The sequence below is a fragment of the Bradyrhizobium japonicum USDA 6 genome, assembly GCF_000284375.1.
Taxonomy (GTDB): Bacteria; Pseudomonadota; Alphaproteobacteria; order Rhizobiales; family Xanthobacteraceae; genus Bradyrhizobium; species Bradyrhizobium japonicum.
Genome location: NC_017249.1, coordinates 1,249,937 through 1,306,735 on the forward strand (window position 1 = coordinate 1,249,937; position 56,799 = coordinate 1,306,735).

General features: G+C 65.4%; 52 protein-coding genes, 1 other RNA gene and 1 pseudogene (2 of these 54 only partly in view). 20 read left to right on the forward strand and 34 right to left on the reverse strand.

What is annotated here, in order from left to right; genetic code table 11:
* Positions 1-1,461, reverse strand: the 5' portion of a protein-coding gene (locus BJ6T_RS05710) for an ATP-dependent DNA ligase (RefSeq protein WP_014491346.1). Its footprint begins 228 nt before the window's first position; the window shows 1,461 of its 1,689 coding nt (coding positions 1-1,461); its start codon is at positions 1,459-1,461; its stop codon lies beyond the left edge, outside the window.
* A complete protein-coding gene (locus BJ6T_RS05715; RefSeq protein WP_039228845.1) occupies positions 1,458-2,495 on the reverse strand; it encodes a ligase-associated DNA damage response exonuclease in 1,038 nt (345 codons plus the stop codon). Before BJ6T_RS05715 ends, BJ6T_RS05710 begins: the two co-directional genes overlap by 4 nt.
* Positions 2,496-2,628: 133 nt before the next feature.
* Here BJ6T_RS05715 and BJ6T_RS05720 point away from each other — a divergent pair, with 133 nt between their 5' ends.
* The 5 genes from BJ6T_RS05720 to BJ6T_RS05740 all read left to right on the forward strand — a co-directional run bounded on the left by BJ6T_RS05720 (position 2,629) and on the right by BJ6T_RS05740 (position 9,112).
* Positions 2,629-3,555, forward strand: coding sequence for a class I SAM-dependent DNA methyltransferase (locus tag BJ6T_RS05720; protein ID WP_028169979.1), 927 nt, complete (start codon positions 2,629-2,631; stop codon positions 3,553-3,555).
* A 116-nt stretch (positions 3,556-3,671) separates the two neighbouring features.
* Positions 3,672-4,901 (forward strand): ABC transporter substrate-binding protein, encoded by a 1,230-nt coding sequence (locus BJ6T_RS05725; protein WP_014491349.1) that lies wholly within the window; start codon positions 3,672-3,674, stop codon positions 4,899-4,901.
* A 158-nt stretch (positions 4,902-5,059) separates the two neighbouring features.
* Positions 5,060-7,636, forward strand: a complete 2,577-nt coding sequence (locus tag BJ6T_RS05730) for a ligase-associated DNA damage response DEXH box helicase (RefSeq protein ID WP_014491350.1) — start codon at positions 5,060-5,062, stop codon at positions 7,634-7,636.
* 53 nt (positions 7,637-7,689) lie between these two features.
* Entirely contained in the window at positions 7,690-8,361 is a 672-nt protein-coding gene (gene pdeM, locus BJ6T_RS05735; RefSeq protein ID WP_038933369.1) for a ligase-associated DNA damage response endonuclease PdeM, read from the forward strand.
* A 319-nt stretch (positions 8,362-8,680) separates the two neighbouring features.
* Positions 8,681-9,112, forward strand: coding sequence for a hypothetical protein (locus BJ6T_RS05740; RefSeq protein WP_014491352.1), 432 nt, complete (start codon positions 8,681-8,683; stop codon positions 9,110-9,112).
* 108 nt (positions 9,113-9,220) lie between these two features.
* Here the strand turns inward: BJ6T_RS05740 and BJ6T_RS05745 are convergent, their stop codons facing one another.
* Both BJ6T_RS05745 and pyrE read right to left on the reverse strand, forming a co-directional pair.
* Entirely contained in the window at positions 9,221-10,030 is an 810-nt protein-coding gene (locus BJ6T_RS05745; protein ID WP_028169981.1) for a DUF2865 domain-containing protein, read from the reverse strand.
* 216 nt (positions 10,031-10,246) lie between these two features.
* Positions 10,247-10,810 (reverse strand): orotate phosphoribosyltransferase, encoded by a 564-nt coding sequence (gene pyrE / locus BJ6T_RS05750; protein ID WP_014491354.1) that lies wholly within the window; start codon positions 10,808-10,810, stop codon positions 10,247-10,249.
* Between the two features lie 171 nt (positions 10,811-10,981).
* Between pyrE and BJ6T_RS05755 the strand changes: the two genes are divergently transcribed.
* Positions 10,982-11,608 (forward strand): glutathione S-transferase family protein, encoded by a 627-nt coding sequence (locus tag BJ6T_RS05755; protein WP_014491355.1) that lies wholly within the window; start codon positions 10,982-10,984, stop codon positions 11,606-11,608.
* A 121-nt stretch (positions 11,609-11,729) separates the two neighbouring features.
* Here the strand turns inward: BJ6T_RS05755 and BJ6T_RS05760 are convergent, their stop codons facing one another.
* The 3 genes from BJ6T_RS05760 to BJ6T_RS05770 form a co-directional block, all read right to left on the reverse strand.
* Complete coding sequence (locus BJ6T_RS05760) at positions 11,730-12,365, reverse strand: LysE family translocator (protein WP_014491356.1); 636 nt, start codon at positions 12,363-12,365, stop codon at positions 11,730-11,732.
* Positions 12,366-12,638: 273 nt separating this feature from the next.
* Positions 12,639-15,680 (reverse strand): DNA polymerase I, encoded by a 3,042-nt coding sequence (gene polA, locus BJ6T_RS05765; protein ID WP_014491357.1) that lies wholly within the window; start codon positions 15,678-15,680, stop codon positions 12,639-12,641.
* 194 nt (positions 15,681-15,874) lie between these two features.
* Positions 15,875-16,942, reverse strand: a complete 1,068-nt coding sequence (locus BJ6T_RS05770) for an acyltransferase family protein (protein WP_014491358.1) — start codon at positions 16,940-16,942, stop codon at positions 15,875-15,877.
* 192 nt (positions 16,943-17,134) lie between these two features.
* On the opposite strand from BJ6T_RS05770, the gene BJ6T_RS05775 reads away from it, so the two are divergent.
* The 4 genes from BJ6T_RS05775 (at position 17,135) to BJ6T_RS05790 (ending at position 23,405) form a co-directional block, all read left to right on the forward strand.
* Positions 17,135-18,451: a UDP-glucose dehydrogenase family protein gene (locus BJ6T_RS05775; protein WP_014491359.1), complete on the forward strand. Its 1,317-nt coding sequence runs from the start codon at positions 17,135-17,137 to the stop codon at positions 18,449-18,451.
* Positions 18,452-18,575: 124 nt separating this feature from the next.
* Positions 18,576-21,053, forward strand: a complete 2,478-nt coding sequence (gene hrpB, locus BJ6T_RS05780; RefSeq protein ID WP_014491360.1) for an ATP-dependent helicase HrpB — start codon at positions 18,576-18,578, stop codon at positions 21,051-21,053.
* Between the two features lie 129 nt (positions 21,054-21,182).
* Complete coding sequence (locus BJ6T_RS05785; RefSeq protein ID WP_080593830.1) at positions 21,183-21,695, forward strand: TIGR02281 family clan AA aspartic protease; 513 nt, start codon at positions 21,183-21,185, stop codon at positions 21,693-21,695.
* Between the two features lie 210 nt (positions 21,696-21,905).
* A complete protein-coding gene (locus BJ6T_RS05790; RefSeq protein ID WP_014491362.1) occupies positions 21,906-23,405 on the forward strand; it encodes a phosphomannomutase/phosphoglucomutase in 1,500 nt (499 codons plus the stop codon).
* Positions 23,406-23,561: 156 nt separating this feature from the next.
* Here the strand turns inward: BJ6T_RS05790 and BJ6T_RS05795 are convergent, their stop codons facing one another.
* From BJ6T_RS05795 to BJ6T_RS05855, 13 genes are all read right to left on the reverse strand, one after another.
* Positions 23,562-25,031, reverse strand: a complete 1,470-nt coding sequence (locus tag BJ6T_RS05795) for a methyl-accepting chemotaxis protein (protein WP_014491363.1) — start codon at positions 25,029-25,031, stop codon at positions 23,562-23,564.
* Positions 25,032-25,047: 16 nt separating this feature from the next.
* On the reverse strand, positions 25,048-25,380 hold the full coding sequence (locus BJ6T_RS05800; protein ID WP_014491364.1) for a hypothetical protein: 333 nt from the start codon (positions 25,378-25,380) through the stop codon (positions 25,048-25,050).
* A 138-nt stretch (positions 25,381-25,518) separates the two neighbouring features.
* Complete coding sequence (locus tag BJ6T_RS05805; protein ID WP_014491365.1) at positions 25,519-26,028, reverse strand: Lrp/AsnC family transcriptional regulator; 510 nt, start codon at positions 26,026-26,028, stop codon at positions 25,519-25,521.
* 97 nt (positions 26,029-26,125) lie between these two features.
* Positions 26,126-27,049 carry a sugar kinase gene (locus BJ6T_RS05810; RefSeq protein ID WP_014491366.1) on the reverse strand — a complete coding sequence of 308 codons (924 nt, stop codon included), beginning with the start codon at positions 27,047-27,049 and terminating at the stop codon, positions 26,126-26,128.
* Between the two features lie 13 nt (positions 27,050-27,062).
* Complete coding sequence (gene nudC / locus BJ6T_RS05815; protein WP_014491367.1) at positions 27,063-28,007, reverse strand: NAD(+) diphosphatase; 945 nt, start codon at positions 28,005-28,007, stop codon at positions 27,063-27,065.
* A gap of 9 nt (positions 28,008-28,016) precedes the next feature.
* Positions 28,017-28,436, reverse strand: a complete 420-nt coding sequence (locus BJ6T_RS05820; protein ID WP_028160121.1) for an HIT family protein — start codon at positions 28,434-28,436, stop codon at positions 28,017-28,019.
* A gap of 254 nt (positions 28,437-28,690) precedes the next feature.
* The gene (locus BJ6T_RS05825) at positions 28,691-29,818 is read right to left on the reverse strand and encodes a muconate cycloisomerase family protein (protein ID WP_014491369.1); all 1,128 of its coding nucleotides are present in this window, start codon (positions 29,816-29,818) and stop codon (positions 28,691-28,693) included.
* Positions 29,815-30,570, reverse strand: a complete 756-nt coding sequence (locus BJ6T_RS05830; RefSeq protein WP_014491370.1) for an SDR family NAD(P)-dependent oxidoreductase — start codon at positions 30,568-30,570, stop codon at positions 29,815-29,817. Before BJ6T_RS05830 ends, BJ6T_RS05825 begins: the two co-directional genes overlap by 4 nt.
* Positions 30,570-31,376: an amino acid ABC transporter ATP-binding protein gene (locus tag BJ6T_RS05835; RefSeq protein WP_014491371.1), complete on the reverse strand. Its 807-nt coding sequence runs from the start codon at positions 31,374-31,376 to the stop codon at positions 30,570-30,572. The genes BJ6T_RS05830 and BJ6T_RS05835 overlap by 1 nt, the downstream gene beginning before the upstream one ends.
* Complete coding sequence (locus BJ6T_RS05840; RefSeq protein WP_014491372.1) at positions 31,373-32,035, reverse strand: amino acid ABC transporter permease; 663 nt, start codon at positions 32,033-32,035, stop codon at positions 31,373-31,375. The genes BJ6T_RS05835 and BJ6T_RS05840 overlap by 4 nt, the downstream gene beginning before the upstream one ends.
* 121 nt (positions 32,036-32,156) lie before the next feature.
* Positions 32,157-33,005, reverse strand: coding sequence for a transporter substrate-binding domain-containing protein (locus BJ6T_RS05845; protein ID WP_028148999.1), 849 nt, complete (start codon positions 33,003-33,005; stop codon positions 32,157-32,159).
* Between the two features lie 441 nt (positions 33,006-33,446).
* Complete coding sequence (locus tag BJ6T_RS05850; RefSeq protein WP_014491374.1) at positions 33,447-34,928, reverse strand: catalase; 1,482 nt, start codon at positions 34,926-34,928, stop codon at positions 33,447-33,449.
* Positions 34,929-34,984: 56 nt separating this feature from the next.
* A complete protein-coding gene (locus tag BJ6T_RS05855) occupies positions 34,985-35,626 on the reverse strand; it encodes an HD domain-containing protein (protein ID WP_014491375.1) in 642 nt (213 codons plus the stop codon).
* Between the two features lie 103 nt (positions 35,627-35,729).
* Between BJ6T_RS05855 and BJ6T_RS05860 the strand changes: the two are divergent.
* From BJ6T_RS05860 to BJ6T_RS05880, 6 genes and pseudogenes are all read left to right on the forward strand, one after another.
* Positions 35,730-36,733 (forward strand): annotated as a pseudogene (locus BJ6T_RS05860) (GlxA family transcriptional regulator).
* 106 nt (positions 36,734-36,839) lie between these two features.
* Positions 36,840-36,936: signal recognition particle sRNA small type (gene ffs / locus BJ6T_RS42795), an RNA gene on the forward strand.
* A gap of 94 nt (positions 36,937-37,030) precedes the next feature.
* Complete coding sequence (locus BJ6T_RS05865) at positions 37,031-38,851, forward strand: DNA polymerase III subunit gamma/tau (protein ID WP_014491377.1); 1,821 nt, start codon at positions 37,031-37,033, stop codon at positions 38,849-38,851.
* Positions 38,852-38,973: 122 nt separating this feature from the next.
* On the forward strand, positions 38,974-39,294 hold the full coding sequence (locus BJ6T_RS05870; RefSeq protein ID WP_014491378.1) for a YbaB/EbfC family nucleoid-associated protein: 321 nt from the start codon (positions 38,974-38,976) through the stop codon (positions 39,292-39,294).
* A gap of 1 nt (position 39,295) precedes the next feature.
* Positions 39,296-39,898: a recombination mediator RecR gene (gene recR / locus BJ6T_RS05875; protein WP_014491379.1), complete on the forward strand. Its 603-nt coding sequence runs from the start codon at positions 39,296-39,298 to the stop codon at positions 39,896-39,898.
* Between the two features lie 26 nt (positions 39,899-39,924).
* Positions 39,925-40,362 (forward strand): hypothetical protein, encoded by a 438-nt coding sequence (locus tag BJ6T_RS05880; RefSeq protein WP_014491380.1) that lies wholly within the window; start codon positions 39,925-39,927, stop codon positions 40,360-40,362.
* Between the two features lie 116 nt (positions 40,363-40,478).
* Here BJ6T_RS05880 and BJ6T_RS05885 read toward each other — a convergent pair whose 3' ends face one another.
* A complete protein-coding gene (locus BJ6T_RS05885; RefSeq protein WP_014491381.1) occupies positions 40,479-41,843 on the reverse strand; it encodes an AmpG family muropeptide MFS transporter in 1,365 nt (454 codons plus the stop codon).
* Positions 41,844-42,034: 191 nt separating this feature from the next.
* Complete coding sequence (locus BJ6T_RS05890) at positions 42,035-43,234, reverse strand: DNA recombination protein RmuC (protein WP_014491382.1); 1,200 nt, start codon at positions 43,232-43,234, stop codon at positions 42,035-42,037.
* A gap of 171 nt (positions 43,235-43,405) precedes the next feature.
* On the opposite strand from BJ6T_RS05890, the gene def reads away from it, so the two are divergent.
* The 3 genes from def to truA all read left to right on the forward strand — a co-directional run bounded on the left by def (position 43,406) and on the right by truA (position 46,026).
* Positions 43,406-43,930 carry a peptide deformylase gene (def, locus tag BJ6T_RS05895; protein ID WP_014491383.1) on the forward strand — a complete coding sequence of 175 codons (525 nt, stop codon included), beginning with the start codon at positions 43,406-43,408 and terminating at the stop codon, positions 43,928-43,930.
* 259 nt (positions 43,931-44,189) lie between these two features.
* Positions 44,190-45,113: a methionyl-tRNA formyltransferase gene (gene fmt / locus BJ6T_RS05900; RefSeq protein ID WP_014491384.1), complete on the forward strand. Its 924-nt coding sequence runs from the start codon at positions 44,190-44,192 to the stop codon at positions 45,111-45,113.
* A gap of 175 nt (positions 45,114-45,288) precedes the next feature.
* A complete protein-coding gene (gene truA / locus BJ6T_RS05905; RefSeq protein ID WP_014491385.1) occupies positions 45,289-46,026 on the forward strand; it encodes a tRNA pseudouridine(38-40) synthase TruA in 738 nt (245 codons plus the stop codon).
* Positions 46,027-46,202: 176 nt separating this feature from the next.
* Here the strand turns inward: truA and dapE are convergent, their stop codons facing one another.
* From dapE to rpmH, 12 genes are all read right to left on the reverse strand, one after another.
* Positions 46,203-47,369 carry a succinyl-diaminopimelate desuccinylase gene (gene dapE, locus BJ6T_RS05910; protein WP_014491386.1) on the reverse strand — a complete coding sequence of 389 codons (1,167 nt, stop codon included), beginning with the start codon at positions 47,367-47,369 and terminating at the stop codon, positions 46,203-46,205.
* Positions 47,366-47,779: a DUF805 domain-containing protein gene (locus BJ6T_RS48130; protein ID WP_422614565.1), complete on the reverse strand. Its 414-nt coding sequence runs from the start codon at positions 47,777-47,779 to the stop codon at positions 47,366-47,368. The genes dapE and BJ6T_RS48130 overlap by 4 nt, the downstream gene beginning before the upstream one ends.
* On the reverse strand, positions 47,780-48,004 hold the full coding sequence (locus BJ6T_RS48135; RefSeq protein WP_014491388.1) for a hypothetical protein: 225 nt from the start codon (positions 48,002-48,004) through the stop codon (positions 47,780-47,782).
* Positions 48,005-48,238: 234 nt separating this feature from the next.
* Positions 48,239-49,084, reverse strand: a complete 846-nt coding sequence (gene dapD, locus BJ6T_RS05925) for a 2,3,4,5-tetrahydropyridine-2,6-dicarboxylate N-succinyltransferase (protein WP_014491389.1) — start codon at positions 49,082-49,084, stop codon at positions 48,239-48,241.
* Between the two features lie 125 nt (positions 49,085-49,209).
* Positions 49,210-49,902, reverse strand: coding sequence for a pyrimidine 5'-nucleotidase (locus tag BJ6T_RS05930; RefSeq protein WP_014491390.1), 693 nt, complete (start codon positions 49,900-49,902; stop codon positions 49,210-49,212).
* A gap of 14 nt (positions 49,903-49,916) precedes the next feature.
* Positions 49,917-50,903, reverse strand: coding sequence for a DUF1036 domain-containing protein (locus tag BJ6T_RS05935; RefSeq protein WP_014491391.1), 987 nt, complete (start codon positions 50,901-50,903; stop codon positions 49,917-49,919).
* A gap of 182 nt (positions 50,904-51,085) precedes the next feature.
* On the reverse strand, positions 51,086-51,973 hold the full coding sequence (gene argB / locus BJ6T_RS05940) for an acetylglutamate kinase (RefSeq protein ID WP_011090823.1): 888 nt from the start codon (positions 51,971-51,973) through the stop codon (positions 51,086-51,088).
* A gap of 114 nt (positions 51,974-52,087) precedes the next feature.
* Positions 52,088-52,456, reverse strand: coding sequence for a DUF423 domain-containing protein (locus tag BJ6T_RS05945; RefSeq protein ID WP_014491393.1), 369 nt, complete (start codon positions 52,454-52,456; stop codon positions 52,088-52,090).
* Positions 52,453-53,106 (reverse strand): ribosome biogenesis GTP-binding protein YihA/YsxC, encoded by a 654-nt coding sequence (yihA, locus tag BJ6T_RS05950; protein ID WP_014491394.1) that lies wholly within the window; start codon positions 53,104-53,106, stop codon positions 52,453-52,455. Before yihA ends, BJ6T_RS05945 begins: the two co-directional genes overlap by 4 nt.
* 117 nt (positions 53,107-53,223) lie before the next feature.
* Entirely contained in the window at positions 53,224-55,065 is a 1,842-nt protein-coding gene (gene yidC, locus BJ6T_RS05955) for a membrane protein insertase YidC (RefSeq protein WP_028170377.1), read from the reverse strand.
* Positions 55,066-55,081: 16 nt separating this feature from the next.
* Positions 55,082-55,483: a ribonuclease P protein component gene (rnpA, locus tag BJ6T_RS05960; RefSeq protein ID WP_014491396.1), complete on the reverse strand. Its 402-nt coding sequence runs from the start codon at positions 55,481-55,483 to the stop codon at positions 55,082-55,084.
* A gap of 28 nt (positions 55,484-55,511) precedes the next feature.
* Positions 55,512-55,646: a 50S ribosomal protein L34 gene (gene rpmH / locus BJ6T_RS43085; protein ID WP_008542748.1), complete on the reverse strand. Its 135-nt coding sequence runs from the start codon at positions 55,644-55,646 to the stop codon at positions 55,512-55,514.
* A gap of 362 nt (positions 55,647-56,008) precedes the next feature.
* Between rpmH and BJ6T_RS05970 the strand changes: the two genes are divergently transcribed.
* On the forward strand, positions 56,009-56,799 hold the 5' portion of the coding sequence (locus BJ6T_RS05970) for an ATP-binding protein (RefSeq protein ID WP_028160145.1). 709 nt of this gene lie beyond the right edge of the window; the window shows 791 of its 1,500 coding nt (coding positions 1-791); it begins with the start codon at positions 56,009-56,011; its stop codon lies beyond the right edge, outside the window.

The window sequence follows — 56,799 nt, forward strand, 5'->3', positions numbered from 1 at the left end:
ATGGCGCACGGGGCCGAATTTCTCGGTGGTGTTGCGGCGGACGAAACGATCGATCTGCAAGAGCTCCTCGTCGGTGAAGCCGAAATAGGCTTTTCCGACCGGCACCAGCTCGTCGCCGGCTTCGCCTGCGGTCCAGACGCCGAAGGTGTAGTCGGAGTAATAGGACGAGCGCTTGCCGTGGCCGCGCTGGGCATACATCAGCACGGCGTCGATGATGTGCGGATCGCGCTTCCACTTCCACCACTGGCCCTTTGGCCGCCCCGGCAGGTAAGGCGCATCGCGCCGCTTCAACATGACGCCTTCGACGGCGTCGGCATCCGCCCCCGCGCCAGCACTCGCGGGATCGGCGCGCGCCGCGGTCAGCGCCTGCCAGCTTGCGAAGGGCACGGTGGGCGACAGGTCGATGCGGGGGTCGTCGAGCTTGCCGATGAACGTCTCCAGCCGTTCGCGCCGTTCCGCGAAGGGCAGCTCGCGCAGATCGTTCGCGTCGTCGCCGAGCAGATCGTAGGCGCGCAAATGGATCGGAAATTCCTTGATCAGCTTCGGCGAGACGACCTTGCGGTTGAGGCGCTGTTGCAAAACGTTGAAACTCTGCACGCGGCCTTCGCGCAGGATCAGAAGCTCGCCGTCGATCGCGCCCGCGAGCCGCAGCGACGGCACCAGGTCCGGGAAGCTCCCCGTGATGTCCTCACCGGTGCGCGAATAGAGCCGCGCCGTGATCTGCCCGCGCTCATCGCGGCCCGCCACCGCCTGCACGCGGATGCCGTCCCATTTCCATTCGGCGACGTAATCGGCGGGATCGAGCGCGGCGAAATCCGTGTCCTCGATCGCGTGCGCGAGCATCACCGGGCGGAACGGCGCGGGATCGCGATTGACCGGTTTTTCGCCGCGGCGTTCGAGCCAGGCGAACAGGTCGAGATAGGGAGGGCTGAGCCCCGGCCAGATCAGCTCGACTTCGTGCGGGTCCTTGTCGCCGAGCGCAGCAGCCGCGGTCTTCGCCAGCCGCGCGGAGATGCCGATGCGCAGCGCGCCGGTGACGAGCTTCAGCAGCGCCCAGCGGCCGGTCTCGTCGAGCTCGTCGAGCCAGCGTTCGAGCTGCTTCGGCAGCTCGGTCTTGCCGAGCGTGCGGAGCGTGGTGACGACGTCCGTGAGCGTCGGGGGAGGCGGGTTGTTGTGGGCTGCCATGGCCGCTTTCGGCCACATCAGCGCCACCGTCTCCGAGAGATCGCCGACGTAATCGTAGCTCAACCCGAACAGCACCTCATCCGTGCGCGACGCGATCAAATCGCGGATCAGTGCGGGCTTGGCATGCTTGAAGCTCAGCGCGCCTGTCAGCGCGGCCAGCGCGTAGCCGCGGTCGGGATCGCCGACCTCGCGGAAATAGCCGGTGATCAGCCGCAGCTTGTTGTTGCGGCCGGGCTCGTAGGCGAGGCGATCCAGCAGCTCGGCGAAGCGGTTCATGCTTCGGCCTCATCTTGAAGCGGCGTCTCGCTCTCCTCCTCGTCGCCATAGCCGACGAGATCGAGCGGCTGCGCGCGAAGACCTTGCGACTTGCACCAATGCACCAGCGCGTCTTCCTGGCCATGCGTCACCCAGATCTCGCCGGCGCCGGTCGCGGCGATGGTCGCGGTGAGGCCGTCCCAATCGGCGTGGTCGGAGATCACCAGCGGCAGCTCGATGCCGCGCTGCCGTGCGCGGGCACGCACCCGCATCCACCCCGAGGCAAAGGCGGTGACGGGGTCGGGAAAGCGCCGCGTCCAGAGGTCCGAGGTGGCCGACGGCGGCGCCAGCGTGATGGTGCCGGCAAGCGCCGCCTTCTTCACGCCCATCACCGGCCTGAGCTCGCCGAGATTGATCCGGCGGCTCTGATAGTACTCGGTGATCTTCTCCATCGCGCCATGCAGGTAGATCGGTGCTTCATAGCCGGCCTGTCGCAACAGCGCGATCACGCGCTGCGCCTTGCCGAGCGAATAGGCGCCGACCAGATGCGCGCGCTCGGGAAACAATGCAACGGAGGCCAGCAGCTTCCTCACCTCGTCGGCGGCATCGCCATGGCGAAACACCGGCAGGCCGAAGGTGGCTTCAGTGATGAAGACGTCGCAGGGCACGAGCTCGAACGGCGTGCAGGTCGGGTCGGGCGCATCCTTGTAGTCGCCGGAGGCGACGATGCAGGTGTCCTTGCAGGTCACGGCGATCTGCGCCGAGCCCAGCACATGACCGGCCGGATGAAACCTCACGCGGACGTCGCCGAGCCGGATCTCCTCGCCATAGCGGATTGCTTGCGTCGAGCCGGCAAAGTTCTCGCCATAGCGCAGCCGCATCATGTCGAGCGTTTCCTGCGTCGCCAGCACCGCGCCATGGCCGGCGCGGGCATGGTCGGAATGGCCGTGGGTGATCACGGCCCGCTCGACCGGGCGGACAGGGTCGATGTGGAAGTTGCCGGGCTTGCAGCACAGGCCGTCAGCAGTTGGCAGCAGGATGTCTTGCGGACGCATGTGCGTCATATAGGGAGCGGCCACCCCAAATGAACCCGTCATGCGCGGGCTTGACCCGCGCCTCCATCCTTTTAAAGAGTTCCCTTTTTGATGGATTGCCGGGTCGAGCCCGGCGATGACAATCGGTTCCCAGATGCCCCTGCGCCTGTTCCACTCCTCCGGCGATCTCATGGCCGACCGCCGTTTCGAGTTCGCGCGCGACCTCCAGCTCAAGGGCGATCTGCCCGCCGCCGCCGACCTCATCGAGCAGGCGATCGAGCTCGCGCCTGACTTCACCTCGGCCTGGTTCACGCTCGGCGAGATCCGCCAGCAGCTCGGCGAGCGCGACAAGGCGATTGCGGCGTTCCGGAAGGCATGCGACTGCGACCCCGAGGACCAGCACGGCGCCGGCCTGCATCTGATGCGGCTCGGCGACGCGCAGATGGCGGAGATGCCCAAGGCCTATGTGCAGGCGCTATTCGACCAGTACGCGCCGCGCTTCGAGCATGCGCTGATCAACGACCTCGGCTACCGCGCGCCGTCGCTGATCTTCAAGGCGGTGCTGGCCGCGCGCGTCGCCGCGAAGAAGCCGGCCTTCTTCAAGCGCACCATCGATCTCGGCTGCGGCACCGGGCTTGCGGCCGCCGCTTTCGCCAAGCAGGTCGATCATTTCATCGGCATCGATCTGTCGCCCGGCATGATCAAGGAGGCGCGCGCCACCGAGCTCTATGCGGAGCTCGAGGTCGCCGACATGATCGAAGGCCTGCGCACCAAGGGTGATGCGAGCGCGAACCTCGTCGTCGCCGCGGATGCGTTCGTCTATCTCTCCGATCTCGCGCCGGTGCTCATCGAAGCCAAGCGCGTGCTCGTATCCGGCGGCGTGCTCGCTTTCACGCTGGAGACGCATGACGGCGGCGGCATCGTGCTTGGCGAAGGCCTGCGTTATGCCCATTCGGCGGAATATGTGCGCGGCGCGATGGCGAACGCCGGGCTCAAGCTGCTGACAATGGAGCCGGCATCGCCACGCATCGAGAACAACGAGCCGGTGCGCGGTCTCGTCGTCGTCGCCGAGAAAACTTGAGTTTAGGCGCTAAACACCCTGCGATTTAAGCGTCATTGCGTCGCAAAGCGGCGTCTTCCTACTTGCGAGCCGTGCTGCGTTGCCAGCACAATGCGCGCACTAGGGAGAAACAAATAATGACCAAGAATCCATCGCGGCGCGATTTCAGCGCCGGTGCGCTCGCAACCATGGCAGCATCCACATTGCCCGCGCCTTACGTCTGGGCCGCCGAGAAGAAATACGATGCGGGCGCCAGCGACACCGAAATCAAGATCGGCCAGACCGTGCCGCATTCCGGGCCCGGCTCGCTGTACGGCGTGTTGGGGCGCATCGGCGAAGCCTATTTCCAGATGCTGAACGAGAAGGGCGGCATCAACGGCCGCAAGGTCAAGTTCCTCACCATGGACGATGCCTACAGCGCGCCGAAATGCGTCGAGGCGACGCGGCGCCTGGTCGAGCAGGAAGAGGTGCTGGCGCTCTATGGCTCGCTCGGCACCGCGCCACAGACCTCCGTGCACAAATACCTGAATTCGAAAGGCGTGCCGCAACTGTTGCTCAACACCGGCGCGTCGAAGTGGAACAATCCGAAAGAATTCAAATGGACGATGGCAGGCCTGCCGCTCTATCCGACCGAGGCGCGCATCCTGGCGCGGCACGTCGTCGCCGTGAAGCCGAACGCCAAGATCGGCATCCTCTACCAGAACGACGATTTCGGCCGCGACTTCCTGGGGCCGTTCAAGAAGGTGCTGGCTGATGCCGGCGGCACGGCGCAGGTGATCATGGAGCAGACCTACGATCTCACCGATCCGACGGTCGATTCCCAGCTCATCAATCTCTCGAAGTCGGGGGCTGACGTCTTCTACAACATCACTACCGGCAAGGCGACGTCGCAGTCGATCCGCAAGGTCGCCGAGCTCGGATGGAAGCCGCTGCAATTGTTGTCGGCCGGTTCGACCGGCCGCTCGATCCTCAATGCGGCGGGCCTGGAGAACGCGACCGGCATCGTCGCCATCCGCTACAACAAGGAAGTCGGCCTGCCCAAATGGGAGAAGGACCCGGACGTGATGGCGTTCGAGGAATTGCGCAAGAAGTACACGCCGGCGATCGATCAGGACAACACCATCGCCTTTGCCGGTTACGGCCAGGCCGTCACCATGGGCGAGATCCTGCGCCGCTGCGGCGACGATCTCACCCGCGCCAACGTGCTGAAGCAGGCGTCCACGCTCGCGGGCTTCCACTCGCCCTATTTCCTCGACGGCGTCACCTACAGCTACACGCCGGACGACTACACGCCGATGAAGACGCTCTTCATCTCCACCTTCAGCGGCAAGGACTGGGACATCTCCGACAAGCCGATGTCAGAGTAGGTGTGGGCAGAGTGCCGTAGGGTGGGCAAAGGCGCGTAGCGCCGTGCCCACCATCTCTCCCGGTGCTCGGGGCGAATGGTGGGCACGCTTCGCTTTGCCCACCCTACGGGACCTCCCACCCCTCGACGAACCCGCCCGCACGGCTTACCTGTGATGCCGTGCCGCCCCGCATCCTCAAAATCCCGGCCGAGCCGGCCACGCTGCTGCCCGACCGCTTCCAGGCGTGGTTCGCGGCCCGCGGCTGGTCGCCGCGTGAGCATCAGCTCGCGCTGCTGGACAAGGCCCGAGAGGATCGTTCCGCACTGCTGATAGCCCCCACCGGCGCGGGCAAGACGCTGGCGGGATTTCTGCCGACGCTGGTGGAGCTCTCGACGCAGCCGGTCGAACGGGGCGCAGGGGCGAAGCAAAGCCTCGTCTCCACCGGCCGCGATGTTCGCCGCAGCGATGGCCTGCATACGCTCTACATCTCGCCGCTGAAAGCGCTCGCCGTCGACATCGCCCGCAATCTCGAACGGCCGATTGCGGAGATGGGGCTGCCGATCAAGGTCGAGACGCGCACCGGCGATACACCGGTGTCGCGGCGGCAGCGCCAGCGGCGCTATCCGCCCGATATCCTGCTGACGACGCCTGAGCAGGTCGCGCTGCTGCTCTCCTCCGATGACGCGCCGTTCCTGTTCTCCTCGCTGCGACGCATAGTGCTCGACGAGCTCCACGCGCTGGTGACGTCCAAGCGCGGGGATCTGCTTTCGCTGGGGCTGGCGCGGCTCTGGCAGCTGGCGCCGCAGCTGCGCGCGATCGGCCTGTCGGCGACCGTGGCCGAGCCGGACCAGCTTGCGCGCTTCCTGGTGCCGCAGCCCGGCGGGAAGGAGGCGGCCGCCGACAGTGTCGTCGCCGGCGGTGCCGCGCCGCCGCTGGTCGAGATGCTGGATACGCGCGAACGCCTGCCCTGGGCCGGCCACAGCGCGCGCCACGCGCTTCCCGAAATCTACGAGCTGATCAAGGCCAACAGGACCACGCTTGTCTTCGTCAACACCCGCAGCCAGGCCGAGATGCTGTTCCAGAATCTCTGGAGCATGAACGACGACAACCTCGCGATCGCGCTGCATCACGGCTCGCTCGACGTCGCCCAGCGCCGCAAGGTCGAGGACGCGATGTCGGCGGGCAGACTGCGCGGCGTGGTCTGCACCTCCTCGCTCGATCTCGGCGTCGACTGGGGCGATGTCGATCTCGTCGTCAATATCGGAGCGCCAAAAGGTTCTTCGCGTCTGATGCAGCGGATCGGCCGCGCCAATCACCGCCTTGATGAAGCCTCGCGCGCGGTGCTGGTGCCGGCGAACCGGTTCGAGGTGCTGGAGTGCCGCGCCGCGATCGATGCGATCGCCGAGAATGCGCAGGATACGCCACCCTTGCGCACCGGCGCACTCGACGTGCTGGCCCAGCACGTGCTCGGCCGCGCCTGCGGCGAGCCGTTTCTGAGCGATGATCTCTACGGCGAGGTGCTCACGGCCGCGCCTTACTCAGATCTCGCCCGACAAGATTTCGACGACGTCGTCGATTTCGTCGCCTCCGGCGGCTACGCGCTGAAGACCTATGAGCGCTTCGCCCGCATCAAGCAGGACAAGCAGGGGCGCTGGCGCGTCGCCAATCCAAAGGTCCGGCAGAGCTATCGTCTCAATGTCGGCACCATCGTCGAGGAGCCGATGCTGAAGGTGCGGCTCGTTCGTGGGCGCTCCAGCGGCAGCGGCTCGACCGGTGCCATCGCGCGCGGCGGCCGCCTGCTCGGCGAAATCGAAGAATATTTTATCGAGGGCCTGACCGCCGGCGACACCTTTGTGTTCGGCGGCGAAGTCGTGCGCTATGAGGCGTTGGCCGAGGATCAGGTCTATGTCTCCCGCGCCAACGACAAAGACCCGAAAGTGCCGTCCTATATGGGCGGCAAATTTCCGCTCTCGACCTATCTTGCCGAGCGCGTGCGGCGCCTGCTCGACGACCGCCGTGCATGGAACGGTCTGCCTGAGCAGGTGCGCGACTGGCTGTCGTTGCAGAAAGACGTCTCACGTGTGCCGGGCGTGCGCGAACTGCTGGTCGAGACCTTTCCACGCGGCAACAAGCACTATCTCATTTGCTATCCCTTCGAGGGCAGGCTCGCGCACCAGACGCTGGGCATGCTGCTGACGCGGCGGCTGGAGCGGATGCGCGCCCGGCCGCTCGGCTTCGTCGCCAATGAATATGCGGTGGCGATCTGGGGGCTTGGCGATGCCTCCTTCATGATCCGCAACGGCCAGCTCGATCTCGACGCGCTGTTCAACCCGGACATGCTCGGGGACGATCTTGAAGCCTGGCTCGCGGAATCCGCGCTGATGAAGCGCACCTTTCGCAATTGCGCGCTGATCTCCGGCCTGATCGAGCGGCGCTTCACCAGCGAGGACAAGAGCCGCCGCCAGGTGCTGTTCTCGACCGATCTCGTCTACGACGTCCTGCGAAAGCACCAGGCCGATCACGTGTTGCTGCGCGCCGCCCGTGCCGATGCCGCCACCGGCCTGCTCGACCTGCGCCGTCTCGGCGCCATGCTTGCCCGCATCCAGGGCCGTATCACCCATCGGGAACTCGATCACGTCTCGCCGCTCGCCGTCCCCGTGATGCTGGAAATCGGCCGCGAGTCAGTTTATGGCGAAGCTGGCGACGAGCTGCTGGCGGAAGCCGCCGATGAGCTTGTCAAAGAGGCGATGGGATAAGAGCAGGTTTGGACGTGACGATAGGCGCGCTGGTTTCAGGGGATGTGGAAGACATGCGCGTTTCCAAAGTCACCATCAGTGATGTGACCTTCGCAACCGATCTCTCCGGTGCGCTGTTCTGGGAAGAGCAGCGCCTGCTCGTCGTCTCCGATCTGCATCTGGAAAAAGGGTCCAGCTTCGCCACGCGCGGTGTGCTGCTGCCGCCTTACGATACGTTGGCAACGCTGAGCCGTCTCGCTGCTGTCATCTCCCGCCATGATCCCCGAACGGTCATCGCGCTCGGCGACAGTTTTCACGACCGAACCGCGCATGAGCGGTTGTCGTCCGACGATCGCGATGCTGTTGCCGCACTCCAGACCGGCCGCGACTGGATCTGGATCTCGGGCAATCACGATCCGATGCTGCCGCGCGATCTGGGCGGGACCGTCGCCGACGAAGTCGCGATCGGCCCGATCACCTTCCGCCATGAGCCGACCGGTGCGCGCGGCGAGATCGCCGGTCATCTGCATCCGAAGGCGCGTGTCTCCGCACGCGGCCGCTCGATGGAACGCCGCTGTTTCGCCAGTGACGGGATGCGCGCCGTGATGCCCGCCTTCGGCGCCTATGCCGGCGGTCTCAGCATCCGCGATGCCGCGTTCGCAAAGATCTTTCCCAGCAATGGCTTTGTCGCCCATCTGCTCGGTGATCGCCGCGTCCATGCCATTGCGGCCTCGCGCTGTTGTTGAGATCCCGGCCTCGTGCGAACCGGATCCATCGGGCCCGTCAACGGAAAATAGGACAGGATTACGTCCAGTACTTATCCGGAATCGCCTAAGTTCATAGGTACCTCTAACTTACCAACTTGCCGGGGCTGGATTTCATCCCGAACACGATTGCAACCGGCAAAGGGGTCGCTGCGAGGCGGCCCCTTTCGATTCCGCCAGCCGGACTTTGCCCCAATTCCGGAACAAATTAAGAACACTTTAGCAAGTCTTTGATATATCATTGTGATTCGGCGCGTCGCCGACACAATATCTAGCGTCTGTCAGACTTTGCGAGGACTACATGTCCACCATCGCCTTCGATCAATTTGCCCTCACCCGGATCGCCGATTTCGCGCGCTCGCTGTCCCGGCTGCATCAGGCGGCGCGGCGCTACGCGGTCGATGACGACCAGTTCGACCGCGAGTTCAACGCGGTGTGCCAGTCGATATGGGGCTACACCATCGACGACGTCAGCGACGATCTGTTCTCGACCGAGGATCATCTGTTCCTCGACACGCTGGACGAAGCGCATGCGCGCATCTTCGCAGCCGAGCAGGGTTACGATCTCATCGGCGAGGCGGGCATGCTCACCGACTGGTGGGGCTTCTGCTGGATGATCCTGGCCGAGAAGCGCGGCCTGCTGACTCAGGAAAACCGCGCCGCTGCGCGCGCGGCGATCGAGGAAAAATATCTGGCGGCGCCGAACGTGATCGGGGTGATCATCGGGAGATGATGGTCTCGTGCCCCGGGCGCAGCGCGTCAGTGATGCGCTGCTGAACCGGGGTCCTGGCTCTGCGTCGCGTCAATGCATGCCGCGCCGCGTCCGGGACACGAGAGCAAGCTAATCCAGCCCCGCCCGTTTCGCCGGCTTCTGTGCAGGGGTCTTCGGCACCGTCACGTCAGGCAGCGCCTCGCGCACGATCTCGACTGAGGCCGGCGCATCTGCCGCGACCGTCTCGGCGCGCACCGGTGCCACCTTCATCTCGCCGAGCCGCGCGCGGACCTGCGCGGTGAGTCCGGGGTAGGAGGCAACCGGCGTGAAGTCCGCGGCCTGGTCATTGCCGACGCGGATGCCGGTATAGGCGACGAGGCCGTCGCTGGTTGCGATCACGTCGCCGGCTTTCAGCGAGGAATCCAGCGCGAGATCGACCGGGGCGAGGCCGACCGGCTCGCGGCCGTTGCAGGTGCAATCGGCGCGCAGCGCCTTGCGATAGGCGAACGCGTTCTCGCTGTCGGCGTAGCGCTCGCCGGTCTGCGAAGCGGCGCCGTCGATCGAAGAGCCGAAATAGACCTTTGTCGTGGTGGCAGGACAGAACGCCTGACACATCTGGGCGGGCGAGGCGAGGCCGCGCATCAGCGGAAAATATTTGCCGTCGCAGGTGCGCACGCAGAAGGCCGGGCCCGAGCCGCCGGCCGCCGCCGCGCGTGTCGGGGGCACATATTGCGGGTTTGCGGGATTCTGCTGGCTGGCGAAGGGATCGGCAAAGGAGTTCGACTGCTGCGGCACCTCACGCTGCGGCCGGGGCCGCTGCATTCCGCCGAAGAAGAAGTCGAACAGGCCTTCGGCCGAAGCCGGGGCTGGAACCGCAAGCAGCGGGGCCGCCAAGGTGGCAGCCACTAGCGTCGCGCGACGCCGCCGCGCATGGGACAAGGCTGTACGCAATGCTCACTCCGACGCTACTGAACCGGCCGGAACCTTCCGAGGTCTCGGCACATGATTCACCATAGTGCTGGATGGTAAATGAGCAGTTGCGCGGAGGCGATTTCAAGTCGAGGCCGTGACCTCTTCAAGGCCGGGCACAGCTTCCGGCGGATGGTTGCTTCCGGGCAACGCCCGGGCATGGACGGCCAGAACTGTCTCGCGGCCTTAAGCCTTCAAGAACTCCGACGCCTTGTAAAGCGAGCGGAACGGCAGGCCGGCCGCGCCGAACGTGTCGGTGGCGCCTTCTTCGCGGTCGACCATGGTCAGAACCAGCACCACCTCGGCGCCGGTCTCGCGCACGGATTCCACCGCCTTCATCGCCGAGCCGCCGGTGGTGGTGACGTCCTCGACGATCACGACGCGCTTGCCTTCGAGCGTCTCGCCCTTGGGCAGACCTTCGATCGCGAGCTTCGCGCCGTGCTCCTTCGGCTTCTTGCGCACGAAGAACGCCGCGATCGGATGGCCCTTGATCCAGGAGATCTGCGCCAGCGCGCCGGCCAGCGGCACCGCGCCCATCTCGAGCCCGCCGATGAAGTCGAGCTGGTCGTCCTTCAGCGCCTCATAGGTCAGCTCGGCGAGCAGGGTCGCGCCCTCGGGGTCGAGCATGGTCGGCTTGAGGTTGAAGTAGAAATCGCTCTTGCGACCCGACGCGAGCGTGACGTCACCACGGCCGAAGGAGCGCCGGCGGATGATTTCGAACAGGCGGGCGCGGGAGGCAGATTTCGACACGGCGGTCCCTCGGGGCTTTTTGGAGGTGGCGGAATTTATCCGCGACGGCCGCGACATTCCAGAGGGGACCGGTCGAGTCAACAGGGATCGGCCATCCCGGTCCGCCAGTTGTGGGGGTGCAACCTTCTGGAGTAGTTGGATGCCAGATATCTCGGGGAAGGAAATGCCTGAATGACAATCGAGCTGCACACGTGGAACACGCCGAACGGCCGCAAGATCTCGGTCGCATTGGAGGAAATGGGGCTGCCTTACAAGGTGGTCCCGGTGAACATCACCAAGGGCGAGCAGATGGCGCCGGGGTTCCTGAAGCTCAGCCCCAACAACAAGATCCCCGCGATCGTCGACCCCGAGGGGCCCGACGGCAAGCCTGTCAGCATCTTCGAGTCCGGTGCGATCCTGCTCTATCTCGGCGAAAAGACCGGCAAATTCCTGCCGAAATCGCTCTCGGAGCGCATCCCCGTCTATGAATGGCTGATGTGGCAGATGGGCGGCTTCGGCCCGATGCCCGGCCAGGTGCACCATTTCATCGCGCTCGAGAACGAGCAGGATCGCGCCTATGGCCTGAAGCGCTACATGGCGGAGACGCGCCGGCTCTACGGCGTGCTGGACCGCCGGTTGGAGGCTCACGACTTCGTCGCCGGCGACCTCTCGGTTGCCGATTTTGCCATCCTGGGCTGGGCCTGGCGCCACCCTCGCCACAAGGTTGAGCTGGCCGATTTTCCTAACGTCAAGCGCTGGTATGAGGCGCTGATGGTGCGTCCCGCGGTGAAGCGCGGCATGGACGCGAAGCTGGATTGATTGGGCGGTTTCATCGCCCGACTTGATCGGGCGATCCGGTATTCCAGAGGCGGCGGTGATTGAGCCGAGAGGCCACGGCGTACTGGATGCCCCGGTCAAGGCCGGGGCATGACAGTGCGCCTCACACCTTCTTCGCTTCCACCGCCATCCGCACCGCAAGCCCGGCCAGCACCGTGCCCATCAGCCAGCGCTGCACCAGCATCCAGCTCGGTCGGCTTGCCAGGAACAGCGCGATCGACCCTGCGGCAAGCGCGATCATCGCGTTGACGCTGACGCTGATCGCGATCTGGATCGCCCCCAACACCACCGACTGCGTCAGCATGCTGCCGGCGGTGGGATCGATGAACTGCGGCAGCAGCGCCAGATACAGCATCGCGATCTTCGGATTGAGCAGATTGGTGACAAAGCCCATCGCGAACAATTTGCGCGGGCTGTCGATCGCGAGCTGCTTCACCTGGAACGGCGAACGTCCGCCCGGCTTCACCGCCTGCCAGGCCAGCCACAGCAGATAGCCCGCGCCGGCGAAGCGCAGCGCGTCATAGGCAAAGGGAATGGCGAGCAAGAGCGCGGTGATGCCGAACGCCGCGCACAGCATGTAGAACACGAAGCCGAGCGCCACCCCGCCGAGCGAGACGATGCCCGCCGCCGGCCCCAGCGTGATCGAGCGCGAGATCAAATAGATCATGTTCGGTCCCGGCGTGAGCACGAGACCGAGGCAGACGAGGGCGAAGCCGAGCAGGGCGGAGGTGTGAGGCATGGGTGAACCGGTGCGGGAGACGGCACGGTTCTAATATGCGCCGCGCGGCGGAGCCATCGCGCAATTGCACGGAGGACAATTCGATTCCCGCATCTCACCCCAACGTCGTCCCGCGAAAGCGGGGACCCATACCCCCAGGCAGAAGTTTGGCGCGAGATCGTAGTGGGCAATCTTCGCTTAACTCGATCCTGTGGTTACGGGTCCCGGCTTTCGCCGGGACGACACCGTGTTCGCGGCATCAGTGAAGCGTTAGCGGGCAGAGGTGAAGAGACATCAGTGCGCCTCGTCCCAATTGTTCGCCGCGCGCGCATCGACATGCAGCGGCACCGACAGGTTCACGGCCGGGAACGGCGCGTCCTGCATCACGTGCTGCACCACCGGTAGCGTCGCCTCGACTTCCGCGTCGGGCACCTCGAAGATCAGTTCGTCGTGCACCTGGAGCAGCATCTGCGCCGTCAGCTTCTTCTGGACCAGGGCGTCCTCCATCCGCGTCATGGCGCGGCGGATGATGTCGGCGGCGGTGCCCTGGAGCCGCGCGTTGATCGCGGCGCGCTCGTTGAAGGCGCGCACCGAGGCGTTCGAAGCCTTGATGTCGGGATAGTACATCTTCCGGCCGAACAGCGTGGTGACATAACCGTTGCTCCGGCAGAAGTCGCGCGTCTCGTCCATGTAGGCGCGGATGCCGGGGAAGCGCTCGAAATACTTCTTGATGTAGGCGGAGGCTTCCTCGCGCGCGATGCCGAGCTGGTTGGCGAGGCCGAATGCCGAGATGCCGTAAATGATGCCGAAATTGATCGCCTTGGCACGGCGCCGGATTTCGCTCGGCATGCCCTCGATCGGCACGCCGAACATTTCGGAGGCCGTCATCGCGTGAATGTCGAGCCCGTCCTTGAACGCCTGCTTGAGGACGGGAATGTCGGCGATCTCGGCGAGCAGCCGCAGCTCGATCTGCGAATAGTCGGCGGAGACGAGCTTGTGCCCGGGCGTCGCGATGAAGGCACGGCGGATCTTTCGGCCGTCCTCGGTGCGCACCGGGATGTTCTGCAGATTCGGCTCGTTCGACGACAACCGGCCCGTCGTGGTCGCGGCCAGCGCGTAGGTGGTGTGGACGCGATGGGTCTGCGGGTTGACGTAGGTCGGCAGCGCGTCGGTGTAGGTCGATTTCAGTTTCGAGACCTGGCGCCACTCCAGGATCTTCTTGGGGAAGTCGTGGCCCTGCTCGGCGAGCTCGTCGAGCACCTGCGCGGTCGTCGACCAGGCGCCGGTCTTGGTCTTGGTGCCGCCGGACAGCCCCATCTTGCCGAACAGGATGTCGCCGATCTGCTTGGGGCTGCCGACATTGACGGGCTCGCCCGCGATCTCCTGGATCTCGGCTTCGACGCGCACCGCGGTCTGGGCGAAGTCGCCTGATAACCGCGACAGGACCTGGCGGTCGATCGAGATGCCGCGCCGCTCCATGCGGGCGAGCACCGACACCAGCGGCCGCTCCAGCGTCTCGTAGACGGCGGTCATGTGCTCGGCGACGAGGCGCGGCTTCAGCACGCGCCACACGCGCAAGGCCATGTCGGCGCCTTCCGCCGACAGCGGCGCGGCCTTGTCGATCGGCACCTGGTCGAAGGTGATCTTGCCCTTGCCGCTGCCGAGCAGCTCGCTCTCCTTCAGCATGGCGTGGCCGAACCAGCGCTCCGCGAGCGCTTCGATCGCGTGCGAGCCGCGGCCGGCATCGAGCACATAGGAGATCAGCTGCGCATCGTCGACGTTACGCAGCGTGATGCCGTGCTGCGCCAGCATCACGGCGGTGAACTTGACGTCGAAGCCGATCTTGAGAATGCCCGCCGATTCCAGTACCGGCCGCAGCGCCTCGATCGCGTCGGCATGCTTGACCTGGTCCGGCGCGAGACCCGCGTCGAACAGGCCGGCGCCGCCGCCGGACTGCTTGTGCGCGAGCGGCACGTAGCAGGCCTCGTTCGGCGCCAGTGCCAGCGCGATGCCGCAGAGATCGGCCTGCATCGGGTCGATGGAGTTGGCTCTCGTCTCGATCGCGACATGGCCGGCGTCATGGATGCGCGCGACGAAGGCGTCGAGCTCCTTGAGCGTCTTGATCGCCTGGTATTTGCTGCGGTCGACCGGCAGCTTGCGCAGCGCCTCTTCGCGCGCGGCGGCCAGTGAAATCGGCGCGCCCTTGAGGCCGGCCGACTTATCGCCCTTGTCGCCGCCCGTTGCGGTCGCGGCTGGAGCGGCGAAGAGATCGCCGGAGGTCTCTGACGTTTTTGCCCTGGCGGCGTCGCCGCCGACCCTGGCGCCGCTGCTGTTCGACGCATCGGCATCGACATTGGCGGGATCGATCTGCGAATAGTCGGCGACGCGGCGCGTCAGCGTGGAAAATTCCATCGCCTTGAGGAAGGCAATCAACTTGCGCGCGTCGGGCTCGTGCACTGCGAGGTCGTCCAGCGGCACCTCGAGCTCGACCTTGTCGTCGAGCAGCACCAGCTGGCGCGAAATCCGAGCCTTCTCGGCATTCTCGATCAGCGCCTCGCGCCGCTTCGGCTGCTTGATCTCGGTGGCGCGGAACAGGAGCTGTTCGAGGTCGCCATATTCGACGATCAGTTGCGCCGCGGTCTTGATGCCGATGCCGGGCACACCGGGCACGTTGTCGGTGGAATCGCCGGCCAACGCCTGCACTTCGACGACTTTCTCCGGCGGCACGCCGAACTTCTCGATCACCTCGGGAATGCCGATGCGGCGATCCTTCATGGTGTCGTACATCATGATCTTGTCGTTTACGAGCTGCATCAAATCCTTGTCGGAGGACACGATGGTCGTGTGGGCGCCGCGATCGCTGGCCTGCCGCGCATAGGTCGCGATCAGATCGTCCGCCTCGAAGCCGCCCTGCTCGAGGCAGGGCAGATCGAAGGCGCGCACGGCTTCGCGGATCAGCGCGAATTGCGGAATCAGATCATCGGGCGCGGGCGGCCGGTGTGCCTTGTACTCGGGATAGATCTTGTTGCGGAACGTCACCTCCGACTTGTCGAACACGATCGCCAGATGCGTCGGGCGGTTGTCCTCGGGCATGTCGCGCAACAGCTTCCACAGCATGTTGCAGAAGCCGAGCACGGCGTTGACCTGCAAGCCGTCGGACTTGCGGTTCAGCGGCGGCAGCGCGTGATAGGCGCGGAAGATGTAGCCGGAACCGTCGACCAGGAAGATGTGGTCGCCCTTGCCGGCCGCCTTCGCCGCGACTGGCTTGGCAGCAGGCTTGTCAGCAGCGGGTTTGGTGTCGGCTTTGGCGGCGGTCTTCGGGGAGGTCTTGGGCATGGCCGCAATGTATGAATTTTTGCGGGCTTTGACAGCCTTGCGAGGGGGATTTTTGGCTTGCTGGCGCCACTATCCCCACTGTCATTCCCCGCGAAAGCGGGGAATCCAGTACGCCGCGGCTTCTCGGCTCAATCACTGGCGTCTCGGCGTACTGGGTCGCCCGGTCGAGCCGGGCGACGACACCGGGAGGGCGGCTACTCCGCCGCCTGCAACACTGGCCCGGCCTTCTTCGGCGCGATCCAGAACGTCTGCGGCCGTTCGAACAGGAAGCGGGCATTGAGCCGCAATGCGACGTACCAGATCGCGAGCGATCCGATCACGCCAACGATGGTGACGATCAACGACACCGTGCCGATGTCGGGAATGACGCCGGTGCGCAGCAGCAGCGTTCGTGTCGCTGCCATCGGCAGGAAGAAGGCGAGGTAGATCACGATGGAATGCTCGCCGCAGAAGCGGAAGAAGTTCAACCACTGTGCGCGCGCGAGCAGCGTGCCCATCGTGATGATGGCGCAGGCGCCGGCGAAGCCGAGCGCGAGCGAGACGATCTTCCATTCGCTGGCGCCGAGCGCGACGAGGCCCGCATTGAGCAGCGCCCAGGTCGCAAGCGCCGCCAGCGCGAGTGCGGGATGGTTGCGCGCGCGATCGGACAGCGCGAACACGTAAGGCGCGAACAGATATCCCGAATAGAAATAGACGAAGCGCGCGCAGGATTCGTCGATCGCGGTCCAGCCGGTCGAGATGCGCGCCGTCTCCAGCGCGGCGGCGATGAGCCAGATCGCCAGCGGCGGGACTCGCCGTGTCAATTTCGTGACGACGAAGAAGATCGGCAGCAGGTAGATGAACCAGAGCGTGCCGAACGGTTCGACGAAGGATTCCAGATACAGCAGGCCCGCCTCGCGCCAGCTGGTTTCCGCCGCAAATGCCGGTGCCTTGAAGCCGAACTGGATTGTCACCCAGACGACATAGAAATAGGCGAAATGCACCACCTTGCGGTCGAGATAGGTTCGCCAGTCCCGATCGATCACCAATGGCAGGAACAGGCCCGAAATCAGGAAGAAGTCCGGCATCCGGAACGGCTTTGCGAAGGCCACGGCGACATGCATGAAACCGGTCTGGCCGGCCGCGATCTCCACCCCCAGCACCGAGTGCATCATCACGACCATGACGATGCAGATACCCTTGGCATAGTCGACCCAGTCGACGCGCGCGGCCGAGGGGGCCTTGGGAAGCCCGCTCGCGGCGATTGTGCCTGATAAAGCCATGGTGTCCCGTTTCGAGGCGCGGTCCGCCCGGCTCTGTGCGGGCGTGGTGCAGTGTGAAGCCTTGCGGTTTAAGGTTTCTTTACCGGTACAATTCGCGTGCCGGTTTTTGCATCCGGGCTGTTCTCTCCCCTCAGGAAAATGCTAAACCGATCGAGTTGGGGTTTCGTTAACCAAGCTGGAGCAGGGTTTTTCATGCGAATCGCGATGATCGGAACGGGCTATGTGGGACTGGTGTCCGGAGCCTGCTTTGCGGATTTCGGTCACGACGTCACCTGCGTCGACAAGGACGAGAAGAAGATCGCGGCGCTTCATCGCGGCGAGATTCCGATCTACGAGCCCGGCCTCGACGAACTGGTCGCGACCAATGTGAAGGCCAAGCGGCTCGACTTCACCACCGATTTGTCGAAGCCGGTCGCGGACGCCGATGCCGTCTTCATCGCGGTCGGCACGCCCTCGCGTCGCGGCGACGGTCACGCTGATCTGTCCTATGTCTACGCCGCCGCGCGCGAGATCGCGCAGTCGCTGTCGGGCTTCACCGTCGTCGTGACCAAGTCCACCGTCCCGGTCGGCACCGGCGACGAGGTCGAGCGCATCATCCGCGAGACCAACCCCGCGGCCGACGTCGTCGTCGCCTCCAACCCCGAATTCCTGCGCGAGGGCGCCGCGATCCGCGACTTCAAGTATCCCGATCGCGTCGTCGTCGGCACCTCCGACGAGCGCGGCCGCAAGGTGATGGGCGACATCTATCGCCCGCTGTCGCTGAACCAGGCGCCGCTGATGTTCACGGCGCGCCGCACCGCCGAGATGATCAAATACGCCGCGAACGCGTTCCTCGCGACCAAGATCACCTTCATCAACGAGATCGCCGATCTCTCGGAAAAGGTCGGCGCCAACGTGCAGGAAGTCGCGCGCGGCATCGGCCTCGACAACCGCATCGGCACCAAGTTCCTGCATGCCGGTCCTGGCTTCGGCGGCTCCTGCTTCCCGAAGGACACCAAGGCGCTGATCAAGATCGCGCAGGACTATGACGTGAGCTTGCGCATCGTCGAATCCGTGCTGGCCGTCAACGAGAACCGTAAGCGCGCGATGGCGCGCAAGGTCAGCCAGGCGCTCGGCGGCAGCTTGCGCGGCAAGACCATCGCCGTGCTCGGCCTCACCTTCAAGCCCGACACCGACGACATGCGTGATGCGCCGTCGATCCCGCTCGTCACCGGCCTGATCGACATGGGCGCGACGGTCAAGGCCTTCGATCCCGTCGGCATGGAGCAGGCCAAGGGCGAGCTGCCGCACATCACCTATTGCGAGGACGCCTATTCCTGCGCGCAAGGCGCCGATGCGCTCGTCATCGTCACCGAATGGGTGCAGTTCCGCGCGCTCGATCTCCACAGGCTGAAGGCGGCCATGACCCAGCCCGTTGTGGTCGATCTCCGCAACATCTACCCGCCCGAAGAGATGCAAGCCGCCGGCTTCACCTACGAGAGCATCGGCCGTCCGCCGGTGCAGGGCTGATAACCACGCATTGTTGTCATACCCCGCGAAGGCGGGGTATCCAGTATGCAGAGATCCTCGGAATGGCCGGGATCTGAGTTGACTGGATCGTCCGCCCTGCGCGGACGATGACGGACCGAGACTTTTGCCCCGCAGCTTCGACACGCCCCTCCCGATCGATGCCGTGCTCGACGACCTCTCGCGCACGCTGGAGGCGCATAATTCGGCTGTGCTCGTGGCGCCGCCCGGCGCCGGCAAGACCACGCGCGTACCGCTGGCGCTGCTGGATGCGCCCTGGGCCGCCGGCAAGAGGATCATCGTGCTGGAGCCGCGGCGTATCGCTGCGCGGGCGAGTGCCGAGCGCATGGCCAAGTCGCTTCGCGAGCGGGCCGGCGAAACCGTCGGATACCGCGTCCGCTTCGGCTCGAAGATCTCGCGCACGACGCGCATCGAGGTGGTGACCGAGGGGATCTTCACCCGCCAGATCCTCGACGATCCCGAGCTTTCCGGCATCGCGGCCGTCCTGTTCGACGAATTCCACGAGCGCTCGCTCGACGCCGACATGGGCCTCGCGCTGGCGCGCGACGCGCAAACCGGTCTGCGCGAGGATCTGCGCATCCTCGTGATGTCGGCAACGCTCGACGGCGCCCGCGTGGCAAAGCTGCTCGGGGAAGCGCCCGTCGTCGAGAGCGAGGGCCGCGCCTTTCCGGTCGAGACGCGCTATCTCGGCCGCAAGGCGGATGCGCCGGTCGAGCGGCAGATGGCGGATGCGATCGCGTCCGCGCTGCGCGCCGACAGCGGTTCGGTGCTGGCGTTCCTGCCGGGCGCCGCAGAAATCCGCCGCACCCAGAATTTTCTCAGCGAGCGTGTCCAGGATGCCTCCATCGAGATCGTGCCGCTGTTCGGTGCGCTCGACGCCGCCGTGCAGGACCGCGCGATCGCGCCCGCGCCAAAGGGCACGCGCAAAGTGGTGCTGGCGACCTCGATCGCGGAGACCTCGCTTACCATCGAGGGCGTGCGCATCGTGGTCGATTCCGGCCTCGCCCGCGTGCCGCGCTACGAGCCCGACATCGGCCTGACGCGGCTCGAGACCGTGCGCGCTGCGCGTGCGGCGGTGGACCAGCGCCGCGGCCGCGCCGGCCGCACCGAGCCCGGCGTCTGCTACCGGCTCTGGGACGAGCCGCAGACGGCCTCGCTTGCGCCCTACACTCAGCCGGAGATCCTCAGTGCCGACCTCTCCTCGCTGGTGCTAGACCTCGCGCAATGGGGCGTCGCCGATCCTTCGGCGCTGTCATTCCTCGATCCGCCGCCGCAGCCGGCCTGGAAAGAGGCGAAAAGCCTTCTCTCCGAGCTCAACGCGCTCGATGGCGACGGCCGCATCACCGCCGAAGGCAAAAGCCTGCGCGCGCTGGCGCTGCCGCCGCGGCTGGCGCGCATGATCGTGGATTCGCATCGCGTGGGCAGCGGTGAAGCCGCCGCCGAGATCGCGGCCATCATCACCGAGCGCGGGCTCGGCGGCGACAGCGTCGATCTCGAGTACCGGCGCGATCAGTTCCGCCGCGATCGCTCGCCGCGCGCCGCGAGCGCGCGCGATCTCGCGCGGCGCTGGGCTTCGCAGGTGGCGGCGTCGGAGAAGGCCGCAACCGGACAGGATGATCTCTCGACCGGCCTGATGCTCGCCTACGCCTTCCCGGACCGCGTCGCGCGCAATCGCGGCAACGGCACCTTCGTGCTCGCCAATGGTCGCGGCGCCGCGGTGGAACAGACCTCGTCGCTCGCCCGCGCGCCCTACATCGCGATCGGCGAGATGACGGGCACGGCGGCGAGCGGCCGCGTTCTGCTGGCAGCGCCGATCAGCGAGGACGACATCGAGCGGCATTTCGCCGAGCATATCGAGACAGTCGACGAGATCTCGTTCGACCGCGGCGCGATGGCGCTGCGCGCGCGGCGCAAGCGCGCGCTGCATGCGATCACGCTGTCTGAGGCAACACTCGCGGTGTCGCCTTCGGAGGAGACCGCGCGCATCTTCGCCGATGGGCTGATTGCCGCGGGTCTCGACCGGCTGCCCTGGTCGAAAGCCGCAAAGCAGTGGCGCGACCGCGTGATGTTTCTGCGCAAGGCCGAGGGCGACAGCTGGCCCGATTTGTCGGACGACGGACTGATCGCGCGGCGCGACGACTGGCTGGTGCCGGCGCTCTACGACAAGATCGCGCTGAAAGACATCTCGGCCGGCGATCTCTCCGACGCGCTGATGGCGCTGTTGCCCTGGGAGATGCGCGCAAGGCTCGATCGCGAGGCGCCGACGCATTTCGAAGCGCCGACCGGCAGCGTGCTCGCGATCGACTATGAGGCCGAGCAGGGGCCCACCATCGCGGTGCGGCTCCAGGAGTTGTTCGGGCTCAACACCCATCCGTCGATCGCCGCCGGCAAGGTGCCGCTGGTGCTGGAATTGCTGTCGCCGGCGCAGCGCCCGGTGCAGGTGACGCGCGATCTCCCCGGTTTCTGGCGCGGCAGTTACGCCGCCGTGCGCTCCGACCTGCGCGGCCGCTACCCGCGCCATCCCTGGCCGGAGGATCCTGCGAGTGCGCTGCCGACCCGGCGGGTCAAGCCGCGCGGGACGTAAGAAGCCACGAAGCCGCATTAACCCTCCGCTCATCCTTTTCGTCAAAATAGCAGCGCTCTGACCGCAGCCTCGCTCGCGGCCCGGCGTGTCGCGTGGTGAAATCGAGCTTTCCGGCTCGGAAGTGGTGTGATGCGTAACATAATGATCCTCGCGGCCATCATGATCGGCCTCGGCACGTTCATGGCGCAGATGGCGGACAGGATGAGTTCCGCCTCCGCGACGTCAGCGCCGCGCGCGACGATCGCGGTTGCTGCGACGGCGCCGGCCGGTGGGCGCAGCCTCGCCATCTCCCGCGATGGCCGCGGCCATTTTCAGGCCGAAGGCCGCATCGACGGCCAGCGGATCGGCTTCATGATCGACACCGGCGCCTCCGTGGTCGCGCTGAACGAGACCTCGGCTGCTCGCTTTGGCCTGCGTCCCTCGCGCGGCGAGTACAACGCCACCGTCTCGACCGCCAACGGCACCATCAAGGCGGCCCGCACGCGCATCGCCATGCTCGAGGTCGGCGGCCTCGTCGTGCGCGACGTTGACGCCATGGTGCTGCCGGACGAGGCGCTGTCGGAGAACCTGCTCGGCCTCTCCTTCCTGTCCCGCCTGAAGCGCTTCGAATACGCCAACGGCCAGATGGTGCTGGAGCAGTAAGTTCGCGCCAAAGGCTCTCACCGCGCCCACGAACGGTCGTTCGCACGGATTTTTTCAGGACGGCATTGGCGGAAGTCTCGCGCCGGGCCGCGTTTTGCCGTTACCAAACTGCCGCAATTATAAGCCATAAGCTGCCATTCCCGCCTTCCGCTGCGGCCCGGCATTCGCTAAGGCTGCATCAATTCCCGCCATTTTCACGAGACCGTCTCAATGTTCCCCAAGCCGAAATCCGTCTTGTTGCCCAACACCTATGCCTTCGAATCAGAGCCGATGGTGAAGGCCACGGGTTTTCGCGAATACGACGCGCGCTGGTTGTTCCAGAAGGAAATCAACCTGATGGGGATCCAGGCGCTCGGCATGGGGCTGGGCGCGCTGATTGCGGAGCTCGGCGTCAGGCAGGAGATCGTCACCGGCCATGATTTCCGCGGCTATTCGGCCTCGATCAAATATGCGCTGATTTCCGGCCTGATGGCTGCGGGCTGCAAGGTGCACGACATCGGGCTCGCGGTGACGCCGATGGCCTATTTCGCGCAGTTCGACCTCGACGTGCCCTGCTGCGCGATGGTCACGGCCTCGCACAACGACAATGGCTGGACCGGCGTGAAGATGGGCGCCAACCGCCCGCTGACCTTCGGCCCCGACGAGATGACGCGGCTGAAGGAGATCGTGCTCAACGCCGAATTCAAGAACAAGGCCGGCGGCTCCTACCAGTTCCACGAGAATTATCCGGCGCGCTACATCGCCGATCTCACCGGCCGTCCGAAGCTGACCCGCAAGCTCAAGGTCGTCGCCGCCTGCGGCAACGGCACGGCCGGCGCGTTCGCGCCGCAGGTGCTGGAGGCGATCGGCTGCGAGGTGATCCCGCTCGACACCGAGCTCGACCACACCTTCCCGAAATACAATCCGAACCCGGAAGACATGGAAATGCTGCACGCGATCCGCGACGCGGTGCTGCATCACAAGGCTGATGTCGGTCTCGGCTTCGACGGTGACGGCGATCGCTGCGGTGTCGTCGACAACACCGGCGAGGAAATCTTCGCCGACAAGGTCGGCGTGATGCTCGCCCGCGACATGTCGGCGATCCACAAGGACGCGCATTTCATCGTCGACGTGAAGTCGACCGGCCTGTTCGTCACCGATCCCGTGCTGCAGAAGCAGGGCGCCAAGGTCGCCTATTGGAAGACCGGCCATTCCTACATGAAGCGCCGCACCCACGAGACGGGTGCGCTCGCGGGCTTCGAGAAGTCTGGCCACTTCTTCTTCAACAAGCCGTATGGACGCGGCTATGACGACGGCCTGGTGTCGGCGATCGCGATCTGCGACATGCTCGACCGCGCGCCGGGCAAGTCGATGGCCGACCTGAAGAACGCGCTGCCGAAAACCTGGTCGTCGCCGACCATGTCGCCGCATTGCGCCGACGAGACCAAGTACGGCGTCATCGACCAGGTGGTGAAGCATTTTGAAGGCTTGCAGGCCAAGGGCGCCAAGATCGGCGGCCAGGCGATCCGCGATCTCGTCACCGTCAACGGCGTACGCGTCACGGTCGAGGACGGCAGCTGGGGCCTGGTGCGCGCGTCCTCCAACAAGCCCGAGCTCGTCGTCGTGGTCGAGAGCCCGGTCTCCGAGCGGCGCATGCACGACATGTTCGAGATGGTGAACAGCGTGCTCCGTACGCATCCCGAAGTCGGCGCGTACAATCAGACGATTTGAGCGGGGTCCGGAGCGCTCGCGCTTGCCGCATCCACCGCTGGATCACCCGCGAAAGCGGGTGATCCAGTGCGCTGCGGCCTCTCGATTCAATCACTGGCGTCACGGAGTACCGGATCGCCCGGTCAAGCCGGGCGATGCCCGCGTTCGGGCCGCGCCTCACGCCGTTCGCAGCGAGCCCAGGAAACCGTCGACCTCGGCCTTCAACCGCTCGGACTGCGATGACAATCCGGCGGCCGCCTGGTGCATCTTCGAGGCGGCGGCGCCAGCCTGCTCGGATGCCTTGCTCACGCTCGCGATGTTGTTGTTCACCTCGCGCGTGCCGGTGGCGGCCTGTTGCAGGCTGCCGGCGATCTCGCGCGTGGCGAGGCCCTGCTGATCGACGGCAGTCGAGATCTGGCCGGAGATCTCGTCGATCTCGGCGATCGTAGCCCCAATCGCCTGGATGGCGTTGACGGCATCGCCGGTCGCGCTCTGGATGCTCTGGACCTGCGCCGAGATCTCCTCGGTGGCTTTCGCGGTCTGGTTCGCCAGCGCCTTCACTTCGCTTGCGACCACCGCGAACCCCTTGCCGTGCTCACCGGCGCGGGCCGCCTCGATGGTGGCGTTCAGCGCGAGCAAATTGGTCTGGCTCGCGATGCTCTGGATAAGGGTGACGACCTCGCCGATCTTCTGCGTGCCGCTGGCAAGGCCTTCGACCACCTGATTGGTGCGGCGGGCCTCGTCCGCGGCCCTGGCCGCGATGTTTGCGGAGCGTGCGACCTGCTGCGTGATGCTGCTGACCGACGCGGTGAGCTCCTCGGTCGCGGCGGCGACGGTCTCGACATTGCTCGAGGCCTGGTTCGACGCTGCGGCCGCTGCACTGGTCCGGCGCGCGGTGTCGGCGCTGTTGCTGCTCATCGCGGACGACAGATGCTGCACCTCGCCGGCGGCGATCGCAACGGCCTCGACGATGCCGCCGATGCTGCGCTCGAAATTGTCGGCCAACCGCTGCTTGGCGGCTTCGCGATCCTGCTTGGCGCGCTGCTCGACCTCGCTGCGCTCGCGGTTGGCGCGCGCTTCCGCCGCCATCGCAGCCTGTGCTTCCGCGGTCTTCACGGCGGTGGTCTCGAACAGCTCCTGGAGCTTGTGCGCCAGCGCGATCAGCACGCCGGCCTCGATCAGCAGGATCGCCGCATGCAGCACGACGCGGCCGAAATCGGAGCCGCCGGGATAGATCGCAGCGGGCAGCACGAAGTTCAGTGCGATGTGATGCAGCGCCACCGCGACCGTCGCCGCGGCGATCGCGCGATAGTCGCAATAGGCGACGATGCACGCCAGCGCGGCGAAGAAATACATGTGCATGTCGATCTGCCAGGGATTCCCCTCGAACTGCCAGGTGAACATCGATACGCCGCTCATCAGGGCGACGGAGAACACGAGGCGGGTGGAGAGGCCGTTGCCCGACATGCGCCAGGACAGGGTCGCGGCGAGCGCGAAGATCGTCATGAATATCGCGGGGATCAGCCATGCCTTGCCCAGTGCGAGCCCGATCGTCACGCTGATCGGCACATGCAGCCAGAGCACCGCGACGAGGATCCTGCTGGTGGTTTGGCGCAGCGATTCGAGTCCGTCGTTCTCGACCATCATTTCGTCTTCCCCGGAACTATTTGCCAATGCATGCTGACACCGCTTGCGCGTCCATCACGAACCAGGCGCCGGCCTCATGCAGACGCGTCAGTCCGTCATGGTCATCCGGGCGGACGACGAGAAGGGTGGGAAGGGCGGTTGCCCCGACGATCGCCGCTTGCGCCGATCCCGCACCCTGAAACACCTGCTGCGTGCTCCACCAGGGCGGAAACACAACTGCGACGACTGTCGCGCCCGGACGAACCTGTAAGGTGAGGATTGCGAGCGCGATCCAGCCTGCGACCAGCAAAGCCGCCGCATTCGCCCAGGCAGGCCACCGCCGGGACGGAATCGTCGTTGTCCCCTCCATGCCACGATCGTAGGTGAACGGAGCTAATTCTCGGTAAATGCTTCCTTACCGAGGTACCGAAATCGAGCAAGGGGCCGCACGGAGATCAGCGGTGATCTGCCAATCTCAATTCAAGTGATGTGGGTTGAGGGGCGGCTGTCAGGCCGCCACCACCGCCGGGATCGGCAGCGCGGTGACCGACTTGATCTTCTCCATCGCGAAGCGCGAGGTGACGTTCTTCAGCGGCACGGCGCTGATCAGCTTCTTGTAGAACACGTCATAGGCCTGCATGTCGGCGACCACGACGCGCAGCATGTAGTCGACGTCGCCGGCCATGCGGTAAAACTCCATCACCTCGGGCATGGCGCTCACGGCCTCGGCGAACTTCTTCAGCCAGGCGTCGGAATGGTCGGCGCTCTCGACTGACACGAACACGGAGATGCCGAGCCCGATCTTGTTCTGGTCGACCAGGGCGACCCGCTTCAGGATCACGCCGTCGGCCTCGAGTCGCTGGATGCGCTTCCAGCAGGGGGTCGAGGACAGCCCGACGCGGTCGCCGATCTCGGCGACGGACAGGGAGGCATCCTCCTGGAGCACCATCAGGATCTTGCGGTCGATGGCATCGAGCCGGCGGCTGGTCTCGGGGAGCTGGACGGCGAGGTCAGTCATTTGAAGAACTTTGTTCCATTTAAAGGGCTGATTTCCCTGATATAGAGAAAATCTTTCCACGGCAAGCCCATAATCTCGGCGTAGCAGTGGAACCGCTCTAAAGCCCGCCTCGTAAAAGCTCTTCAACTTCAACGCGTTGTGGGGCGGCCATGCCGCCACCATGGCGGGTGCATTTCAGCGCTGCGGCGGCCGCGGCGAATCGCAGCGCCTCCCGCACCCCCTCGCCCTCGGCGAGGCGAAGCGTGAACGCGCCATGGAAGACGTCGCCGGCCCCGAGCGTATCGACCGCCTGAACCGGGAGGGCCGGTGTCTCCTCCAGCTCGCCCGCCTCGTTCAGCCAGATCGTGCCACGCGGGCCGCGCGTGGCGGCGAGGAAGGCCGGCGTCAGTCCTGCGAGGCGCTTCAACGCGCCACCGTCATCGGCGACACCGGCCGTCTCCTGCATCTGGTCGCTGGCGAACAGCAGGTGCGAGGCGGCCGTGAGCAGGCCGTCCTGCAACGACATCGCGCGATCGACGCCGACGATGACGGGAATGCCGCGCCGTTGCGCCTCGGCGCAGAGATCGATGCAGAGGGCGCCGCAGCGGCTCTCGACGAGGACCGCGCGGCACTCGGCGAGCAGCGCGTCACCGTCCGGCAGCTTCACGCTCCACAGAGCCGGATCGCGATAGATTGTGAGCGTCCGTTCGCCCGAGGGCTCGATCAGGATCGCCGAGACCGGCGTGGTCAGGCCGGGCATGCGCACGACGTGCGTCGTGTCGATGCCTTCACTGGCCATCTGTTCGAGAATGAAGCCGCTCGACGCCTCCCGTGCATCGCCCATCGGGCCTGCGAAGGAGACCCGGCCACCGAGCCGCGCGATGGCGATCGCAGCATTGAGCGCGTTGCCACCGCAGATCTCGGCGAGATGCGTGGCGTTGGCCTTGCTGCCGCGCGCGGGCACGGCCTCGACCCGAAAGGTGAGGTCGCGCACGGGAATGCCGATGCAGAGGATGCGCGGCGCGGTCCCTGATGTGGCCACCGGCGGCCCCGGCTTACGCGCCGGTCTTGGTGTGCACCCAGCGGCCGAGCAGGTGGTGGGCGATCGCGAACGGATGCGGGCCGGCGAGCCCGTCCGGATGCGTCCGCGTCAGCATCAGCGCGGCCTCCTCGCGCGTGAACCAGCGCGCGTCCTCCAGCTCGGAATGATCGACGACGACGTCCTCGTTCAGCGCCCGCGCGCTGCAGCCGATCATCAGCGACGACGGATAGGGCCAGGGCTGCGTCATGTAATACTGCACGTCGGTGCAGCGGATTCCGGATTCTTCGAGGATTTCCCGGCGTACCGCGTCTTCGATGGTCTCGGCGGCCTCGACGAAGCCGGCGAGACACGAAAACATGCCCGGCGGAAAATGCTTCTGGCGGCCGAGCAGGCACTTCTCGCCGGAAGACACGTGCATGATCACGACAGGATCGGTGCGCGGGAAATGCTCGGCCTTGCAAGCAGGGCACTCGCGCTTCCAGCCGCCTTCCTTCATCGCGCTGCGCGCACCGCAATTGGCGCAATAGCCGTGGCGCTGATGCCAGCTCACCATCGACTTCGCCATCGCGATCGCCGAGAGCTCGTCCGGCGGAATCGCGCCCTGCATCGCCATGCCGCGCAGCTCGGTGACGGTGTAGTCCTCGCGGCCGATCAGCTTCTCGGCCGCCGCCTGCGGCATCCCCATGCCGAACACCGCGGCGCCGTCGCGCAAACCTAGGAAGATCGTGCCGGGATTGGCGCCGCATTTCAGCGCCTCGTCGATTCCCAGCAGCGCGCGCGTCTTGTCGCCTTCGCGCTTCACCAGCAGCGAGTCGCGGCAGACGACATAGGCGCGCGATGATGGCTTCTGCTCCATCGCGAACAGTTTTTCGTCGTCGCGGCGCAGATGCGCGGCGCGATCGAGGACGTTGGTGACGAAGGCCGGCTGTCCCAGCGGAAACGAGTCGAATGCTGACATTTCTTGTTCTCAACCCAACCAGATCTTGCGGCGAAGCGCGCTGATGAAAGTCTGCACCTCGGTGGCGTCATGCGCCAAGGGCGGCATCACGCCCCAGACCGGCCGCGGCCAGGCGGCGTCACCGGTGCGGCGCGCGATGATGTGGACGTGAAGCTGCGGCACGAGGTTGCCGAGCGCGGCGACATTGAGCTTGTCGCATTTGGTGATCTCTTTCAGCGCGCGCGAGACGCGGGAGATCTCCGTCATCAGTTGCGCCTGCTGCACCTCGTCGAGATCGATGATCTCGACCGCATCGGGTCGTCGCGGCACCAGCAGCAGCCAGGGATAATGCGCGTCCTTGATGACCAGTACCTTCGACAGCGGCAGGTCGCCGATATCGATGGTGTCCTCTTTCAGGCGGGAGTGCAGTGACCAGGCGGGATCAGACATGAAGGTTTCCGAATGGCCCGATGGGGCGGGCTTGTTGGCTCCGACCATACGATACCGATTCCCGGAGGGGAAGGATCGGGGCCGCGGGGGCGGCATGCTCCGCTGTCGTCCCGGGGCGCGCAAAGCGCGAACCCGGGACCCATAACCACAGGGAGAAGTTTGGCGAAGATGCGTGGTGACCAGCTCGCGCGAAAACCACTTCCTGTGGTTATGGATTCCGGGTTCGCGCTTTGCGCGCCCCGGAATGACGGAAACTACGCCTCCGCAAGCACCCGCGCATTGGCGCGGATGGAGGCCTCGCTGACGCGGATGCCGAGACCCGGGCCGTCGGGCACCACGACATGGCCGGCGCGGTTGGCAACGCGCTCTTCCAGCACGTCCTCGGTCAGCACGTGATGCGGCATGTAGAATTCGCAGCCGAGCGAGATGCCCGGCGTTGCCGCGATCAGCTGCGTCCCGGCGGCAAGCCCGATGCCGCCCTCCCACAGCGTGCCGCCATAGCCGGGCAGGCCGGCGATGTCGGCGATCGCCATGATCGCCTGCGCCTCGAACAGGCCGCCGGCCTTCATCAGCTTGACCGAGACGGCATCGGCGGCCTCGCGGCGCACCACCTCCATCATGTCGCGGCGGTCGAAGCAGCTTTCGTCGGCGAGAACGGGTGTTTCCAGCGCCGCGGTGAGCTGCGCCATCACGTCGAGAAATTTGCGCGGCACCGGCTGCTCGATGAAGGTCGGCGCGAATTCCTCGACATCGCGCAAAATCTTGATCGCGCCGAACGGCGCCAGCGCCTGGTTGTAATCGACGCGCAGATCGACCTTGTCGCCGAATTCCTTGCGGATCGCTTCGAGATGATCGAGGTCCTCGCGATGCGGTTTTACGCCGGTCTTGACCTTGTAGATGACGTTGCCGTCCGGAACCATTTTTCGCATGCGTTCGAGATCGGCGGCGAAATCGGGATCGGCGATGGAGAAGGAGAGGGGAATCGTGTCTCGCACGCGGCCGCCGAGCAGGTCGGCGACCGACAATCCCGACGATTTGCCGACGATGTCGAGCAGCGCCATCTCGATCGCGACCTTGGCCTCGGCATGACCGACCAGCGCGCGGTCGAACTCGGCCATCAGCGCGCGGATGCGGCGCACGGGTTTGCCGAGCAAGATCGGTCGCAGATAGATGTCGAGCGCGGAGAAGGCCGCTTCCGGCGTCCCCGTGAACACTTCCCACGGAGCTGCTTCGCCCCAGCCGATCACACCGTCGCTGGCGGTGAGCTCGATCAGCACGCGCTTCACCGTACCCTTGACGTTGCCGACGCCCTGGAGGCGCGCCATCTTGATCGGGCTCTCGATCAGGAACAGCCTGATGCGTTCGACGGTCGCTTCGGTCATGTCAGGCCTCCATTGACGTGCCAGACCTGGCCGGTGACGTAGGATGCCTTCGGCGATGCCAGGAAGGCGATGATCTCGGCCACTTCTTCCGGTCGCCCGCGGCGGCGCATCGGGATCAGCGCTTCGGTGGTCGCGATCTGCTCGGGCGAGAGCCGGCTCTCGCTCGGCTTGTCCTTGATGATGAGGCCGGGTGACACAGCATTGACGGTGATGCCGTCCTTTGCGAGCTCGATCGCGGTGAGACGCACCAGCGCTTCGAGCGCGGAGCGGCTTGCCGCCGTTGCGGCAAAGGGTGCGAATTCCGGCCGTATCGCATGCGCGACGAAAGAGGAGACCGCCACGATCCGCGCATCGCGCCCGTCACGCAGCAGCGGCAGCGCGGCGTCGACCAGCCGCGTGAAGGCCAGTGCAGACTCGTCCATCGCCTGCCGGAATTGATCCGCCGGCGTGCCGATCGCGCTGCCGCGGCGGGCATGACCGCCGACCAGGATCAATCCGTCGAGCCGTCCGAAAGTGCGTTGCGCGGCGGCGACGGCGTCGGTGACGGCTGCTTCTTCGGCGAGATCGCCCAGGCATTTTGCGACGGCGGTGCCTTTTGCTTCGGCTTCGGCCGCGGCGGCATCGAGACCTTCCGTGTTCGAGCGGGTGTGGAGCAGAAGCGCGGTGCCGGGCGCCGCGAGCAGCTTTGCGGTGGCGCGGCCGATGCCGCTGGCGGCGCCGGTGACGAGATAGGCGCGATCGATATCAGGCATCACGGTGCTACGTTGGCCGGCGGCAACGCGCCGGTGCGGTGGAAATGGCTGAGGAAGGCGCGCGTCGCGGCCTCCTGCGGATTGTCGATCACCTGCCGCGCCGGACCTTCCTCGACCACGATTCCGTCGCGCATGAAGGTGAGGCGGTCGGCGACCTCGCGGGCGAAGGCGATCTCATGGGTCACGATCACCATGGTCATGCCTTCCGAGGCCAGCCGCTGCATGACGGCGAGCACCTCGCCGACGAGTTCGGGATCGAGCGCCGAGGTGGCCTCGTCGAACAGCATCACGTCCGGCTCCATCGCCAGCGCACGCGCGATCGCGACGCGCTGCTTCTGCCCGCCCGACAGCGTCGCCGGATATTGATCGGCCTTTTCCGCAAGGCCTACCTTGGCAAGCTGCGCGCGCGCGAGCTTCTCGGCGTCCGCCTTGGCCATGCGGCGCACGGTGACGGGGCCCTCCATGACGTTCTGAAGCGTCGTCATGTGCGGGAACAGGTTGAAGTGCTGGAACACCATGCCGGTGGTGGCGCGGAATTTGGCCAGCGTCTTCACGTCGGGGAGCTTCGAACCATCGCCGAACGCAAAGCGCGTATCGCCGACGCGGACGCTGCCGCCGTCGGGTACGACCAGCAGATTGATGCAGCGGAGCAGTGTCGACTTGCCGGAGCCGGATGGGCCGATCAGCGCCACAACGCCCCCCTTGGCCACGTCGAGGCTGATGTTCTTCAAAACCTCGTTGCTGCCGAAGCTCTTGCGAAGGCTGCGGATCTCGATCTTCGAAGTGTTCCTGGATGGCTCGCTCATTCGCTGACCGCCAGTCGCTTCTCGCCGCGGCGGACGATGATGGTCAGGGGAATCAGGATCGCCGCATAGGCGACCGCGACCGCGGTGTAGGTCTCCAGCGGCCGGTAGCTGTCATGGGCGGCGACCTGGCTCTGGTAGACGAGGTCGGGCACGGCGAGCACCGAAACCAGCGAGGTGTTCTTGAACTGGATGATCGACTGGTTCATCAGCGCCGGGATCATGCGCTTGATCGCCTGCGGCAGCACGATGCGCCGCATGCCCTGGCCGGGCGTCATTCCGAGCGCGGCGCCTGCTTCCGACTGGCCCTTGTCGATCGAGATGATGCCGCCGCGGATGATCTCGGAATAGAACGAGCCGCCATAGAGCGAGAGCGCGAGCGCCGAGGCCGTGATCGGCGTCATCTCGACGCCGGCGAGGATCGGCAGCGCGTAATAGAACCAGATCAGCTGCACCAGGATCGGCGTGCAGCGGAACGCCTCGATGAAGGTAAGGGCGACCAGACGCACCGCCTTGAAGCGCGACAGGCTGCCGAACGCGCCGAACAGGCCGAAGACGAGACCGAGCACGACGATGACCACGGTGAAGCCGACGGTGACGCCGAGCCCGTTGAGAAAGAGCCAGCGATAGCTCCAGAGGATGCCGAAGTCCCACTGATACATGCGTGTTTAACTCGTCGTGGGTGCCGTTGGCACCGTCGTTCCGGGGCGATGCAAAGCATCGAACCCGGAACCTCGAGATTCCGGGTTCTCGCTTCGCGAGCCCCGGAATGACAGTGGGAGATTACAGCGAAACGCCCGGCGGAATGTCCGCTTCGGTCACGCCCACCAGCTCCATGTTGGTGATGATCGCGTTGCGGATGAAGCCGAGGCCCTTGTTGAAGTCGATCCAGGTGTTGACGTAGTCGCGGAAGGTCTTGTCGTTCTCGCGGCGGAAGCCGGCATTCGACGTGGTGGCGAAGATCGGCGTCGGCAGCACGAACTGGCCGAGCGAAGGATTCTTCTTCAGCACGGTCAGCGACAGCATGGTGATCAGGCACTGCGCGTCGACGCGGCCGGTCTGCAGCGCGGCGGTGGCATCGTCGGCGGTCTTCAGTCGCGAGATCTGCGCCTTCGGCGTCAGGCGGCTGACGACCTGGTCGTGCGACGAGCCCTGGTCGACGGCGATCTTGACGTCGGGCGAGTTCAGCTCGGCCCAGCTCTTCGGCTTGAAGTCCTTCTTGCAGAGGATGCCGAAGGCGTTGTTGAAGACCGGCACCGAGAAGTCGACCACCAGCGCGCGCTTCGGGGTCGGGTTGAGGCCGAAGAAGATGTCGATCTTGTTGGACTGCAGATCGAGCACCGAATTGCCCCAGGTCGTCTCGGTGATCTCGAGCTCGGCTTCCATGTCGTCGGCCAGCCCTTTGGCGATGTCGATGTAGAAGCCCTTCCACTGGCCGCTGGCGAGGTCCTTCATGTAATAGGGTGCGCCGCCGCCGACCGCGCCGATCCGCATCTTCTTGGTACGGCGGATACGGGCGAAGGTCGATTCGTTGGGATCCGCTGCGGTCTGCGCCACGGCCGGTGAGGCCAGCGTGGCCGCAGCCATCGCGCCAAGTCCGACAATCGATGCGACATCACGACGTGTAACCATTTTGAGGAATCGCTTTTCTGGTTGGATGAAGGTGTTTGGTTGATCTCGCGCGAAAAATTCACCCATCAATCGGCGTCAGCCGGCTGAAAAATGCTCTGGATCGGACTTTCGCGCACCCTTTGTTTCGGTTCCGGCAGGATTTCATAGAAAGGCGCTGCCGGGCGGGCCCTGTCAAGACTCGATTGCCTGAGGGATGTGCGGGGCCTCGAAGATGGGCAGGGAGCCTATCGGCCATGACGCTTTCCGAGGCGAACGTCCGCATCTGCGCTTCGCGACAGGCGCGCCGCGGCGAGCGCGAGGGAAGGTCGGGCGAGCGCGTCGGCTCTAGCTATTTTCGCGAGAAAATTGAGAGGCTTCGGCGGTTCGCTTTAAAAATGCGAACGGCGCCCTGTCGGCGCCGTTCGCCGAAGACGGCGAGAGGTCGGTGCGGATCGACCGACCCTATTCTGCGGCCTTTTCCGTACCCTTGGCACGAACGGTCGCGAGGCGCGTCAGCGCGTCGCGGACACCGGCGCCATAGGCGGGATCGGCCTTGGCGCAGTTGGCGATGTGCCGTTCCTGGATCGGAATGGCAGCGGCGCCTACAGCACGCGCCGTGTTGTCGAACAGAGCCTGCCGCTGGGCTGCGTTCATCTTGCGAAAGAGGTCGCCGGGCTGCCGATAGTGATCGTCGTCGATGCGGTGATCCCAATGTGCGGCCGCACCATCGATCTCGAGCGGCGGCTCGTTGAGATCGGGCTGGTCCGTCCACTCGCCGCGGCTGTTCGGGAAATAGGTCGGCGTCCTCCCCTGATTGCCGTCGGTCCGCATTGCGCCATCGCGATGGTAGCTGTGATACGGGCATTTCGGCGCGTTGACGGGGATCAGATGATGGTTGACGCCGAGGCGATAGCGCGCCGCGTCCCCGTAGGAGAACAGCCTCGCCTGCAGCATCTTGTCGGGCGAGAAGCCGATGCCCGGAACGACATGGGCCGGCGAGAAGGAGGCCTGTTCGACCTCGGCGAAGACGTTTTCCGGATTGCGGTTCAGCTCGAAAGTGCCGACCTCGATCAGCGGGAAGTCCGCCTTCGGCCAGACCTTGGTCAGGTCGAACGGGTTGAAGGCAAACGCCTTCGCCTGATCGTCGGTCATGATCTGCACGAACATCGTCCAGCGCGGGAAATCGCCGCGTTCGATGCTCTCGAACAGGTCGCGCTGGTGAGTCTCGCGGTCCTTGCCGATGAGGGCTTCGGCCTCGGCGTCGGTCAGGTTTTCGATGCCCTGCTGCGTCCGGAAGTGAAACTTCACCCAGGTCCGCTCATTGGCGGCATTGATGAAGCTGTAGGTATGGCTGCCGAAGCCATGCATGTGCCTGAAGCTCCTGGGGAGGCCACGCTCGCTCATCACGATGGTGACCTGGTGCAGAGCCTCCGGCAACAACGTCCAGAAATCCCAATTGTTGTCGGCGCTGCGCATCCCGGTCCGGGGATCGCGCTTGATGGCGTGATTGAGGTCGGGAAAGCGCAAGGGATCGCGGAAGAAGAACACGGGCGTGTTGTTGCCCACCATGTCCCAATTGCCTTCCTCGGTGTAGAACTTCAGCGCAAAGCCGCGGATGTCGCGTTCGGCGTCGGCTGCGCCGCGCTCGCCCGCCACCGTCGAGAAGCGCGCGAACATCGGCGTGACCTTGCCGATCTCCGAGAAGATCCTGGCCTTGCTATAGCGGGAGATGTCATGGGTGACCGTGAAGGTCCCGAAGGCGCCGGATCCCTTGGCGTGCATGCGTCGCTCGGGAATCACCTCGCGATCGAAGTGAGCCAGCTTCTCGATCAGCCAGACATCCTGCAACAATGCGGGGCCGCGACGGCCGGCGGTCATGATGTTGAGATTGTCGCTGACGGGAGCGCCGGTCGCGTGCGTGAGATGGGGTCGTTTGTCGCTCATGTCGTAAGTCCTGGTCGATGATTGGGGCGGGGATTCGCAACGGCAGCGAATTGCGTTCAGCCGTGCCAATGCGAGTTGCGGATGACGCTGCAGAAATTGCCACGATGGAAATGCGGCTCCTTGTCGGCGATGACGTCGGCCTTGACGTTGCCGAACGTCGTATCAGGCCGATGTTTGATGCCGTCGTAGAAGGCCTGGATGATGTCTTCCTTGAAATGCGCTGTGCGCGGAAACGCCTTCACGACCGCCTCGCGCTCCGCGTCGGAATATTCGCCGTAGGTGAGCCCGAGCACGTCCATCTCGACACCCGCGGTCACCAGCGCGACGACGGGGTGCATGTGCTGAGGGACGCCCGGCGTCGTGTGCAGGGCGATCGCGGTCCACACCGTGTAAGCGTCGGCTTCCGAAATGCCGTGGCTGCGCAGGAAGTCGCGCGCGGCGTGCGCGCCGTCGACCTCGAACCGCTCGTGCTGGCTGCCATGGCCCGGCATCAGGCCGATGTCGTGAAACATCGCGCCGGCGTAAAGCAGCTCGCGGTCGAAGGTCAGCCCACGGCGGACGCCGGCCATCGCGCCGAACTGGTAGACGCGGCTGGAATGGTTGAAGAGCAAATCCGTTTCGGTGTCGCGGATGTATTCGGTGATGGCACGCGCCAGCTTGCTGTCGGGAATGACGGCGGCCTCGGTGATTTCTGACATGGGCAGCTCCTGAAATTTCGATCGCGTTCAATGTAAATCCGGGCTACGTTGTCTTAAATCGACGTAATACGTCTAAAACGGACAAATCCGGATCGAGGCGGACATGGGCGCAAAGCCGAAACCAAGGACGGTTGTGATCGTGGCGCTGCCAGGGGTGCAGCTGCTCGATGTCGCAGGGCCGCTCGACGTGTTCGCCGAGGCGAACGTCCAGGCCGGCTATCCCGCCTATGCGCTGTTCGTGGCGGGCGCGGAGCCGGGGCCGATCCGCAGCTCCTCAGGTATCCGGCTGATGCCCGACCGAATCGTCGACCGCGACTTCCAGGAGCCCATCGACACCTTGCTGGTGGCAGGATGCCCGAACGCGGCCGAAGTCCCGGCGGATGGGAGCGTGATCGACTGGCTGCGGCGGGGCGAGCTTCGCGGACCCGCAGATTCGGCTCGGTGTGCAGCGGGGCCTTCTTCCTTGCCGCCGCCGGTCTCCTCGATGGCAGGCGGGTTACGACGCATTGGGCGGTCGCGGACATGCTGGCCAGCAAATTCCCGTCGGTCACCGTGGACAAGGATGCCATCTACATCACCGACGGCAAGCTTCGCACGGCCGCCGGCGTGACCGCAGGGCTCGACCTCGCGCTGGCACTGGTCGAGGAGGATCTCGGGCGCGATACGGCCATGAAGGTCGCAAGCCAGCTCGTGATGTTCTTCAAGCGCCCGGGTGGGCAGATGCAGTTCACCCGCAAGGGCGAGGCTGTTCCCGCCGGCCGCGCCGCATTGCAGGAGCTGCAGCGCTGGGTCGCCGCCAACCCCTCGCTCGACCACAGCGTTGCGAGCCTGGCGACGCGCATGGAGCTCAGCCCGAGGCATTTTGCACGGCTGTTCCGCGCCGAGGTGGGCGTCACGCCTGCGACCTGGGTCGAGGAAGCCCGCGTCAATGCCGCGAGGCGGCTGCTCGAGTTTGGCAATGAAGCCCCGAAGCAGGTGGCGCTCCATTGTGGATTCGCCGATGCCGATACGCTGCGTCGCGCGTTCAATCGTCACGTCGGCGTGACGCCCGCCGAGTATCGCAAGCGGTTTGCGCGAATCACGGAGGTTCCAGCTCGCCAGCACTGAGCCGGCTTCCGCGTCCAAATGGGCCGGCGGGGGCCCTCCAGCGGGGTGTGCGGGACCTACGGATACCCGCTTGCTTTCCCGACCTTTTGGCCCCAAATAGGGACCGGGAGATTGGCGGTGGACGAGCCACTCGCCAACCGGGTCAGGTCCGGAAGGAAGCAGCCCTAACGAGGTCCGGATCGGGTCGCTCGTCAGTCTCCTACCTGTTTTTCCGAGCGAATTGCGCCGGCGGGCTTCCCGCCAGCGCGCTCCTTTCCGCAATAGCAGGGCGAAAGACATTCCATTGCGGATCGACCGATGACCGACGCTGGCGCCCCTCCCAACCCCGATAGCGCCGGCCAGGCCAGCACGCCCTACCGGGTGCTGGCGCGCAAATACCGGCCCTCCAGCTTCGACGATCTGATCGGCCAGGAGGCCGTGGTCCGCACCGTCTCGAACGCGTTCGAGACCGGGCGCATTCCGCAGGCCTGGATCCTCACCGGCGTCCGCGGCGTCGGCAAGACCACCACCGCGCGTATCCTTGCCCGTGCGCTCAACTACGAGATGCCGGATGGATCGGTGAAGGGCCCGACCATCCACATGCCGACGTTAGGGGTGCATTGCCAGGCGATCATGGAAAGCCGGCACATGGACGTGCTGGAGATGGACGCGGCCTCGCATACGGGCGTCGACGACGTCCGCCAGATCAATGACAGCGTGCGCTACGCGCCGGCCAGCGCCCGCTACAAGGTCTACATCATCGACGAAGTCCACATGCTGTCGACGGCGGCGTTCAACGCCTTCCTGAAGACGCTGGAGGAACCGCCGGAGCACGCCAAATTCGTGTTCGCGACCACCGAGATCCGCAAGGTTCCGGTCACCGTGCTGTCGCGTTGCCAGCGTTTTGACCTGCGCCGGGTCGAGGCCGACGTGTTGATGAAGCACCTCGCCAATATCGCGGCGAAGGAGAGCGTCGAGATCGAGCCGGAGGCGCTCGGCATCATCGCGCGCGCCGCGGAAGGCTCGGTGCGCGACTCTCTGTCGCTGCTCGACCAGGCGATCGCACACGCGGCAGGCACCGTGAAGGCGGATGCGGTCCGGCAGATGCTGGGGCTCGCCGACCGCACCCGCGTCATCGACCTGTTCGATTCGCTGGCGCGCGGCGACATCGCGAGCGCCTTCAGGGAGTTCCGCGATCAGTACGACGTCGGCGCCGATCCGATCGTCGTGCTGTCGGACCTTGCCGAGTTCGTCAATTTCGTCACCCGCGTGAAGATCGTGCCGGCGACCGCCGACAACGTCGCCTATGGCGAGACCGAGCGCGTGCGCGCGCGGGACTTCGCCTCGAAGATCTCGATGCGCGTGCTGTCGCGGATGTGGCAGATGCTGCTCAAGGGCATCACCGAGGTGCAGGCTGCGACGCGCCCCGCAGCAGCCGCCGAGATGGTGCTGGTGCGCATCGCCTATGTCGCCGATCTGCCGACGCCGGACGAAGCGATCAAGATGCTGGAGCAGAACGGCGGCGGCTCGCCGGTCGTGGGCGGCGGAAGTGCCGCGCGCAGCGGTGCGCCGGGTGCGCCGGTGGCCTCGGCGGCGCCCATGCGCGCGCCGACCTCGTCGCCGTCCGGGTTCGGCGGCGGCGCTGCCCGGCCGCAGATGGCGGCGCCCGCGCCGGATCCGCAAGGGGCCGCGCCCCAGCTGCGCATCACGAGCTTCACCCAGCTCGTAGCGGTCGCCGGGCAGAAGCGCGATCTCATGACCAAGGGCGCGCTCGAAGGCGACATGCGCCTCGTCCGTTTCGAGGAGGGCCGGCTGGAAGTCGCGCTCGAGCCCAACGCCTCCAAGACCATGATCTCCGAGCTCGCGCGAAAATTTGAGCTCTGGACCGGCCGGCGCTGGACCGTGATCGTCTCCAACGAGCAGGGCCAGCCGACGCTGCGTTCGGTGAACCAGGCGGCGAAGCAGGAACATGCGCGCTCCGCCGAAGCCGATCCGCGCGTGCAGGAGGTGCTGTCGCGTTTTCCCGGTGCGAAGGTCGTCGAGGTCCGCAGGCTTGCCCCCGAGGCGCCGGAAACCAATATGAATGCGGACTATGGCAGTGACGATCCGCCCGATGGTTCCGACGGCGACGATCTCTAGAGCATGATCCGGACCCGAAGGCCGCGTCACGCAAAGTGTGAAGCGGCTTTCCGATCAGATCACGTTCAAACCAAAAGTTAAGGCGCGATGACGAGTCATCGCGCCAACCAAGGACAGCACCGATGGTCGATATTTTCGGCATGATGAAGCAGGCGCAGCAGCTGCAATCCAAGATGCAGGAGATGCAGGATCAGCTCTCCAACGTCGAGGTCGAAGGCATTTCCGGCGGCGGTCTCGTCGCCGTGCGCATGACCGCGAAGATGGACGTGAAGGGCATCAAGATCGATCCCTCGCTGATGAAGCCGGAAGAGCGCGAGGTGCTCGAGGACCTGCTCGTCACCGCACTCGGTGAAGCCCGCCGCAAGGCCGAGACGGCCGTGCAGGAGAAGATGCAGGCGCTCACGGGCGGGCTCAGCCTGCCGCCGGGTATGTTCGGCCAATAAGATGGGTTCGGTTGCAGGTCCCGAAATCGAGCGGCTGGTCCAGCTTCTCGCACGGCTGCCGGGCTTGGGCCCGCGCTCCGCGCGGCGTGCGGCGCTGCATCTGATCAAGAAGCGCGAAGCGCTGATGATGCCGCTGTCTTCGGCGCTGCAGGTCGCGCTCGACAAGGTCCAGGTCTGCAAGACCTGCGGCAACATCGACACGCAAAATCCCTGCACCGTCTGCACCGATCCGAAGCGCGATCCCGCAATCATCGTCGTGGTCGCCGATGTCGCCGACCTCTGGGCGCTGGAGCGGGCCAATGCGACCCAGGGCCGCTATCACGTGCTGGGCGCGACCTTGTCGCCGCTCGACGGCGTCGGCCCGCAGGATCTCACCATCGACGCGCTGGTCGCGCGCGCGCATGCTGCCGAGGTGCATGAGATCATCCTGGCGCTGAACGCGACGGTCGACGGCCAGACCACGGCGCACTACATCACCGACCTGCTTCAGGACGCCAACGTAAAAGTAACCCGGCTGGCCCATGGTGTGCCGGTCGGTGGCGAGCTTGATTATCTCGACGAAGGTACGCTATCGGCCGCCATGCGGCAGCGGACCCTGTTCTAGCCATCCAGACTTACGGAACGGACGACATGACGAAACTTTTCGCCACACGATCGGCTTTGGTCGCGACGTTGATGCTGCTGGCGACGCCGGCCATCTGCGCGCAGCAGGACGACGGGGCGCCGCCGCCGCCGAAGCCCGGCAAGCCGATCAATGCCGGCGAGGTGCTCTCGGGCGAATTGAACGCAATGAAGGTGCGCGACGTCAAGAACGCCGGCAAGCGGATTGCGATGTACCAGATCACCTCCGAGCCGCGTCGCCTGCCGGCGCCGAACGGGCTGTGCAATCTCGAGACTGGTCCCGAGACGTTCCAGCTCGTCACCTCCAGCGACGCACAGGCCACGCAGCTGAAATCGTTCGTCGGCAAGGAGATCTCGGTCAAGGTCGACGAAGTCGCCTGCGCCAGCGATCCCGGCCAGATGAGCGAAGCCGTGATCACGAAGTGGAGCTTGATCAGGAAGCAATAGGGCATCAGATCGAGATGCTGTAGGGTGGGCAAAGCGAAGCGTGCCCACCGCTTCCGTCGAATGCTGGGAAAGATCGTGGGCACGGCGCAAGTGCGCCTTTGCCCCCTACGAGACCGCTAAACCCTCACCGGCCCCAGCGTCTCGAAGTGCCCGCGCTTCTGCAGCCAGGCCAGCAGCAACAGGCTCGGGATCGCCACCAGCACGCAGATCACGAAGAACAGCGGCCAGCCCGTCGTGTCCGCCACGAAGCCCGCACTTGCTGACAGATATGTGCGCCCGACCGCCGCAAGCGCGGTGAGCAGCGCGTATTGCGTCGCCGTGTGCAGCGGATTCTGGCACAGCGCGGAGAGATAGGCGACGAAGATCACGGTGCCGATGGCGCTGGTGAAGTTCTCGCAGGTGATGGCGAAGGCCAGCGCCCATTGGCTGGTGCCGACGAATGCCAGCCATGAGAAGGAGAGGTTGGCGAGCGCCTGCACCACGCCGCCGATCCACAGGCTGGTCGCCAGCGAATAGCGCCGCGCGAGGAAGCCGCCGGCAAAGCCGCCGATCAGCGTTGCCGCGAGGCCGACGCCCTTCACGATCGCCGCATAATCGTTGCGGGAGAAGCCGAGGTCGATCACGAACGGCGCGGTCATCGTGCCGGAGAAGGCATCGGTGAACTTGAACAGCACGACGAAGGCGAGCGCCGCGAGCGCGTCCTTGCGCGTCAGGAATTCCGAGAAGGCTCCGATCGCCGCGTGCAGCACGCGCGCGAACGCCGTCTCGGTTTGTGTCGCGGCTTCCGCCCGCACCGATTGCTCGGGCTCGGTCGCAGCCAGCGCGGTAATCGTGCCGATCAGCACCATCGCCGCCATCACCACATAGCCCCACATCCAGGCCGACGCGCGCGGAATGCCGGTGCCCTCGAAGCCGGACACGATGAACAGCGCGCCCGCGGTCGAGACCAACATGCCGATGCGATAGGCGGCGACATAGGAAGCCATTCCGGCGGCCTGCTCGCTCTCCGGCAGGCTCTCGACGCGGAAGGCGTCGACCACGATGTCCTGCGTCGACGATGTTGTCGCCACCAGCAGTGCACCGAGCGCGACGTAGAACGGCGAGCGCGCGGGATCGGTCAGCGCCAGCAGCAGGATCGCGATGATCAGCAGCAACTGCGAGAACAGCAGCCAGCCGCGCCGCCGTCCGAACGCGCGGGTAAACAGCGGCACATGCAGCGCATCCACCAGCGGCGCCCACAGGAATTTCAGCGTGTAGGGCGTGCCGACCAGCGCAAATAGCCCGATGGTCTTGAGATCGACCCCGGCCTCGCGCATCCACACCAGGAGCGTCGAGCCCGACAGCGCCAGCGGCAGCCCGGACGAGAAGCCGAGGAACAGCACGATCAGCACCCGCGGTTGCAGGTACACGGCCAGGCCGTCGCGCCAGGAGGTAGGGGCCGTGTCGGGGCTGGCAGGGGAGGTCGCGTCGGGTGCGGTCATGGGGAGGTGTTAGCAGATTCTGAAGGAAAAGCCTCGTGGTAGCCGGTGAGGCGGGAGACGCCTCAACACCCTCGGTGTCATCGTCCGCGAAGGCGAACGATCCAGTAATCACCAGCGCCTCGATCCAATCACGGCTGCCACGGCGTACTGGATACCCCGCCTTCGCGGGGTATGACAGTGTGCCTCAAAACTCACTCTCCCGCCTGGAGCTTCCTCGGGAACAGCTCCGCGGCACCTGCCGCCACCAGATGCGGACCCTCCGGCGCATCGGTCTTGCTGAAATCGAGCTCCTCGATTCGCCTGGCGCGCTTCTCGATCTTGTCGGCGGAGATCAGCACCTGTCGGACGTCCTCGTTCGCATCGGCAAAATGCTTCTGCAATTTCAGCACGCGGTCGCGCAGGCGTCCCAAATCGTCGCCGAGCTTGATCACCTCGGTGCGGATCTGGTCGGCGGCGTCGCGCATGCGCGCGTCTTTCATGATCTGCTGCATCACCTGGATCGCGAGCATCAGCAGCGACGGCGACACCAGCACGACGCGGGCGCGATAGGCCTTCTGGATCACGTCGTCGAAACCGTCATGAATCTCGGCATAGACCGATTCCGACGGCACGAACATCAGCGCCGTCTCCTGGGTCTCGCCGGCGACGAGATATTTGTCGGCGATGTCGCTGACATGCTTCATCACGTCGCCGCGCAGCCGCTGCGTGGCGACGCGCCGCTCCTCGTCGGTGCGGGCGTCGTGCAGCGCGGTCATCGCCTCCAGCGGAAATTTTGCGTCGATGCAGAGCGGGCGCTGGTCGGGCAGGAACACCACGCAATCCGGCCGCTTTCCGGTCGAGAGCGTGAACTGGAACTCGTAGGCGCCCTTCGGCAAGCCGTCCTGGACGATCGCCTCCATCCGCGCCTGGCCGAAGGCGCCGCGTGACTGCTTGTTGGCGAGCACGTCGCGCAGGGTCGTCACCTGTGTGGTGAGGTCGGTGAGGTTCTTGTGCGCGTTGTCGATGATGCCGAGCCGCTCGTGTAGCGCGCGCAGGCTCTCCATGGTGTTGCGGGTCGAATGTTCCATGGACTGGCCGACCCGATGGGTCACCGAATCCAGCCGCTCGTTGACCGCGCGCGCCATGTCGGCCTGGCGGCCGGCCAGCGCCTGGGTCATGGCGTCGGCCCGGCCGGCAGCTTCGCTCTGGGCGCGCAGCACTTGGCTGAGGCGCTCCTCGAGCTCGTCGGCGCGGATGGCATTGGCCATGGCGAGTTCCGCACCGCGCCGTCCCGAGCGCGCGATCACCACCGCGATCACCACCAGCAGGATGACGATGAGGGCGCCGAACCCGATCAGCGCATCGATGGTGCGGACCGGCCAGTCGCCAGCCAGGAAAATGATCTCGTTCATGGCGGCCGTTGTAGCCGATTCGACACCCTCCGCGAACGAATAGCGAACATTTATGGTTAACAGCCCCCTAATTTTTATGGTTAACGAAACCTGAAGTTTTATGGTTAGCGGAGGGTTAACGGAGTTCCTCGCCGCATTGACCGCATCCGGCATGCGGCTTAAATCGCGGCCATGGCCCTCAGAGAAATCATCATCCTGCCCGACAAGCAGCTGCGTCTGGTCTCCAAGCCGATCGAGAAGGTCACGACGGAGATCCGCAAGCTTGCCGACGACATGTTCGAGACCATGTACGACGCGCCCGGCATCGGGCTCGCGGCGATCCAGATCGCGCAGCCCTTGCGGCTGATCACCATGGACCTCGCCAAGCCTGACCCGGACGGCGAGACCAAGCCGGAGCCGCGCGTCTTCATCAACCCTGAAATCATCGCATCCTCTGAAGACCTGTCGGTCTACGAGGAAGGCTGCCTCTCGATTCCCGAATATTACGAGGAGGTCGAACGTCCCGCCAAGGTGCGCGTGCGCTTCACCGATCTCGACGGAAAGGTGCATGAGGAGGATGCCGAAGGCCTCTACGCCACCTGCATCCAGCACGAGATCGACCATCTCAACGGCGTGCTGTTCGTCGACTATCTGTCAAAACTCAAGCGCGACCGCGTGATGAAGAAGTTCGAGAAAGCCGCCAAGCGCGCGGAGTGAGTTTAGGTGCTGCTCCATACTCCGCTGAGCTCCCTGCCCCCTTGCGGGGAGGGCATAGGCCGCCTTCGGCGGCCGTCCTTTAGATGGACGCCGAAGCGAAGCTTCGGCTATGGGAGAGGGGTAGCCCAGCAAAAGGCGCTTGTCGTTTGCGAGTGCCAACAACAGGCGCCCGCGCTCATATACCGAGAGAGCGCGTCGTGTGGCACCCCTCTCCCTAGCCCTCCCCCGCAAGGGGGAGGGAACGCAGCGAGTTCCGTTGATGCCCCTCCGCCTGATCTTCATGGGCACGCCCGATTTCTCCGTGCCGACGCTGCTCGAGCTGGTCTCGCATGGCCACGAGATCGCGGCGGTCTATACCCGCGCGCCAAAGCCCGGCGGGCGGCGCGGCCTGCAATTGCAGCCGACCCCGGTCGAGGAAGCCGCGCGGAAGCTCGGCGTGCCCGTGCTGACGCCGAAGTCGTTGAAGACGCCCGAAGCGCTCGACGAGTTTCGTGCCTTCGACGCCGATGCCGCGGTCGTCGTCGCCTATGGCATGATCCTGCCGCAGGCGATCCTCGATGCGCCGAAGCTCGGCTGTTACAATCTGCACGCCTCGCTGCTGCCGCGCTGGCGCGGCGCCGCGCCGATCAACCGCGCGATCATGGAAGGTGATGCCGAGAGCGGCGTGATGGTGATGAAGATGGATGTCGGCCTCGACACCGGCGACGTCGCCATGGCCGAGCGCATCGCGATTCCCGACAACATGACCGCGGTCGATCTGCATGACCGTCTCTCCCGGCTCGGTGCCGATCTGATGGTGCGCGCGATGGCCGCGCTCGCCCGCGGCGGGCTCCAGCTCAAAAAGCAGAGCGAGGATGGCGTCACCTACGCCGCCAAGATCGACAAGGCCGAAGCCCGGATCGACTGGACCAGGCCCGCGCGCGCCGTGCTGCGCCACATCCATGGCCTGTCGCCGTTTCCCGGCGCCTGGGCCGAGCTCGAGAATGCGCGCGTGAAAATCCTGCGCTGCGAGCTGGCCAAAGGATCGGGCGAGCCTGGTGCGGTGCTGGACGATCAGCTCACCATCGCCTGCGGCGAGGAGGCGATCCGCATCGTCGAGCTCCAGCGCGAGGGCAAGGGCCGGATGCAGGCCGCGGACTTCTTACGCGGCGTGCCGCTGAAAGCAGGCGTCAAATTCACCTGACGCTGTCATACCCCGCGAAGGCGGGGTATTTCTCGGTCGAACCGATAGGCCGCGGCGTACTGGATCGCCCGGTCCCGGCTCCGCCAAGGCTACGCCGAGGCCCACACGAGCGCTCGGCACGCCGAAGCTTCAGCGAAGGCGGCAAGCCGGGCGATGACAGCAGAACTGGAAACTGATGCCCCGCTACAAGCTCACCATCGAATATGACGGCGCGCCGTTCTTCGGCTGGCAGGTGCAGGACACGCTGCCGTCCGTGCAGGGCGCGTTAGAGGCGGCGGTGAAGGCGATGACCGGCGCGGATCTGCGCGTGCACGGTGCGGGCCGCACCGACGCCGGCGTGCATGCGCGCGGCCAGGTCGCGCATGTCGACATCGACAAGCAGTTTCCGCCGGGCCGTTTTCGCGACGGGTTGAATGCGCATCTGCGCCCCCATCCGATCGCGGTGCTGGAGGCCGAGATCGTCCCTGACACCTTCGAGGCACGCTTCTCGGCCGTGAAGCGTCACTACCGCTACCGCGTCGTCAACACCCGCGCCAATCTCGCGCTCGATATCGGCCACGCCTGGCGCGTGCCGCGCCGGCTCGATGCCGATGCGATGCATGCGGCGGCACAACGTCTGCTCGGCAAGCACGATTTCACGACGTTCCGCGACACCGAGTGCCAGGCGAAATCGCCGGAGAAGACGCTCGACCAGCTCGACGTGCTGCGCGACGGCCGCGAGATCACGATTGTCACCTCGGCGCGCTCATTCCTGCACAGCCAGGTGCGCTCGATGGTGGGATCGCTGGTCTGGGTCGGCGAGGGCCGCTGGACCGCGGACGATCTCTCAGCGGCGCTCGCAGCCCGCAACCGCGCGGCGTGCGGCATCGTCGCGCCGCCTGACGGGCTGTATCTGATGAAGGTGGATTATTGAGGAGCGCGTCAGTGCGGAGAGCGCCCGCTCTCGCCGCGCCCACCGCTGTCATGCCCCGGCTTGACCGGGGCATCCAGTACGCCGCGGCTTCTCGGTTCAATCACTGCTGTCTCTGGAATACTGGATCGCCCGATCAAGTCGGGCGATGACAGCGGCGTGCTGGGTGAGGGCAGCGCTTACCCAAAATACCGCGTCAAAATTCCCCGATACACCTGAGTCAATCTCTCCAGATCCACCACCGGCACGCGCTCGTCGACCTGGTGCATGGTCTGGCCGACCAGGCCGAATTCGATCACCGGACAGTAGCTGGAGATGAAGCGCGCGTCCGAGGTGCCGCCCGAGGTCGACAGTTCCGGCTTGCGTCCCGTCACCTCCTCGATCGCGGAGACCGCGAGGTCGGTGAACGGGCCGGGCTTGGTCACGAACACGTTCGAGTTCGAGGGCTCCCAGACGATGCGGGCCTTGATGCGGTTGCCGCAGGCTTTCGTCAGGCGGGTCTCGACCAGCTCGCGCAAGGATGCCTGGGTGTGGTTGTCATTGTAGCGGATGTTGAATTTTGCGCGGGCCTCGCCGGGGATGACGTTGTTGGCCTTGTTGCCGACGTCCACCGAGGTGAATTCGAGATTGGAGGCCTGGAACTGCGCGCTGCCATGGTCGAGCGGCTCGTCACTGATCGCCACGATCAACCGCGAGATATCAGGCACCGGATTGGACGCGCGGTGCGGATAGGCCACATGGCCCTGCACGCCGTCGACATAGAGCGTACCGGATTGCGAGCCGCGGCGGCCGACCTTGATGGTGTCGCCGAGCGTCTCGACATTGGAGGGTTCGCCGAGCACGCAATGGTCGAACTTTTCGCCGCGCTCCGCGGCCCATTTCAGCAGCTTGATGGTGCCGTTGATGGAGACGTCTTCCTCGTCGCCAGTGATCAGGAACGAGATCGAGCCCTTTCCATCGGCCCGCGGCGTGCCGCCGTTGGCTGCGAGATGCTCGAGCACGGCTGCCACCGAGCAGGCGATGCCACCCTTCATGTCGACCGCGCCGCGGCCGTGCAGAAAGCCGTCCTTCACCTCGCCCGAGAACGCGCCGACGCTCCAGGCGTTCTCGTCGCCGGGCGGCACCACGTCGGTGTGGCCGGCGAAGGTGATGTGCGGGCCTTCAGTGCCGATCCGCGCATAGAGATTGTCGACGTCGGCTGTGCCTGGTTCGCTGAAGGTCACGCGGTGGCAGGTGAAGCCGACGGCGTTCAGGGCTTGTTCAAGCACCCCGAGTGCACCGGCATCGGCCGGAGTTACCGAGGGGCAGCGGATGAGATCGCGGGCAATCGAGAGAGCATCGGTCATGCGCCCCGCTTAACATGCATGCCGCCGGGTGGGCTAGCGCTGGGCGGCACCAATTCGAGCTCGCTTTGCTGGTCCCAGCTTTTTGCAGGGGACGAGCCGTCCTCGGTCTTGGCCAATGGATCAGGACCGAACCGGTTATCGCCGACGCTGCCTGATACGATGAACATCTCGACAAACCCCCACAGCCACAGGATGGACGCGACCAGCCAGAACGGAAGCATCCAGGTGGAGTTCGGCAACAGGTCCGAGAACTGGTTGTACAGACCGGGCAGGAAGAAGAACGGGACGAGCCACCAGCCACTCCTGTCGCGATCATGCAGCCGCTTGATCGCCGTCGCGAGATAGATCCAGAGGAACAGCGACAAGCCGAACGCCTTCAGGATCAGGTTGGTGCGATCAACGGGCGTCAGCTAGCGATAGGCCCGGGGATCGACCAGCTTGAAGAGGTCGCCGAGGCCGAAGTCGAAATCGAGTTTCAGGGATAGCTTCAACGCCCCCTCGGCGTCGATGAGGTGGATCACCTGACCGATCACGCCGAGCACGGCCGCCAGCAACGCGACGATCAGCAGCGCCTGCCACAGCAAAGCGCGGTTGATGCGGCCGTCGAAGCGAAAGAGGTACCAGGTCCAGTCCATGGCGAAGGTTCCGGGCAGCGGAGGCCGTCCGGTGATTGGTCGCGATGGAGGGACAGAGGGTTCGATGAGGCAGGCTGGCGCCACTGCTCACCTCTCCCGCTTGCGGGGAGAGGTCGGATCGCACTTGCGATCCGGGTGAGGGGGTACAGGTCTCACGGCAATCTCATCCGTGGAGAGGGGCCCCTCAACCCAACCCTCTCCCCGTAAGAACGGGGAGAGGGAGAAGAGAGAGTCTCAATCCCGCAGCAGCTCGTTGATGCTGGTCTTCGAGCGCGTGCGCTCGTCGACGCGCTTGACGATCACGGCGCAGGCCGTGCTCGGGCCGATGTGGCCGTTCTTCATCGGCTTGCCGGGCAGCGCGCCGGGCACCACCACCGAATATTCCGGCACCTCGCCCATGAAGACCTCGCCGGTCTCGCGGTCGACGATCTTGGTGGAGGCGCCCAGGAACACGCCCATCGCCAGCACCGCGCCCTTGCGCACGATCACGCCTTCGGCGACCTCGGAGCGCGCGCCGATGAAGCAGTCGTCCTCGATGATCACGGGCTCGGCCTGCAGCGGCTCGAGCACGCCGCCGATGCCGGCGCCGCCGGAGATGTGCACGCGCTTGCCGATCTGCGCGCAGGAGCCCACGGTCGCCCAGGTGTCGACCATGGTGCTCTCATCGACATAGGCGCCGAGATTGACGAAGGACGGCATCAGCACGACGTTCTTGGCGATGAAGGCCGAGCGGCGGACGACCGAACCCGGCACCGCGCGAAAACCGGCGTCGCGAAAACGGTTCTCGCCCCAGCCCTCGAACTTCGAGGGCACCTTGTCCCACCAGGTCGCCTTGCCGGAACCGCCGGGAATGACGCCCATGTCGTTGAGGCGGAAGGACAGCAGCACGGCCTTCTTCAGCCATTGATTGACCTTCCACTTGCCGTCGGCCCCGCGCTCGGCGACGCGCGCCTCGCCCTTGTCCAGGATCTCCAGCGCCTGGTCCACGGCCTCGCGCACCTCGCCCTTGGTCGAGGTCGAGATGCCGTCGCGTGCGTCGAAGGCGCTGTTGATGGTGGATTCGAGGGCGGACAGGGACATCGGGATTTCCTCTGGGAAATGAGAATTTTGACGGATTGGGCGCTTTTTCGGGATTTGGCGGGGAGGAGTCAAGGCATACTCGGTCGTCGTCCCGGGGCTCGCTTCGCGCCGCGGGACGACAGCGGTTATCTGGGAGAGAGCCCCGCCAAAAACCCGGTCAGATCATCCGTGACGTGGTCGACATGGGGCGCGTCCCGGCCCTCCAGCTCCCAGTCCTCCCGCACGACTTCCTTGGTACCATCAGGTACCACCAGCACGGTGGTCATGCCGAGCGCGTGCGGGACGGTGAGGTTGCGGGCGAGGTCCTCGAACATCGCGGCTTTGGTCGGATCGACGGCATGGTCGGCGAGGAATTTTTGATAGGTCAGCGGCGACGGCTTCGGCTCGAACCCGGCGGCGATGATGTCGAACACGCCGTCGAAATGCGTTGCCAGGCCGAGCCGCGCCAGCACGGCATCGACATGGTCGACCGAGCCGTTGGTCAGGATCAGCTTGCGCCCCGACAGTTTTGCGATGGCCTCGCCGAGCGCCGGGTTCGGCTCCAGCGGCGAGTGGTCGATCTTGTGGACGTAGGCGAGGTAGTCGTCGGCGCGCACGCCATGCAAGGTCATCATGCCGCGCATGGTGGTGCCGAAGCGCTGATAATAATCCTTCTGGATCCTGCGCGCCTCCTCCGGGCCGATGTTCAGCCAGTTGCAGACGAACTCCCCGATCCGCGCGTCGACCTGCTGCCACAGATTGACGTGATGCGGGTAAAGCGTGTTGTCGAGGTCGAACACCCAGGTGTCGACGTGGGCAAAAGTGCGGGGTGGATTCATAACTGGTCTCTCAATCAAGGCATCGCAAAGCGCAGCGTCTTGCCGCCGCTCGACATGTCCACCACGCCAAAACCCGTCGCCGCGAATCCGCGCGCGCCGCAATCGGCCTGCTCGCTGGTCTCGAACTTGGTCTCGCGCGTGCAGAGCTGCTTGTCGCCGCCCCAGTTCAGCGGCTTGTCCTTCAGCTTGATGACCCGGTTGTCCGCGTCGATGGCTTCCGCGAAGCTGAAAATCTGCTTCGGCTGCCCGGTCACATCGGGGTGCAGGCAGGTCTTGGGATCAATGCGATACCAGCCGCGGCTCGTCACCGACTTGCCGTCGTCGGTGGCGACCGCCGCCATCACCTTGTGCGGCGTGTCGTTGCACCAGGTCAGGCCGGTTGCGGAAGGCGTCTGCACCGCATCGACCATGGTCTTGAAGAAGTTTGGCGACGACATGATGTCCGCCGCCAGTCCGCGGCTCTTCAGGAAGGCGGCAAGTGCTGCCTGCGTCTTCGGCCCGTCGACGCCGTCGATCGGCGCGGCGTCGTAGCCCGCGATCACCAGCAGCCGCTGGATGCCGGCGAGGCGGGCCTGCTCATCGTCATATTCGGAATCCTCGGCGAGATAGGCCGTGAAATTGCCGTCCGCGGCTTGCGTCGGCGTGATCTGGGTGAACGCGGCCTGGGTCTGGCCGCTGCGGCATTGCCGCGCAGCCGCGATGACGAAATTGTCCTGCGCCACGCACAGCATGTCGCTGCCGTTCTGCGGGATCGGCGAGGCGCCGTAGACGCCGAGCGCGCGGGCGTTGAGCAGGATGCGGTCGGCGGTCAGCGTGCCCTGCACCACGACGCGGCAGTTGGCGGGATCGATCCTGAACCAGCCGCGCGTCGCGGTCGCCGCCTTGTCGTCGATGCCGATCGCGGCCTCGACGACATAGGACATGCGGTTGCAGATCTTGAGGTCGGCCAGGGCGGGCGCGGAGGAGAAGAAGAACGAGACGGCCGCCGCGGGCAGCGTCATCAGGAAACGGGTCAGGAATGAGCGATGATGTCGCCGAGCCCTCAACTCGTCATGCCCGGGCCTGTCCCGGGCATCCACGTTCTTAGTGCGGGTCCAAAGGTCGTGGATGGCCGGGACATCTTCGCGAAGACGCGCTTCGCGCTCTTGCCCGGCCACGACGAAATCTCTCGTCTCCGCGTCTCTCACTTGTGGATCAGCGTTCCCGTGCCCTGGTTGGTGAAGAGCTCGAGCAGCACCGCGTGCTGCATCTTGCCGTCGATGATGACGACGCCCTCCACGCCCTGTTCGAGCGCGTAGATGCAGGTCTCGACCTTCGGAATCATGCCGCCGGAAATGGTGCCGTCGGCGATCAGCTTTCGCGCGTCCTTCACCGAAAGCTGCGGGATCAGCTTCTTCGACTTGTCGAGCACGCCCGGCACGTCGGTGAGCAGCAGCAGGCGCTTCGCCTTCAGCGCGCCGGCGACCGCACCGGCAAAGGTGTCGGCGTTGACGTTGAGCGTCTGGCCTTCCTTGGAGGTCGCGAGCGGCGCCAGCACCGGGATCAGCTCGTAGCCGATCAGCTGGTTGAGCAGCGTGAGGTCGACCTTCTCGGGGTCGCCGACGAAGCCGAGATCGATCGCCTTCTCGATATTCGAACCCGGATCGACGATGGTGCGGGTCGTCTTCGACGCCTTCACCATGTTGGCGTCCTTGCCCGACAGGCCCACGGCCTTGCCGCCGGCTTCGTTGATGTAGCCGACGATCTGCTTGTTGACGGAGCCGGCCAGCACCATCTCGACGATCTCGATGGTCGCCGCATCGGTGATGCGCAGGCCTGCCGCGAACTCCGACTGGATGCCGAGGCGCTTGAGCATGGTGGCGATCTGCGGCCCGCCGCCATGCACCACCACCGGGTTGATCGCGGTCTGCTCGAGCAGCACGATGTCGCGGGCAAAGTTCTTCGCGGTCTCCTCGTCGCCCATGGCATGGCCGCCATATTTGATGACGATGGTTTCCTCATCATACTGCTGCATGTGCGGCAGCGCTTCGGACAGGATGCGGGCCTGGTCGAGCGGAGAGATGTCGGTCATGAGGCGGATCTCGCTGGCGGGACTGTCGGTGCGCGTTCTATCCGATTGGCGGGCGCGGCGCAAAGTGGGTGTTGCCTCTTAGCCTCCCCCTCCAGGGGAGGGTAAGATGGAGCATCACTTCCGCGCCGCCACGGCCGCGAGCGTCACGGCCAGCCAGCTCAGGATCATCACCGTCCCACCCGTCGGCGCGGCATACGGAAACAGCGAGTGCCCCGCATATTGCCGCAAGGTGAGATCGCCCGCGAACAGCGCGGCGCCGATCAGGAAGCCGAACGCCGCGACGAGGCCAATTCCGCCGTGCAGAAGGCCGCGCGCGAGCAGGGCGACGCCTGCGAGTATGGCAGTTGCATGAAACAGCAGCATGGCGCTGGCGGAGGCGAGCCGGCTGGCGTCGGCGCCGTGGGCGGAGGCGGCGGCCAGTGCGACGCCAGCGGCGCCCATCAAACCGGCAAGCCCAATCAGCAGGCGGAACGCGAGCGTCACGAGGTTCGCTCTTCCAGCAGCTTCGCCATCGCGGCGCGCAGTTCAGCCATGCCGGTCGAGCTTCGCGACGAAGTCGCGAGCACGTTCGGAAACGCCGCCGGATGTTTTGCCAGCGCGGCCTCGGTCTCGGCGATGCGGGATTGAAGTTCGGACGCCTTCACCTGGTCGGCCTTGGTCAGCACGATCTGGTAGCTCACCGCGGAACGGTCGAGCGTCCCCAGGATTTCGAGATCGACCTCCTTGAGGCCGTGCCGCGCGTCGATCAGCACGTAGACGCGCGCGAGCGAGGCGCGCCCCAGCAGGAATTTGTGGATCAGCTCGGTCCAGGACGCGACTTGCGTCTTCGGCGCCTTGGCGTAGCCGTAGCCGGGCATGTCGACGAGGCGCAGGTCCTTCTTGCCGGGGACCTCGAAGAAAATCAGTTCCTGGGTGCGGCCTGGCGTATGCGAGGTGCGCGCAAGCGCGTTGCGGCCGGTCAGCGCGTTGATCAGGCTGGACTTGCCGACATTGGAGCGGCCGGCAAAGGCGATCTCCAGCCCATCCATCGGCGGCAGCGTCGCAATCGAGGGCGAGGCCCAGATGAACTGCCAGTCGCGGGTGAACAGCTTTCGCCCGGTTTCGATCAGCTTCGCATCTTTGTCTTCGGTCATGCGAAGGCCTTCAGTTGTTTACCTTCGTCATTGCGAGCGAAGCGAAGCAATCCAGAAATGCATCCGCGGAGGCACTCTGGATTGCTTCGTCGCTTCGCTCCTCGCAATGACGGAGAGCTACGTCGCCTTCTTCGCGAACGTCGCCTTGAGATTGTCGAACAGCTCCACCTTCACACCGTTGCGGCGCATGATGAAGCTCTGCTGGAGCACCGAGAGCGTGTTGTTCCAGGCCCAGTAGATCACGAGGCCCGCCGGGAAGCCCGCCAGCATGAAGGTGAAGATCAACGGCATCCAGTTGAAGATCAGCTGCTGGGTCGGATCCGGAGGCGTCGGGTTCAGCTTCATCTGGAACCACATCGTGATGCCCATGATGATCGGCCAGATGCCGAGCGCGAGGTAGTGGCCGAACACCGGAATCGTCGTCGGATCGAACGGGATCAGGCCGAACAAGGTGAACAAATTGGTCGGGTCCGGCGCGGAGAGGTCCTTGATCCAGCCGTAGAACGGCGCGTGCCGCATCTCGATGGTGACGAACAGCACCTTGTAGAGCGAGAAGAACACGGGAATCTGGATCACCACGGGAAGGCAGCCGGCGACCGGATTGATCTTCTCCTTGCGGTAGATCTCCATCATCTCCTGCTGCTGCTTCACCTTGTCGTCGGGAAAGCGCTCCTTCAGCGCCTGAAGCTGCGGCTGGATCGACTTCATCTTCGCCATCGAGGCGTAGGACTTGTTGGCCAGCGGGAAGAACAGCAGCTTGACGATCACGGTGACGAGCAGGATCGAGATGCCGAAATTGCCGAAGAAGCGGTAGAAGAAGTCGAGGCCGAGGAACATCGGCTTGGTGATGAAGTAGAACCAGCCCCAGTCGATCAGCAGATCGAAATGGTTGAGGCCGAGCTCCTTGTTGTAGCCGCCGAGGCCGGCGAACGGGAACACGCCGACGACGCCGGCTTCCTTGGCGCCGGCGAACAGCCGCGCATTCGCCGTCGCGGTGCCGCCGATTGCGACGGTGACGGGATCGAGCAGATAGTCGGTCTGGTAGGTGTGGACGTTGCCGACGGGGTTCGACGAGAAGCGTGCCTGCAGCTGCGCACTGGTGTCGGGCAGCAGTGCCGAAGCCCAGTACTTGTCGGTGATGCCGAGCCAGCCATTGGTGGCCTTGAAGTTCACCGCCTTGGCTTCGTCGATCTTCTTGTAGGCGTATTCCTGCAAGCCATCGAGATAGCCGATCAGGCCTTCATGCAGGATGTAGTAGCCGGAGACCTGCGGCGTGCCGTGGCGCGAGATCAGCGCGAACGGGTAGAGTGTGACCGGCGCGTTGCCGACATTGCTCACCTCGTCCTTGAGCGTGAAGAGATAATGGTCGTCGACCGCGATGGTGCGGCGGAAGGTGAGGCCCTCGCCATTGTCCCACTTCAGCACCACCGGCGTCGTCGGCGTCAGGCTGCCGCTGCCGTCCTGCTGCCAGAGGGTCTGGGCGTCCGGCAGCTTGGCCGTCACGCCCGTCGCCGGCACCCAGCCGAACTCGGCGTAGTAGGGCTCCGCCGTGCCCGAGGGCGAATAGAGGATGATCGGCGGCGACTTCGGGTCGACCGTTTCGCGGTATTGCACCAGCGCGATGTCGTCGATGCGGCCGCCCTTCAGCGAGATGCTGCCGGCAATTCGCGGCGTGTCGATCTTCACGCGCGGGCTGGCTGCGATCGCGCTTTCGCGGGAAACGACCGGCTGGGCCTGGTTCGCGGCCGGCGTTGACGGCTGGGCCGCGCTGCCGGGCTGCGGCGCGGCGCCCGGCGTTGCGGAGGCCGTCGGCTGCGGCGTGTTCTTCTGGAGCTCGGCCTGCGCCTGCTGCTGGGCGCGCTGCTTCTCCATCGCCGGCACGTTGTAGAAATACTGCCAGGCGATCAGCACCAGGCCGGAGAGAATGACGGCGAGGATGGTATTGCGATTGTCGGTCATCACTATTGTCTCGTCATCAATCCGGTTTGCGGCTGGTCGCAGGAGCGGGGCCGGGCCTTGAGCCGTCGGTTCTTGAGCCGCGTCCCTTGTGCGTATGCCGCGCAGGCTTCGTGAACGCTATGCGCAGGTCGTCGAGCATGGTGGCGAAGTCGCGCGAGAGCGCGTCCCTTCGGCCAACCAGTACATAATCATGATGGGGCTGCATCGACACCGGATCGAGCCGCTTCACCAATTCGCGAAGCCGGCGCCGGATTCGATTGCGCTCGGGGGCGTTGCCGTTCTTTTTGGTAACGGTGAAGCCGATCCGGATCGGGCCGCTGTCGTCGCGGCGGCGGCTTTGCAGGACGAACGCGGGACTATTCGCCCGCGCGCCATTGGCAACGGCGAGGAAATCCGCTCGCTGCCTCAGCCGATCCATGATGAAATCCCAAAAATGGGGGTCCGGCTCAGGCGCTCAGACGCTTGCGGCCGCGGGCGCGGCGGGCGGCGAGAACCTTGCGGCCGCCGGCAGTGGCGAGGCGGGCACGGAAGCCGTGACGGCGCTTGCGCACCAGTTTGCTGGGTTGATAAGTCCGCTTCACGGGTTTTTCTCCGCTGACCGGGCAATTTGCCTGTAGAATTGATGATAAAGTCCGGAAGATGCGGCCCAAAATGGGCCCTTTTCGGCCCCAAGAGAGCCGCTCCCGGCGTGCGCACCGGGTCATCGCGGACAATTTGCGCGGCTTATAAGGGAGCGTCTTCTTTTCGTCAACGTCGCAAGACCGCGCTGTTCCGGTGAATATCGCTGTTTGTGCGGGGTTTTTAACCCAAGAGGTAGCGACTCGCGATATCCGAGCTTACATCCCACCTTGAGAGATTAGCGATCCGTAATTTGACCGGCCCCCGGCCGGGTCGCATCTTCCATCAGCCAGGCTCTATAACAAAGCCAACAGGGGCGAATTTCGTGGCAGCGACAGACCTCCAGCCGGTCCATGATACGGATCAGCCGGGCCAGCCGGCGATGCGGCCGCGTGGGCCCAGCGGGCTCGGCCTGTCCGGCAAGCTGCTGCTGCTCACCGTCCCCCTCGTGATGATCGCCGCCGTCCTGCTCTATGTGCCCGCCATCGCCAACTTCTGGGTCAACCGGCTCAATGACCGCGTCGCGGCGGCCAACACCGCCGCGCTGGTGCTCGACGCCGCCCCGCTCGGCATGGTCCCCGAGTCGCTGTCGCGCGAGATCCTGAAAAGCATCAATGCGCGCGCCGTCGCCATCAAGATGGGGCAGCAGCGACGGCTGCTCGCCAGCGACAACCTTCCCACCGCGATCGAGCATGACATCGACCTGCGCGACATGACGGTGTGGGAGGCGATCACCGGCTCGTTCCGGATGATGCTGGAGACCGGCAACCAGGCCATCCGCATCGTCGGGCCCGGCGTCGGCAACGCCCAGTTCATCGAGATCGTGACCGATGAGCTGCCGCTGCGGCAGCAGATGTATCGCTTCTCCCGCAACGTCGTGGTGGTCGCGCTGATCATCGCGGTGCTGACCGCGGGCCTCGTCTATCTCGCGCTGCATTATCTCTTCGTGCGCCCGATGCGGCGGCTGACCGCGAGCCTGGTCGGCTTCCACGAAAACCCCGAAAGCTCGGCGCGGATCATCGTGCCGAGCCAGCGCAGCGATGAAATAGGCGTCGCCGAGCGCGAATTGTCGGACATGCAGCGCGACCTGATGTCGATGCTGCACCAGAAGAGCCG

What these genes read in the sequence shown, in the direction of transcription:
- yihA (WP_014491394.1), bottom strand. Translation starts at nt 53,106, where the DNA reads ATGACCGAAGACAAAGATGCGAAGCTGATCGAAACCGGGCGAAAGCTG.
- BJ6T_RS05850 (WP_014491374.1), bottom strand. Translation starts at nt 34,928, where the DNA reads ATGAGCGACAAACGACCCCATCTCACGCACGCGACCGGCGCTCCCGTC.
- BJ6T_RS05930 (WP_014491390.1), bottom strand. Translation starts at nt 49,902, where the DNA reads ATGAATCCACCCCGCACTTTTGCCCACGTCGACACCTGGGTGTTCGAC.
- BJ6T_RS05760 (WP_014491356.1), bottom strand. Translation starts at nt 12,365, where the DNA reads ATGCCTCACACCTCCGCCCTGCTCGGCTTCGCCCTCGTCTGCCTCGGT.
- BJ6T_RS05840 (WP_014491372.1), bottom strand. Translation starts at nt 32,035, where the DNA reads ATGTATCAGTGGGACTTCGGCATCCTCTGGAGCTATCGCTGGCTCTTT.
- yidC (WP_028170377.1), bottom strand. Translation starts at nt 55,065, where the DNA reads ATGACCGACAATCGCAATACCATCCTCGCCGTCATTCTCTCCGGCCTG.
- BJ6T_RS05830 (WP_014491370.1), bottom strand. Translation starts at nt 30,570, where the DNA reads ATGCCTGATATCGATCGCGCCTATCTCGTCACCGGCGCCGCCAGCGGC.
- BJ6T_RS05740 (WP_014491352.1), top strand. Translation starts at nt 8,681, where the DNA reads ATGTCCACCATCGCCTTCGATCAATTTGCCCTCACCCGGATCGCCGAT.
- BJ6T_RS05775 (WP_014491359.1), top strand. Translation starts at nt 17,135, where the DNA reads ATGCGAATCGCGATGATCGGAACGGGCTATGTGGGACTGGTGTCCGGA.
- BJ6T_RS48135 (WP_014491388.1), bottom strand. Translation starts at nt 48,004, where the DNA reads ATGGACTGGACCTGGTACCTCTTTCGCTTCGACGGCCGCATCAACCGC.
- BJ6T_RS05885 (WP_014491381.1), bottom strand. Translation starts at nt 41,843, where the DNA reads ATGACCGCACCCGACGCGACCTCCCCTGCCAGCCCCGACACGGCCCCT.
- pdeM (WP_038933369.1), top strand. Translation starts at nt 7,690, where the DNA reads ATGCGCGTTTCCAAAGTCACCATCAGTGATGTGACCTTCGCAACCGAT.
- BJ6T_RS05845 (WP_028148999.1), bottom strand. Translation starts at nt 33,005, where the DNA reads ATGGTTACACGTCGTGATGTCGCATCGATTGTCGGACTTGGCGCGATG.
- BJ6T_RS05800 (WP_014491364.1), bottom strand. Translation starts at nt 25,380, where the DNA reads ATGGAGGGGACAACGACGATTCCGTCCCGGCGGTGGCCTGCCTGGGCG.
- BJ6T_RS05755 (WP_014491355.1), top strand. Translation starts at nt 10,982, where the DNA reads ATGACAATCGAGCTGCACACGTGGAACACGCCGAACGGCCGCAAGATC.
- recR (WP_014491379.1), top strand. Translation starts at nt 39,296, where the DNA reads ATGGGTTCGGTTGCAGGTCCCGAAATCGAGCGGCTGGTCCAGCTTCTC.
- BJ6T_RS05825 (WP_014491369.1), bottom strand. Translation starts at nt 29,818, where the DNA reads ATGACCGAAGCGACCGTCGAACGCATCAGGCTGTTCCTGATCGAGAGC.
- BJ6T_RS05805 (WP_014491365.1), bottom strand. Translation starts at nt 26,028, where the DNA reads ATGACTGACCTCGCCGTCCAGCTCCCCGAGACCAGCCGCCGGCTCGAT.
- BJ6T_RS05715 (WP_039228845.1), bottom strand. Translation starts at nt 2,495, where the DNA reads ATGCGTCCGCAAGACATCCTGCTGCCAACTGCTGACGGCCTGTGCTGC.
- truA (WP_014491385.1), top strand. Translation starts at nt 45,289, where the DNA reads ATGCCCCGCTACAAGCTCACCATCGAATATGACGGCGCGCCGTTCTTC.
- BJ6T_RS05725 (WP_014491349.1), top strand. Translation starts at nt 3,672, where the DNA reads ATGACCAAGAATCCATCGCGGCGCGATTTCAGCGCCGGTGCGCTCGCA.
- BJ6T_RS05820 (WP_028160121.1), bottom strand. Translation starts at nt 28,436, where the DNA reads ATGTCTGATCCCGCCTGGTCACTGCACTCCCGCCTGAAAGAGGACACC.
- BJ6T_RS05790 (WP_014491362.1), top strand. Translation starts at nt 21,906, where the DNA reads ATGTTCCCCAAGCCGAAATCCGTCTTGTTGCCCAACACCTATGCCTTC.
- def (WP_014491383.1), top strand. Translation starts at nt 43,406, where the DNA reads ATGGCCCTCAGAGAAATCATCATCCTGCCCGACAAGCAGCTGCGTCTG.
- BJ6T_RS05720 (WP_028169979.1), top strand. Translation starts at nt 2,629, where the DNA reads ATGCCCCTGCGCCTGTTCCACTCCTCCGGCGATCTCATGGCCGACCGC.
- BJ6T_RS05770 (WP_014491358.1), bottom strand. Translation starts at nt 16,942, where the DNA reads ATGGCTTTATCAGGCACAATCGCCGCGAGCGGGCTTCCCAAGGCCCCC.
- polA (WP_014491357.1), bottom strand. Translation starts at nt 15,680, where the DNA reads ATGCCCAAGACCTCCCCGAAGACCGCCGCCAAAGCCGACACCAAACCC.
- BJ6T_RS05935 (WP_014491391.1), bottom strand. Translation starts at nt 50,903, where the DNA reads ATGACGCTGCCCGCGGCGGCCGTCTCGTTCTTCTTCTCCTCCGCGCCC.
- nudC (WP_014491367.1), bottom strand. Translation starts at nt 28,007, where the DNA reads ATGTCAGCATTCGACTCGTTTCCGCTGGGACAGCCGGCCTTCGTCACC.
- BJ6T_RS05785 (WP_080593830.1), top strand. Translation starts at nt 21,183, where the DNA reads ATGCGTAACATAATGATCCTCGCGGCCATCATGATCGGCCTCGGCACG.
- argB (WP_011090823.1), bottom strand. Translation starts at nt 51,973, where the DNA reads ATGACCGACATCTCTCCGCTCGACCAGGCCCGCATCCTGTCCGAAGCG.
- BJ6T_RS05865 (WP_014491377.1), top strand. Translation starts at nt 37,031, where the DNA reads ATGACCGACGCTGGCGCCCCTCCCAACCCCGATAGCGCCGGCCAGGCC.
- BJ6T_RS05835 (WP_014491371.1), bottom strand. Translation starts at nt 31,376, where the DNA reads ATGAGCGAGCCATCCAGGAACACTTCGAAGATCGAGATCCGCAGCCTT.
- rnpA (WP_014491396.1), bottom strand. Translation starts at nt 55,483, where the DNA reads ATGGATCGGCTGAGGCAGCGAGCGGATTTCCTCGCCGTTGCCAATGGC.
- BJ6T_RS05870 (WP_014491378.1), top strand. Translation starts at nt 38,974, where the DNA reads ATGGTCGATATTTTCGGCATGATGAAGCAGGCGCAGCAGCTGCAATCC.
- fmt (WP_014491384.1), top strand. Translation starts at nt 44,190, where the DNA reads ATGCCCCTCCGCCTGATCTTCATGGGCACGCCCGATTTCTCCGTGCCG.
- dapE (WP_014491386.1), bottom strand. Translation starts at nt 47,369, where the DNA reads ATGACCGATGCTCTCTCGATTGCCCGCGATCTCATCCGCTGCCCCTCG.
- BJ6T_RS05855 (WP_014491375.1), bottom strand. Translation starts at nt 35,626, where the DNA reads ATGTCAGAAATCACCGAGGCCGCCGTCATTCCCGACAGCAAGCTGGCG.
- BJ6T_RS05880 (WP_014491380.1), top strand. Translation starts at nt 39,925, where the DNA reads ATGACGAAACTTTTCGCCACACGATCGGCTTTGGTCGCGACGTTGATG.
- BJ6T_RS05890 (WP_014491382.1), bottom strand. Translation starts at nt 43,234, where the DNA reads ATGAACGAGATCATTTTCCTGGCTGGCGACTGGCCGGTCCGCACCATC.
- BJ6T_RS05795 (WP_014491363.1), bottom strand. Translation starts at nt 25,031, where the DNA reads ATGATGGTCGAGAACGACGGACTCGAATCGCTGCGCCAAACCACCAGC.
- dapD (WP_014491389.1), bottom strand. Translation starts at nt 49,084, where the DNA reads ATGTCCCTGTCCGCCCTCGAATCCACCATCAACAGCGCCTTCGACGCA.